Below are 57,671 nucleotides of genomic sequence, written 5' to 3' on the forward strand. Positions count from 1 at the left end.
CTATCAAAGTGCCCCAGTCTCTCCTGAGCGTCCAGCCGTCTCTCCGGCCCGTCTCCTGTCTCTCCAGGCGTCCCGGCGTCTCTCCGCCGCGTTTCCCGTCCCGTCCTGCGTTCCCGCCGTCCCGTCCGGTGTGTCTCAGCAGCATCTCGTCGCTGCCGGTGAAGGGGGTTCTAAGGTTAGACCAACAAACCCGCAAGCCAAAAAACAGCAAAAACCGAACTTTCCGCAGAGAAAAGATACAAACACAACAAAATCAACGGCTTACACAGCAAAAAAGTCAGCAATCCTGACCCGGATGCTGCAGCCGCAAACACCGCAGAACACCCAAACCGCCCCAGCACCGGACTTACCCACAGAAAGCCCCCGCTTATCCACAGACCCGCCGCCCGGAATCACAGCAAATCACCCCTCCGGAAACGAGTCGCCCCGCCCGGTACCGCAACAATCCAGACAAAAGCCCCCTCCCCGCGCCTCCCCGGTCAAAAATACCCAGCCAGAAATCCCGCCACAAAACAAAAAGACGGCCACAAAGGGCCGCCTTTCTAGTCAATCAGTTTGCCCTATCAGCCTTCGAGGTTACTCAAGCCCTTCGCAAGGCTGCTGCGCAGGCCGGCGTTCTCCATATGCAGCCGCAGCCGCTGGTTATAGCCCCCCGGGGTGTTCAGCGCTTCAATCAGTTCCGCGCAGCCCGAAGCCTGCAGACTGGTCGACACCAGCATCCGCAAAAAGGCCTCGCCCTGCGCCTTGTCCGAGACCCGGTCGCCGAGCCATTCCGCGGCATCCCCCACCAGGCGCGCCGCTGGTGAGAGCACGGCCTGCGCTGACAGATACGCATTCAGTTCTCCCGCGTCCTTAAGCACAAAGACCTGGTTGTCCGGCTCAAAGAGACTGCCAAGCAGCGCGGTATTCCCCAGCGCCATGACCGGAGAGCCGCCCTGTGCGATGCCCGGAAAGGGGATCATCACTGCAACGGCTTCAGCCGGAGCGGCCAATTCTGCCACCCGGCCAAGATCTGCACCGGCCATGAAGGAGACCACCTGCTGATCTTCGCGGAAGGCCAGCTCCTTCAGAATGCGCTCGGCGGACTCAGCCATCAGGCCGAGGAAGATCACGTCGCTGGCGTCGATCACAGCCTGGTTTCCGGTTACGGTCACATCCTCGTAAGCCTCAGCAAGCGCCGCGGACTGCGCCTTGCTGCGCTCCGAAACCGTGATCTGGTGGCCCTTGCCGGCCAGTCCCCGCACCACGGCAGAAGCAATGGTGCCGCATCCCAAAAATCCCAAACGCATATCAGATATCCTTCATCAGCCGCAGCGCATCATAAACTGCCGCATGGGTGTTGCGGGCAGAAACTGCATCGCCGATGCGGAACAGCTGGAACTGCCCTTGCGGGTTGCAGAGTATCTTCTGCGGGCGGCCCGCAATTATTGCCCCTTGTTCGATCTCACCGCGATTGGACGACTGCTCCTTCAGGTCGAAGTACAGGTCATCCAGCGGCAGCGTCCCGTAGTTGAGAACCACCTGATCATAACCGGCCTCATACACATGACCGCTGTAGTCTGTCCCGATGGAGGCTGTCAGCTTATTGCCGCTGCGCGCTACCTCCAGCAAGCGGCGGGTCACGGTGAAAGTGACGTCCTTGTCCTGCAGCGCCCGCATGTAGGGCACCAGGTTCATCGCCATGATGTCGGGGGCAAAGGTCCGGTCAGGCGTCATCACTTCTACTCTGGCACCAGAATTGGCGGCGATCTCTGCTGCCATCAGCCCAGGATGGTCGCCGCTCTCGTCATAAATCAGCACATTTGCTGCCGGTTTCACGTCACCGGAAATGATGTCCCAGGCAGAAACAACATGCGAAGCCTCGCCGCGGGTTTCGAACAGTTCGGTGTTTGGCAAACCTCCCGTCGCAACGATGACCACATCCGGGTTCAGCGCTGTCACGTCTGCGGCCTCAGCCCAAGTGCTGAAGCGGAACTCCACGTCCCGCGCGGCGCATTGAGCCATGCGCCAGTCAATGATCCCGATCATTTCGGCCCGGCGCGGATTCCGTGCGGTCAAACGCACTTGGCCGCCCGGCTCTGCCGCAGCTTCAAACACGGTGACATGATGACCGCGCTCTGCCGCCACCCGCGCAGCCTCAAGCCCGGCGGGTCCGGCACCAACGATCACAATCTTCTTGCTGGCCTTAGCAGGCGCAATTTCATGCGGCATCGACAACTCGCGGCCCGTCGCTGCATTGTGGATGCACAGCGCATCCCCCGCTTGATAGATCCGGTCCAAGCAATAGGTGGCCCCCACGCAGGGGCGGATCTCATCCTCGCGCCCCTCAATGATTTTCTTCACCACATGCGGATCAGCCATATGGGCGCGGGTCATGCCAACCATGTCCAAAAGCCCCGCGGCAACCGCATGGCGGGCCGTTGCCACATCCGGGATGCGGGCGGCGTGGAATGTGGGCATGCCGGTTGCCTTCTTCACCTCCCCGGCAAAATCTAAATGCGGGGCTGATTTCATGCCCTGAACCGGGATCACGTCGGTCATCGCGGGGTCAGTGTGAATGCGGCCGCGGATCACGTTCAGAAAATCCACCATACCGCTGCCCGCCAGGCGCTTGGATATCTCAAGGCCTTCTTGCGGTGTGATGCCACCCTTCTGCGCCTCATCCGCCGTGTAGCGCAGGCCGACGATGAATTTCTCTCCGACCCGGTCCCGCACGGCCTGCAGCACGTCCATCGGGAATTTCATCCGGCTCTCCAGTGTCTGGCCGCCGTATGGCCCGTCCAAATCATTGGTCAGCGGCGACCAGAACTGATCCATCAGATGGCCATAGACCTGGAGTTCGATCCCATCCATGCCGCCGTCTTTCATCCGCTCTGCGGCATCGGCGAAATCGCTGATGATCCGGGCGATATCCCAATCTTCGGCCAGTTTCGGAAAGGCGCGGTGAGCCGGTTCGCGGTGCCTGGACGAGCTGACTGAGGGCAGCCAGTCGCCTTTGTTCCAGCCAGTGCGGCGTCCAAGGTGGGTAAGCTGGATCATCACCGCGGCGCCATGTTCATGCACCTGATCCGTCAGGCTGCGGATCCACGGTACTACCTCATCCTTATAGGCCAGGATATTGTTGAACACCGGCGGGCTGTCCTTGCTGACTGCAGCAGACCCGGCGGTCATCGTCAGCGCCACGCCCGCCTTGGCCCGCTCCGCGTGATAGGCGGCATAGCGTGCCTTGGGCATCCCGTCCTCAGGGTAAGCCGGTTCATGGCTGGTGGTCATGATCCGATTGCGAAGCGTCAGGTGCTTCAGCTGATAAGGCTGCAGCAGCGGGTCCTTGGACATGATGCGGGTCTCCTGGAACGATGTCTGGGCAAGCGCGGCATTGGCGAGTCGCCAACCGATCTTGACATATGTGTCGATTAAACAATCATACCTGTCAAGATAAGTTGCGCCCGCCCTGCCCCGCTGTTATGGCTGGCACATGGACACTCAGGACATTACCCGCACCCGGCTGGGTGACGAAGACTGGCTATCAGCCGCTTACGAAGTATTGACCGAGAGCGGCGTGGAAGCCGTGAAGGTGATGCCACTGGCCAAGCGGCTTGGCGTGGCCCGCACCAGTTTCTACTGGCACTTCAAAGACCGCGAGGCGCTGCTGGAGGCGATGGTGCAGCGCTGGGAGGAAAAGAACACCGGGAACCTGATCGCCCGATCCGAGGCTTATGCGGAAACCATTGCCGAGGCGTTGTTCAACCTGTTTGACTGCTGGATTGACGCAGGCCTGTTCGACTCCCGGCTGGATCTGGCGATCCGCAATTGGGCGCGCAATGACCCTGACTTGCAGGCCAGGCTGGACCAGGCCGATACCCGGCGCGAGACGGCACTAACAGAGATGTTCATCCGCTTTGGTTTCGACGCCGGCGTCGCACTGATCCGCGCCCGGGCAATGATCTACACCCAGATCGGCTATATCTCGATGCAGGTGCACGAAAGCACGGAATACCGGATTTCACTTATGCCCGGCTGGGTTGAGGTTTTCACCGGCGCGCCGCCGTCAAAGCGGGATCTGGACCGTTTTCTGGCCCGCCACAGCTGATGCACTGACCGCTCAGGACACAGGCCAGCCGACCTTAGATGTTCTGCTGGATAACCTTAAACCTCAAACGCAAAACGGGCGCGAAGCCATCAGCTCCGCGCCCGCTCTGATCTCGCTCACACGCGGCCGGGATTACTCGGCAGCGATCTGGCTTTCTACCTTCTCAACCCGGACCGCCGAGAACTTGAACTCGGGGATCTTGCCGTAGGGGTCGACCGCAGGGTTGGTCAGGATGTTGGCTGCTGCCTCAACATAGGCAAAGGGCACAAACACCATGTCCTCGGCAATTGCCCGGTCGGCCCGCGCCATGATCTCGATCGAGCCGCGGCGGGTGGACAGGCGCACCATCTCGCCCGGCTCGACACCCATTGCCCGCAGGGTTTTGGGGTTGAGCGAGCAGTTCGCCTCCGGCTCCACCGCATCCAGAACCAGGGAGCGGCGGGTCATCGAGCCGGTGTGCCAATGCTCCAGCTGGCGGCCGGTGGTCATGATCATCGGGTACTCTGCATCCGGCGCCTCATCCGGCGGGATCACCGAGGCCGGAGTGAAACGGGCACGGCCTTCGGGACGCGGGAAGCCATCGCCGAACACAATCGCCTGACCGGGATCGGTCTCATGCAGCGACGGATAGGTGATGGTCTCGGTCTCCAGACGTTCCCAGGTAATGTTGTTCAGGGACTTCATGTTCAGCTTCATCTCGTTAAAGACTTCGCTGACATCCTTGTAGTCCCAGGGCAGGCCAATGCGCTGCGCCAGTTCCACGGTGACTTTCCAGTCCTCGCGCGCTTCACCCGGAGGCGCCACGGCGGGGCGCACCCGCTGCACCTGGCGGTTGGTGTTCGACACGGTGCCGTTCTTTTCATAGAGCGCCGAGGCCGGCAGGATGATGTCGGCATAGTTCGCCGTCTCGGTCAGGAAGATATCCTGAACGATCATCAGCTCCAGCTTGGCAAAGGCATCGCGGGCGTGATCCGCATCCGGGTCGGACATCGCCGGATTTTCACCCTGGATGTACATGCCCTTGATATTGCCGGCATAGGCCTGATCGACAATCTCGGTCACAGTGAGACCCTTCTCGTTTGAGAAGTCGCCGCCGCCCCAGACATCGGTGAAGGATTTGCGCACATCATCCGAGGTCACGGTCTGGTAATCCGGCAGGAACATCGGGATCAGGCCCGCGTCGGACGCGCCCTGCACGTTGTTCTGGCCGCGCAGCGGGTGCAGGCCGGCGCCGGGCTTGCCGACGTTGCCGGTCATCAGCGCCAGCGAAATCAGGCAGCGCGAGTTGTCGGTGCCGTGAATGTGCTGGGAGATGCCCATGCCCCAGAAGATCAGGCCCGCATTGGCATTGGCAAAGATCCGGGCAACACGGCGCAGCTGGTCCGGTTCGATGCCGCAGATCTCCGACATCTTCTCGGGTGTGAACTGCTTCAGATGCTCTTTTTCAGCTTCCCAGTTCTCGGTCCAGCGGTGGATATACTGGCTGTCATACAGCTCTTCCTCGACGATCACATGCATGATCGCGTTCAGCATCGAAACATCCGCACCCGGGCGGAACTGCAGCATCTCGGTCGCAAAGCGACGCATGCCGACACCGCGCGGGTCCATCACAATCAGCTTGCCGCCGCGTTTGGTGAACTGCTTGAAGTAGGTCGCAGCCACCGGGTGGTTTTCGATCGGGTTGGAGCCGATGATGATCGCCACATCCGCGTTTTCGATCTCGTTGAAGGTCGCGGTCACAGCACCGGAGCCAACGTTTTCGATCAGCGCCGCAACGGACGACGCGTGGCACAGACGGGTGCAGTGGTCGACGTTGTTGTGCTTGAACCCCTGACGGATGAACTTCTGGAAGAGATAGGCCTCTTCGTTGGTGCATTTTGCCGAGCCGAAGCCTGCAACCGATTTCGGGTCTTCATCGCGCAGCTTCATCAGGCTTTTGCCAGCCAGATCCATCGCCTCTTCCCAGGTCGCTTCGCGGAAGTGGGTGGAGAGATTGCCCGGATCGACATTCAGCCCCTTGGCCGGCGCGTCGTCGCGGCGGATCAGCGGCTTGGTCAGGCGGTGCGGGTGGTGGATGTAATCAAAGCCAAAGCGGCCCTTGACGCACAGGCGGCCTTCGTTTGCCGGGCCGTTGATGCCCTCAATATGCTTAACCTTGCCATCCTTGACCTTGAGCGACACCTTGCAGCCGACGCCGCAGAACGGGCAGACGCTTTCGGTTTCGCTGTCATAGTCTTTCAGGTCGCCCTGACCTGCATCGTCCAGTACCGCAGAAGGCATCAGCGCGCCGGTCGGGCAGGCCTGCACACATTCACCGCAGGCCACACAGGTGGACGCGCCCATCGGGTCGGCAATGTCAAAGGTCGGATAGGCATCATGCCCGCGTCCCGCCATGCCAATCACGTCATTGACCTGAACCTCGCGGCAGGCGCGGACGCACAGACCGCAGGAAATACAGGCATCCAGGTTCACTGACATCGCCACATGGCTGTCATCCAGCAGCGGAATGCGGCCTTCTTCCAGCTTGGGGAAGCGGGATTCCGTAACACCGTTCAACTCGGCCATGTCCCACATGTGGGAGGACTTGTCGTGCGCCTCTTCCTTCTTCGGCTGGTCAGCCACCAGAAGTTCCATCACCATCTTGCGGGCATTCTCCGCCCGCGCGTTATTGGTGGTGACAACCATGCCATCAGCAGGCTCGCGGATACAGGAGGCCGCCAGCGTGCGCTCGCCTTCGATCTCGACCATACAGGCCCGGCAATTGCCGTCCGGGCGGTAGCCCGGCTGCGGCTTATGGCACAGATGCGGGATCTTCAGCCCGCGACCGTTGGCGACTTCCCAGATGGTCAGGCCTGCGTCTGCCGTGACCTGTTCGCCATCGAGGGTGAAAGTGATTTTATCGCTCATGGCTTATACCTCCTCGGGGAAGTGTTTGATGGTCAGGCGGATCGGGTTGGGTGCTGCCTGGCCAAGACCGCAGATCGACGTATCAACCATCGCGGCGCTCAGCTCTTCCAGCAGCCCCTGATCCCACTTCTTTTCGCCCATCAGCTTGACGGCCTTCTCGCAGCCCACCCGGCACGGAGTGCATTGACCGCAGCTTTCATCCTCGAAAAAGCGCAGCATGTTCAGCGCCGCATCGCGGGCCGAGTCCTTGTCGGACAGAACCACAACGGCAGCGGAGCCAATAAAGGTGCCATGCGGCTGCAGCGTGTCAAAATCGAGCGGGATGTCATGCATCGACGCAGGCAGCAGACCGGAGGACGGGCCGCCCGGCTGGTATGCCTTGAACGCGTGGCCATCCAGCATGCCGCCGCTGGCCTCGATAACGTCGGTGATGGTGGAGCCGGCGGGCAGCAGATGCACGCCCGGATTCTTCACACGTCCCGACACCGAATAGCTGCGCAGGCCCTTGCGGCCGTTTTTCTCAACCGAGTTCAGGCACTCCGGGCCTTCGCGGTTGATCTTGCAGACCCAATACAGCGTTTCGACGTTATGCACGAGGGTCGGACGGCCGAAGACACCCACCTGCGCCACAAACGGCGGACGGTGGCGCGGCTCGCCGCGCTTGCCTTCGATCGACTCGATCATCGCGGATTCTTCGCCGCAGATATAGGCCCCTGCCCCGCGGCGCAGGTCGATATAGCCCGCCTCGACGATGCCTGCGTCTTCCAGCGCCTTAATCTCAGCCGCGAGAATTGCCAGCACCGCCGGATATTCGTCGCGCATGTAGATAAAGGCTTTCTCGGCCTCAACCGCCCAGGCGGCCATCAGCATGCCTTCGAGGAAGACATGCGGCGTGCGTTCCAGATAATAGCGGTCCTTGAAGGTGCCGGGCTCGCCCTCGTCGCCGTTCACGGCAAGGTAACGCGGGCCTTCGTTGGCGCGCACGAAGCCCCATTTGGTTCCGGACGGGAAGCCAGCGCCGCCAAGGCCGCGCAGGCCGGCTTCTTTGACTTTCGCCTGAACCGCTTCCCAGTCGCCACCCGCACGCAGGTCTTTCAGCGTGGCGTAACCGCCTTCGGCCTCGTAGGCCGCAAAGGTCTCATACTCGGGGACATGCGCATGGGTATCATCCGCCGCAATCGCCGCTTCCACCTTTTCGACGGTGGCGTGGTCGATGTGGTTGTGGCCGATCTCCAGCACCGGCGCGGTATCGCAGCGGCCCATGCAGGGCGCGCGCAGCACGCGGACCTGGGAGGCGTCCAAACCGTCTTCCAGCGCCTTCTGCAGCGCTTCGGCCCCCGCCAGTTCGCAGGACAGCGAGTCGCAAACCCGGATAGTCAGCGCGGGCGGCGGGGTCTCGCCCTCCTTCACCACATCGAAATGGGCATAGAAGGTGGCCACTTCATAGATTTCCGCCTGGCCGGTGCGCATCTCCTCCGCCAGCGCCCGGATATGCGCGGCACTGAGGCAGCCGTATTTGTCCTGAATCAGGTGCAGGAACTCGATCAAGAGGTCACGGTTGCGCGGGCGGTCACCCAGCAGCTCCTGAACCTCGCTCAGCGCAATGTCGTCAACCTGGCGGCCTTTGGGCGTCTTGCGCCCTTTGCCCTTGCCGGACTTCCATACGCCCTTGCTATCATCCAATGGTGCCATGGGGTCCTCCAGTCAGCACGTAATTCAACCCGAAATGCCATCAAGAATGAATATCGTCAAATCTGGAAATTGGATTGCACGATAAGCTTAGCTTATCACGCCATTTGCGGCATCCCATCGCCCACAAACGTCGCAACCACCTCTTTTAAAGCATGCACAGTTGTGAGTTCCGGTGTCCGGTCCAAAGAAGCGATGCAAATCTGCCGGGTTTGTTCCGGCTTGTTCAGCGTCAGAACCCGGGTTCCGCCGAGGTTTCCCAAGGCGTGCATCAGCGCACGCGGCAGAATCGTCGCCACCGAGCCTTCACGTGCCAGCACCATCGACGCCATGAAACCGTTGGATTCGGACACAATCTCCGGCTTCAACCCTAGATCGGCAAAGATCCGGTCCAGAATGCGGCGGTTCTGCATCTGCTGATCCAGCAAGCTGAGCGGCAGTTCTGCTGCTTCTGCCCAGCTGATCGTGTCGCCCCGGCCCGCCACCATCTGCTCCGGCGCCAGCAGAACATAGCTTTCTTCATAGAGCGGCTGAACCGTCACCAGATCCCGGCCCATGCTGTCGGAATAGGTGATCCCGGCATCAATTGTACCATCATAAAGGCGCTGCTGAATAGCCAGCGATGTGGTGACTTCGACGCGGGCCAGGATCCGCGGATAGGCCTGATGCACCTGATCCACCAGCTGCGCGGCCCAAGCGGTGGCGGTCGGCACCACCCCCAGTACCAGAGTGCCAGTCACTTCGCCGCGGGATGCCGCAATCTCCTGCTCCAATGCCTTGGCATCGTCCAGGATCGAGCGCGCCCGGCGCACAATCATCATGCCTTCCTCGGTCAGCCCTTGGAACCGGTTGGCCCGGCGCACGATGGACAGGCCCAGCCGTTCCTCCAGATTGCGGATCCGCATCGAAAACGCAGGCTGCGAAATACCGCAATCAGCAGCGGCCTTGGCGAAATGCTGATGCCGCGCCAGCGCCGTCAGCAGCTGAAGGTCTTTAAGTTCGATCATGACCAAACCTTACGCTGCCGCTGCCGCACTGCGCAATGGGATCTGCTGCGCCCTCAGGAGCCGCTGTGCGCTTCGGCCTGACGAGCAGCCGCGCCGAAAAGCTCAGTCAATTCTTCCAGGGTTTCCGCAGCGCTGTGCAACCGTCCGGTTAGATCCGGGTGCTCCGCCAGTGCCTGCAGCAGCAGGCGTTCACGGAAATCCTGCAGGCTCTCTGACACATGGCAGCCTTCCTCAGTCAAGCTGTAGGTGACTCCGGAGCGGCCCGCCCCTTGTTTGCGGGTCAGCCCGGCAGAGGCAAGTTTGCGCAAGGAATACTGAATGTTGGGAATGTCGGTCCGGTTGGTGGCCCGGGCCAGTTCCTTGATTGTTTTGGACTGGCCACCCTTGCCGATCAACTGCAGCAGAGTAATCTCTGCACTTGCCAAGGACATGGTGCTGAGCTGCTCAAAACTGCCAGCCTGCCATCGGGTCAAACCCTCCCCCGCCCTTTGAATCGCCATTTCCAGCATATGCAACCCGCCATCCGGCGACATCTCAACAGCCGTGTCAGCGGCCAGGCCAGCAGTCAAACAAGATAAAGGGGAACGGTCGACTTTGTTATCCAACGAACAACTCCGAAAAAAATAAATTATAGCTGCCCTGAAAAGGCATGAAGACAGCGGATCAGAAAATGTCTCTACACAAAGCCGCCTGTCCGGCACCGGCATGCAGTCAATCCCTGCATGTAGCGGCGGCGTCGGAAGTCCTTCTGAAAAACCAACTCAAATTACCCGTAACATATCCAACCAAATCCAAGAGATTTCAATACCCGGCGTCGCCATCTGTTGCGCAACACCGGCATCAAACCGGCGACAAATAAGGGCATGCTCCGGTGGACTCTCGCGTTCGCCACCTGGCAGATCAGCAGGAACAGGCGGCTTCGCCAACTGAACCTGAAAATCAGCTCTGACTTTCCGGACGGGAGATCAGATCAAAAGCAACTGGACGCGCGGGCCAAAAGCGGAAATTGGGTCAACGATCTGACAGAAAAGTCAGCTTTGCTTGGCATTTAACATGTTGCCGGGCGACACATATTTTTTCCTTTTTGGGAAACTTGGCTGATTGATTTTAAAGGGAAATAATTTCAGCCGACGCAGCAGGGTTACCTTTTGCGACTCATAGCTTTTCCATTGAGCAAGGCGCTGGTTCGGTTTCCATTGGCCGTCAGACGTGCGGTTTAAGTTTCGCTGGACCCGCAAATCTCATCCAAGCTGCTCAGAACGTTTGCTAGTTCTTGCCTGACAAGATTGATGCGCTCCGAGGAAAGAGCCTCTTTCCTTCCTGCCAGTTCCAGAACCACGGCGAGGACGGTATCTGAATGCCTCATCAGTTCGATCAGATGCTCGCCTGCCGGCCCGTATGAGCCCGATATCCAGTTCTTTGCAGTACGTTCACTCACATCTGTCCATCTGATCATGGTTTTGGCAGCCCGGCCCGCACCACCCAATTCTTGAGACAATGCAGTGCTGATTGCCTCACGGTACTCTGCCGAAGAAACTGCCCCTTGGCCTGTCCGATGAAACGTGTTGCCCGTTTTATGAAACATGTTTCCGGTCCTCTGCCGCTACAACTGGGGAAGGAATCGCGGATCATTTGCGCAGATTTGCGAACTTGAGAAACGGAGGGCCAGAGCATTGAGTTGGCCAAACGACGACCGCAACAGGGACAAACGGCTCAAAACTGCCGCACAATATGTTCGCATGTCGACTGAGCATCAGCGCTACTCGACCGAAAACCAGTCGGATGCCATCGCGCGTTACGCCGATGAGCGGGGCTATCAGATCGTGAAAACCTACTCGGATGCGGGTAAAAGCGGTTTACGCATCGAAGGCCGGAGCGGCCTGACCCGGCTCATCGAAGACATCGAGGCTGGCCAGGAAGAATTCAGGACAGTGCTTGTGTATGACGTCAGCCGCTGGGGCCGTTTCCAGGACGCTGACGAGAGTGCTTACTACGAATACATCTGCAAGCGGGCTGGCATATCGGTGGAGTACTGCGCTGAGCAGTTTGAAAACGACGGCAGCCCTGTTTCAACCATCGTCAAAGGCGTCAAACGGGCGATGGCCGGCGAATACAGCAGAGAGCTTTCGCAGAAAGTCTTTGCCGGCCAGAGCCGCCTGATTGAACTCGGTTTCCGCCAGGGCGGCGCGCCTGGCTTCGGCCTGCGGCGCATGCTGATTGATGAAAGCGGCCGCCAAAAGGGGATTTTGCAGCGCGGCGAGCACAAGAGTATTCAGACAGACCGTGTGACTCTGGTGCCGGGGCCTGAAGAAGAAGTCGCCATCGTAAATCAGATATTCCGGAACTTCGTGGATCACGGCCGGTCTGAAAGAGAAATCGCAGCAGATCTGAACGCGCGCGGTATCAGAACAGATCTGGGCCGCGAGTGGACGCCGCCGGTCATCCGCCAGCTGCTCACCAATGAGAAATACATTGGCAACAATCTCTGGAACCGCAATTCCTTCAAGTTGAAGAAGCGCCATGTGCGCAATGCCCCGGGCGACTGGGTGCGTGCCGCCGGTGTATTTGAAGCCATCGTTGACGCCGGCCTGTTTGCCGCTGCCGGTGCAATTATTGCTTCAAGAGTGCGGCGTTATTCAGATGAGGAAATGCTGAACGGGCTGTGGGATGCTCTTCAGACTCACGGGTTTCTGTCCGGGATTGTTATAAACGAAGCCCCGGGCTTGCCATCCAGCGGCGCGTACCAAAGCAGGTTCGGCAGCCTCTTGCGCGCCTACAAGCTGGTCGGCTTCATGCCGGATAGGGACTACAGGTACATTGAGATCAACAAGCGGCTCCGCAAAGTCCATTCGAACATCCTGCGTGACGTTGCCGGCGGGGTTGAGGCCGCTGGCGGGCATGTTGACCATGACGGAAAAACCGGCCTGCTGACGGTAAACGGAGAGTTTTCCGCATCACTTGTTATTGCCAGGTGCAGACAGACCAGCGCCGGCGCATTTCGCTGGATTATCCGGCTGGATACCGGTTTGGTTCCGGACCTAACCATTGTTGCGCGCATGGATCAGGCAAATGACGCACCGCTCGATTTCTACTTGCTGCCGATGTTTGACATTACCCTTCCAAAGCTGCGCTTTTCGGAAAGCAATGGCCTGTCCCTTGACGCTTACCGGTTCGGCGATCTCGAACACTTCTTCCGCATGGCCTCGCGCTCTCCGGTTCAGGAGGCCGCATGATGATCAACCCGCAGGAAGAGCACACGGAACTGATCCCGGTCGACGCGGTTACGGTGATCAATCCGCGGGTGCGCAATCAAAAGGTATTCGATGAGATCGTCGCCAATATCGCCGAACTAGGCCTGAAACGGCCAATAACAGTTGCTGCACGCGAGACCGGGCCTGATGAGCCGCCTGCCTATGAGCTGGTATGCGGCCAGGGCCGACTGGAGGCTTTCAAGGCTTTAGGGCAAAAGAAAATTCCTGCTGTCGTTATCACTGCCAGCAGCGAAGATTGCCTTGTCATGAGCCTGGTTGAAAACCTGGCACGCAGGAAGCATCACTCTCTGGACCTGCTGAGAGATATCAGGCGCCTCAAGGACAGCGGCTACACCGAACGTGAAATTGCGGGAAAGACGCAGCTCTCAAGAAAATACGTGCATGGCGTCCTCCGGCTGCTTGAGAGCCAGGAGCATCGTTTGCTTCGTGCAGTGGAAAGCGGGAAAATCCCGGTCAGTGTTGCCGTTGACATTGCCGAAGCTGATGAAGTCGGCGTGCAGACCGTTCTCAGGCAGGCCTATGAAAAGAACCTCCTGCGCGGCAGCCGCCTTATGGCCGCAAAACGTCTCGTCGAAGCCCGGCAGCTGCATGGCAAAGGGCGGGCAACGGCTGAAAGAAAGTCTCGAAAGAGCCTGTCCGTCGAAAGCCTGCTCAGAACCTACCAGAACGACGTTGAAAAGAAGAAGATGCTGCTGCGCAAAGCGAGCGCAACCCGAAGCGAAATGCTGTTCCTCATGCAGTCGCTAAAGACTCTTCTGTCCGATGAGAATTTCGTCACTCTGCTGCGCGCCGAGGGTTTGGCAAACATTCCGAAGACAATCGCAGACCGGCTGACACGGGCAGAAGGAACTACTGCATGACACCGAAAGACGAAGAACAGACCGTCGCCGCAGCCTTTGAACGCAAGCTGCTGCATATACCGTTTGCCCAAATCGCACCGCTCTATCTTGTGACGCCTCAGAAGAAAGCCACCGTCAAATACAAACAGATCGCGACCACCATTCTGGAAACCGGGCTGGTCGAGCCCATTGTTGTTGCGCGCGACCGGCAGGATCCGCGTGCCTTTACGTTACTGGATGGGCACCTGAGGCTCGAAGTGCTGAAAGACCACGGTCAGACGGCAGCAAAATGCCTCGTTTCCACGGATGACGAGGCCTTCACCTACAATAATCGGATCAGCCGCCTGGCAACAATCCAGGAGCATAAAATGATCCTGCGCGCCTTGACACTAGGCGTCCCCGAAGACCGTCTGGCGCGGGCCCTCAATATCAACCTTAAAACCCTTCAGGAAAAGAGGCGTCTTCTGGACGGGATCTGCGAAGAGGCCGCCGAACTTCTGAAAGACAAGCAGGTTGCCCTTACCAGTTTCCAGGTGCTCAAGAAAATGAAGCCGCTGCGCCAGATCGAGGCTGCCAGGCTGATGGTTGCGATGAACAAGTACACGATCAATTACGTACGCTCCCTTTTGGCGGCAACACCTGACAGGCAGCTTGTGGCGGAGGCCGCTCCGAAGAAAATTAAGGGCATCTCCCGGGAGCAGCTCGACCTCATGGAACGCGAGTCCGCCAATCTGGAGCGCGAGGTCCGCCTGGTCGAGGAAAGCTACGGCGCGGATCATCTCGATCTTGTTTTGGCCCGCGGGTACATTTCAAAACTGCTGAGCAATGCGCGGATCGCGAGATACCTGTCGCAGCATCACGGAGAGTTCCTGCCGGAGTTTGAGAAGATAACGGAAACGGGGGCACTTGCGTCTTAACCTGTGCGGCCGGCTGGCTGCATTCCGGGGACCCGGACCCATCAAGCGCGGGGACCGCAGGAGACGCCGCACGGCGGGGCGGATCAAGCGCGGCGGCGGGAATGGCGGCGAACCCGTTTGAGCCCGCCAGGCCGGGCCAGATGCCTGGCAAATTTCGAGAAATGCCTGCGCGCCTCAAGTTCTGAACATGACGCGCGCAGGCACTTCAGTGCGGATCAGTCCTGACAGCGCATCTGCGGCAGGAGCGCGGGCAAAAAACAAAATCCGGTATTGTCCCGCATTGCGGACAGAGAGGCCGGCTCACCAAATGGCGGGATACTGAATTCCTGCCTCGGAGATGACAGAGCAAAACAGCTGTGCTACCAGAACCTATGATCTGACTGTTTTCCATCCTGCCGCGCTCAACACGGAATGCTCCGTGGCAAGTGACTTGCGCGCATGAAAGGAAAACACATGAAACCTACCGGTCTTCCACCCATTCAAGGCAAACGTTTCGACATCGAAACGCTCCAGTACAATGCCGTCAGCCTGATGAAGCAAGCCGACAAGGGCCCCACCTTCCTTCGCCATGGCGGGCGGGTCTCATATGTGGTTTTGGCCGAGGAACTCTTTGACCGGCTCTGGCCGGATTCGCGGCGCGCCTGGAGTGTCGATGAGACGCCTTACCGTTTGGAACAGCTTCTGCTCGAAGCGCTGAACAGCTCGCTTGCAGAACACGGCGGCGGCGAAGAGGTCTAGGGCCGCAACGCTTTCCGGGCGCCTGCGATGGAGACGGCGCCCGGTTTCCTGCAACTGCCGGATGTTTGGAGCCGGCGCAACGAAAGGCGAACGCCGCTGAACGGGTGCTATGTGAACCGATCTCCGGTTGAGTCACTCCAGATCCTCATGGTCTTCCTCCGCTTCGGGAACATCCGAGAAAACCTCGTAAATCCCCCTGCGCTTCATCCGCCGTACCCAGCTCACATGCGAGAGCACCTGATCCACTTCATAATCGTCGCCACCGCGCCGGTAGGCATCGGTGATCAGTCTGAGCTGCGCTTCCAAATCGTCAGCAAGTTCTTCGTCGGTCAGATCTGCAGTCATCTCGTTTTCCTCGTTACTGATAGGACGGGTTGGCAGGCTGCGCCTGGCTTGCGTTCTCGCTTGGAGACCAGGACGCACAAAAGATACCGATTTTATGCAATCGCGCTTCCAGCCCGCGCCGCTCGTAGAGCCAGCTGATGCCGCGCGGTGTCTCAAGCGGGCATATCCCTTTGGCTTCGAGATGACACCCGAACGGCCCAGGCGGTCTCTTGTACCGGCGCGCCATCAACCCCAGCGTATCGTAGGTGCTAAGAAACGCATCAACGCTGCCGTCGCATATCCCGGTTATGAATTGCCGTGATTTGGGGTTGCGCATTCGGGCAGATCGCAGAAGCCCCTCCTCAATCAGATAGTTGATTGTCTGATAGGTCACCCGCAGTGCCGTTGATGCTTGCGTGCGCGTGATGCCAGGCAGGTCCCAAGTCGGCAGCGCGCAGCGCACCTGGCCGATGTCGACCTTGATGCCTTCAAGGCCAGTGCGGAGGACATCACCGGACACCGTTTTCAGTTTGCCCGTGAAAACAAGAGCCAAGACATCTGCGGTCCTGCAACGCAGACGCCGCGCGACCTCCGCTGCAGGCACAAGATCAGCAGCACTGCCGGGCGGCACCGTTATGCGCGAAGCAGCCGTGTCCAGCAGGGTCTGCAGCTTTTCCCGCTCATATTTTGGCCGCTGATCCAGAGCATCCAGTTCTTGCGCAACCAATCCCAGCTCACACAGATCCAGGAGCGCTCGGTCCTTGATTTTCAGAAAGTCCAAAGCCTGACCAGGCGAAATCCGGCCACATACTTCAGACGATATCCTGAGAACATCCGTGCGGTGCAGCGTCCGCCGCAAAGAGATGCCGTCCATCGTTGCATTGCGCTCTGCGATACCATCTCCGACGAGATATCTGCCAATGCGTTTCCGCTCAATTCCGAGAGCTTTGCAGGCCGCCTCGACAGTATAGACAGACCGTTGCGCGCAAGGGCGGCCAAGTATCTCAAAGCCGTCCGGGACAGGATAATGTTCAAAGACATAGTCACGCACGATGCGGCGTATGGGTTCGACGTCTTGGTGAAATTTGGAGAGGCGCAACCACTCATAAAATGAGCCAAAATCAGACTTCTGGCGCATTGTCATTTTCGAGATATCGGAGCGCAGGGAGTGCAAGACATCCCGCAAACCGCCCTCACCGGATTGCAGCGCCTCAAAACCCGCCTGGCCAGCCTGATGCATTTGCGCGTTGCTGGCTGTCCTGAGCTTCGCCGTTGGCCCAAAGAGCATCACGAACCCTAGCGTTTCGCAGAGTTTCGTTGCTGTGTGCAGTGATAGCCCGTCCAGAAACGGGTATTGTCTGCTGCCCTCTAACCGATCAAATAAATAGCGCTCAAATGCAGTCTCGCGCTGTAACGCCGCAGTCGCGGAGGCACGTTTGATGTACGGCCAACGCTTTGTGACTTGCCCGACAAAATCATAATTGTAGATCGTGTACTTCTCCGGGGGCAATTCAAGCAGTTCGGCGGAATGCAGTGAACAAGTACGGATCGATTTGAGTTGCCAGAAGTAACGACGGAAGACACCATTCGGTCCGAAGTTCCCGACATCCTCTTGCAAGCATATTGGACACACGCGCAGCCTCGAACGCACGAGTGTCCCCTTCGAGCACTGGTGCCCAGCAATTGAAAATCGGCCTCCCCCTTGGGACCGTATGGCCCACTTCTTCATTTGCTCAAGATTGGCACCACCGATTCTGGACAGCTTGGAATAAAGAGCGTCGTCTCCACTGATAAAGTCTTTCCAGTAAAACCCAAAATCCAGGCAAAGGTCCGCTGGCGAGTACAGCCCGCAATGCCGGGCCAGCCGAGAGGCGTAGGATGTCGCGGTTTCATAGCGTTTTATAGGAAATGAAAGAGGATACTGGTCGGTCATTGATTCCGTCCCATCCTGCTAAGCTGCATGCTCCCAAGAACGGCGCGCGCATCAATGGCCAGATAGTCTGACGCAGCAAATGGGTTTAGTCCGAGCATACACCCGGATTTCCTGTAAAATGCTTCGATGAAATGAGCTGCACCGAGCGTTCTGGACCCGCTCAAGAGCGCAAGCTCGATTCCCCTGAGGATCATCTCAATCGTCAAGCCGAACTCATTGGATCCAGAGTGGATCAGCCGCGGGAGAAACTCATTCAAGTCAAGCTTTGCGCAGATTTCGAGCCCCGCTTTTTCGGCATAGGTTCGAAAGACAACTTCGGTTTCCGTCGCATACGAATTCCAAGAAACAGCCTCCAAGTTGACAATGTCGATCCGCCGTTGCAGCTGCTCATCCGAGTTCAGCATCACCATCATGTCTGGCGTACCTGATAAGATGAGCCCAACTGGCCAGTCATTAGTGTTCAAAAATGTCTTCAGCGTATTTACAACATCCATCTGCACATTGCTGTTCTTGCTCGTAAACAAGTGCTGCGCTTCATCCAGGTGCAAAAATAGGGTCTGGCGTTCCTGGAAGAGGCAACGAACTTGGTCCCAGATTGCCCCCGAGGGCTTGCTGCGCATTGGATCAAAGCCCAGAGTGCGCAGAATTGTTGACCCCACCCCCTTTAGCGTAGCCGGAGATGGGACAAGAATGCGCACGATTTCCACTTTATTGTCGCCTGCTTGGTGCTGCACGATTCCCGGGTGTGTCTTGAGGACGTGCTTAACAAGGGTAGACTTTCCGCTTCCCGAAGCACCTACCACAGCGATGCCACGAACTTCCTCCTCTAGACCTAGTGTAAGAGCTGCACGTCTGCGATTGAGATGGTCGTCAAACTCCTGCCAGAGCCGGTCAAATCGATCGTTCTTAACAAATCTGGATCGTAATTTAGCAAGCCGCAAATGTATCTCTGTGGAGTCATTCATCATCAAATCTCCAGGTAGAAGGCTGGGCATCATTCGCTGCTCCGGCACCGCCGCCGGTTTCTGGAGCGGTAAATTCACCGCCTCCGTCCGCCTTCGGCTGCGGTATTTGGTGTCCGAACAAATCTTCCTCCGGGGGCAAGTCAAATCCTTCAGGGTCATCGGGTAGGATGGAGAGACCAAGATAAAGATCCTCTTCGCCACGTTGTAACCCGGCGGGCGTGACAGCCTGAAGCACGGCGCCAAACCTGCTTTGTTCGGCGGAGTTGACCTCCCCAATTTTGTCTAGAGCTCGCGCGACTGTTTCCTCGTGGATCGCAGCTTCAGCGCGATACCGTTGACGCAGCTGCCGCGCTGCGGCTTCCCAGACATCGTATGAAATGCCCTCAAAGCACTTTTGTAGTGCCCGTGCCGAAAACCATTCATCACCGACCATAACCACAATCCAGCTAAGATCGTTGAGATCAATCCGCAGATCCACGTCCTGCTCATGGCTATGGAGATGGAACCGGCGCAGCGCGGCACAAGTATAATCGATGCCGAACACACGCACTCCGCGGCCAGTAACGCGTCTTCGAAGCAGTTTTCCAAACGCACGGCGACGAACGCGTTCTGGCACATCAGGAACGACACCTTTTTCCATTGCCAGCCGCTTCCAACAATTGTTGGGTGTTTCCCCTTGAAGACCTCGATGGGGCCGGTTGTGATACACGTCCACCACATACAGGATGAGCATTTGGATCAGTGCATCATCTGCAATTGAGGCCATCTCTCTAGACGGGTAATCTCCTTTTTCTTTGGGGTTTGAGAAGGTGCGCCCCGCCAAACCGGGCAGCAAGTTGGTTCCGAAGGTACCGAAAATCCTTTCGACCCGTGCTCGAAGCTGAGGCAATCCGCCGGTCGGCGTTTCGGGGGAACCGTGGACATCAAATATCGCAGTCCGGAAACTGTCGTCGACGAAGGCAATGCCAAGATCGGTGGCGACCGTTTTCAAGCCACCATAGTGCGCCCAGGCCGATTTACATCCGGCTGCAATCGCGAGATCGGTCTTGTCGCGTGTTACATCCGAGAGTAACGCAATGGCATCCTCCGACGACGGCTGGACCGCCAACCGCATGCCAACGACACATCGCGTCGCACAATCAATGGCGAGATAGAGCCAGCGCCGTCCTGTCGGCAACGCCGCAAGCTGGTCACGATTGAGCCCGTCCAAAGCGCCACGCTGTGCCAAAATGGTAATGAGATCAACGCACCACTCGTCGATCTCAACCCTCTCCATTGGATAGCTGGCATCAATACCGTCTTCGAAGAGCATGAATTTGCGGTTAGCCGCTTCCACCCCATGCCGCTGAGCATAGGTTGCATAGGGACCAAGTTTGGAAATCTCTCTCTCAACCTTGCGCTTAGATGGCACCGTTAGCGGCGTCAGTCCCTCCTCGGCACGTTTCTTGTTCTCTTCTTCAAAAAGGGTTTTGCAATTGTCAGCGATCTGGCGTTTTGAGAGACGGTCCCGGGTGAGATACCCACCGATGCACAGCCCTAATAGGCGCATCTCTTCCAGGCTGAACCTGGCCTTTCGGTTGCCTGATCGATGCGTCTTGGGAATTAGGCCAAGGGGTGAAGCAGCCGCAGCCTCAAAGCGTCGCACCCACTCCAGAAGCGTACGTGCACACGGAGGGTCTCGATATTCTTTCCTCGTTCCAGCGCGCTTTTTGACCCAGCCGCCCTGTGCGGCACTCGCCTGTTTGTTGACCAGAGCCTCGATGCGCGAGAGACATTGTTTTACCGAAGATTCCGTCCGATTAACCTCGCCCCGTGCTTCAAACTGAAAGTAAAAGCTAACATATGCGTCGCGCCAGACGACCTCGGACCTCTCCGCGTTGGACAATATTCCAACGGCATCGAACTTGGTCGTTTTGCGCAGGGTTTCGCGCTCAACAAGAAAGTAGTCACGTTCCAGTAAGACATCCGGCTGCTTGAGCAAGTCCCGCAGTTCGCCAAAGCCAAAGAAAACAGTGGGAGCCGGAGGGGACGTACTTTCAAATGAATACCCTTCATCCGTCTGAGACCTGAAGCGGTAGGTCTGCCAATCGATTGTAAGTCTGTCAAAACTTGAAAGTCGCAGAGGCATGCTCATTGTACGTCTCCCCGAAAAACAAGGGTATCAGCATCGATCAGCCTCGCTTTGTCGGCAAAAAGCAGCCCCTCAAAGATTGCAATGAAAACGGCTCTGAAGCCTTTGCCGTCGTACCCAACCCTTGAAGCTAGTTCTCCGACGGTGGCCGGAAGAATTGCCGTGGCAAGTACACTCAGCAGCGCCTCTGCTACTTCTGGGTCTCTGTTCCTCGAGAATTCATGATAACGCTCGGCGTTGAGCGCTTCGGATTTCGAGAAATCCTGTTCTGTAATCAGCAAGATGTCATTTGCGTAATCTTTCCGCATTTCTTGCCGGATACACTGCAGTTCTCGAATGAACCCTGTCCGCCGAGCAATTTTTGCTGGTTTGACCGCAATGGCAACACGGCGGCCGGACTGCAGCTCGATCAGGAAATCAAAGAAGTGATGCCTGCGTTGGCCTTGCTCATCCCGATAGGTGACCATCGGGGGTTGCTCCCACAGATCCACCACATCACGCCGAGCAAGAAGCAAGAAAAGGACGCGCTGTTCCAATTTGCTTTCGAAATAGACGATCCTGGACCGTCCCCACGTCGGCAGTTCCACAACGATACCGCCTCGAGAACTGTTTTTTGAACGCTTCGGCGCTTTCCTCGTTGCACGGCTTGGGCGTGGCTGCAAATCGCTGCACCCGTTGATAATTTCATCTTTCATGCTTTTTCTGGGGCTTGGCAGCCATTCATGGCGGCAGCACCCCACCTTCTGTTCTTCGTGAATTTGGGCAAAGCGAGTGGCGCTCGCCGCTTAAAGGAGCGACGAAACAGTTGACTTTGCATACGCTTCGGAGGAAGAAGGGAGAGGTCGGAGCGAATTCGGCTCTCTAAATTACAGGCCTCGATGAGTTGCTGCTCTCGGGGCCTAACCTTTTCCAGCTGGTATCTTTGCTAGATCATTTGCTGCTCTCCTTCTTTCGGTAGCGCTTCGGCCAAAGCTGTTCTGGCTCCTGCCCGAGACGAACCGCTATGGCACTCTGTATCTTCCTTGAGCGGCGCCAGCCCATCGAAACCGTAGACACCGCAGCCTGAGAGATTCCAAGTTCGCGACTAATGTCTGCTAGCGAACTTCCAGCCAAACGGAGTTCGAACTTGATTCTCTCGTGTTTTCTAAGATCCGTGGGAGTGGGCTGATGCATAGGTTAAGTCCTAAAATCTTTGGCGCGCGTCTATTCATCCCTCAAATGAGTCGAAAAATCAAATATTTCTGTTTATTTTCTGACTCTTAGAAAATGCGCATTCGTTTCGCCGATGTTATAACTTCGACTCCAAAATCGGGAAAAACTACTGTCGGCTGTTGCTGTTGTGGCCGACAAAAAGCTTTGATGAGCAAACAAGGAGTTCGAAGTTGCCCAGCAAAGTATTTGCGATTGTTGTTGATCAGCGAAAAATGGTAGCGATCACCGTATCTGAGGGTGATTGGCACTGTTATCTGCCGTCTGAGATCGAGACGATTTACTCTCAGTCGGACAATCTTCGTACCATCGCTTCGCGACTTGGCATTACGCCTCTTCTGATAAGAAAAGCGTTGCGGCTTGCAAGCATCGACTACCTTCGCGACCTCTATAAACAATACCAATCGGGTACGCCCTGCGCACAGCTGGCAGCCGAAAATGGATTGACCCGTTCGACGCTGACGAAACTATTCAAGCAACGAGGATGGCAAGTGAAACTTGGAATGTCACGCCCTCGGTTTTCTCAATATCAGATCGCCAAAGCCGCGATGGAACACAAGACGATCAACGCCGTCGCCCGTAACCTCAAAGTGCATTGGGAAACTGCAAAGACCATTCTCAAGTCACAAAAACTGCTGACAAGACAGAGTGGTAGGTATGTTTTGGTCGTTGCAAGTGATTTTCTTAACAGTGCGCACACCCATTTGAGAATCTAGCAGTATAATTCCGTCAAGAAGTATTAGGTGCTCCCCAGAACGGCCCAGGCCTGCCGTTTGATAGTCTCGGACGGCTTCCTGGAAGCCGCCATTGGTGCTTGCCGGAGCAAGACCTGTACGACATTGTCCGCGGAACTCATTGCAATGGAGCCCGGCGCCTTATCATGTCCAAGAAAACCCTGAACCAAGCCAACCTTGAAAAGCTGGGCGTGGAGAAGCTCGCCGCACTGGTCATGGATCTTGTCCAGGGAAGCGCCGCATTACAGCGCCGCGCGAGAATGGAGCTCAGTGCTGCCCAAGGTCCTAAGGAAGTTGCCGCTGATCTCCGCAAACGCTTCGCCTCTCTGCGCCGCGCGACCAGCTTCGTCGATTGGCGCAAGCAGAGGGCGCTGGTCAAGGATCTGGAGGGTCTCCTGGCAATGATCGAAAACACCATCGCCCCCGATGACCCGAACGAAGCGTTCGAACTGCTCTGGTCGTTCCTGCACCTGGCCCCCTCGGTCCATGAGCGCACGGATGACAGCAACGGCGCGATTGGCGGCGTCATGAGTGAGGCGGTGGACCTGGTCGCGAAACTATCGCCCACCGTTTCCCAGGACGGCACCACCCTGGCGGAACGCATTCTCGACGCTGTCGCAGATGCGGGCTACGGCGAGTTCGACGGGATTATCCCCGCGACGGCGGAGGCGCTCGGGCAGAAGGGGCTCGAGCATCTCAAGCGGATCACGAAAGTATGGGCGGACGCCCCGCCGAGCGAGCAGGAACTCGAGCAATACCGGGGCTACGGCCTCACGTCTTCTGCCGAAGACAGCGTGCGGCGCAACAAGCAGGTGACGCGGTCGATCATCCTTGCGGATGTGGCGGACGCCCAGGGGGATGTCGATGCCTACATGGCACGCTATTCCGAAGAACAGCTGACCTATGGCACCATCGCCCCCGACGTCGCGCGTAGATTGCTGGATGCGGGGCGCATTGACGAGGCGTTCGACATCGTCACCCGTGCCCGCACCGCCGAGGACGGCAAGTCAATCCGGATGTTCCGTTACGATCTCGACGCGGTCTATGAAGAATGCCTCGAAAAACAGGGTAAGACGGAGGAGTTGACGGCGCATCTGCGGAGGACCTTCGAGCAGACCCTCAGCGCGCCCTGCCTTCGAAAATACCTGAAATTGCTTCCCGATTTCGACGACATCGAGGCAGAAGAGGCTGCTCTGGACTTTGCCGAGGCCCATCCGCATCTGGGTGCGGCGATCAGTTTCCTGGTGAACTGGCCATCTCTCGGCCGCGCGGCGCGGATCGTGGTGGCGCGGGCCGAGGAACTGAACGGGGATTCCTATCACACCCTCACGAGCGCGGCAGACGCTCTCGAGACCGAGCATCCGCTGGCCGCTACACTGATGCGCCGCGCCATGGTGCTGGACACGCTGACCGGCGGTAAATCCAAGCGCTACAGCCACGCGGCGCGCCATCTGGCCGAATGCCGGTCCTGCGATGCGACCATCACGGATTATAGTGACCATCCCTCCCACGCGCAGTTCCTCGAGATGCTCAGGAAGGAACACGGTCGAAAACATGGGTTTTGGCGCTTGGTCGATTTGTGATTCCGGCCCTTTCCGGACCTTCGCCCTAGCTTCACGTTGCTGCAGGCGCAGCCCGCTTTCCGGTCGTTCGCCGCGCGAGCAAAATCTGGAGATGATCAAACTCACAGTCTGCCGGACCAAGCCGCCTTTCGCTGCGCTCGCAGCCTGGGCAAGACCGAGTGGCTCCCATGCGCAGATAGTGACATTTGCAAAGTCGCAGAGGCCAGCTAGACCCGAATACGTGCCCGGCCCGTTGGTGCCGTTCACCGGGTTGGCCAATGCTGCGCTGCAACGTCCCTAGACCGGTCATTGGTGACACTGTGTAGCGTGGTCCGGCAAGCCAACCTCAGCAATGCAGGACGTTCCTGCCGGTCCCTAAAGGTGCTGCTCGCTGTGGGTCGACCGGCGGCGATGCGGCGCAAGCGGAACAGCTGCATCGCTCACGTGCTACGCAATGAGACCGCTGAACCGGCCGCGATGAGTTCGCGTTTCGACGACAAGCACGCCATCCTCGATCCCAGCCCGGCGGATCGGTGCCTTGGTTAGCGCAACGCCCAGCAGTCGGCCCGCCTCCGTTAGCACCCGCACGCCCTTATTCTCGACTAGCAAGACCAAGCCTTCGTCGACCAGCAAGTCGCACTTGGTCGTGCAGTCCTGCAGCCCCACTAGGCGGTCTCCTTCAAGCACGTAAAGCCGGGTGAATGTCTGGATGTAGAGGTAGCGATCCGTCTCCAGGACCCGGATCGGCGCGCTGCCCACATCGTATAGAGCGATCGGCTTGCCGGAAGCATCAATGCGCAGGACCCGCCCCTGGGAGGTTCCCAGCAACACCGAGTCGCCACGCCCCGAGAAGGCCGCAGCCTGAAGGCGGTCAGGACCGCCGCCGGTCATGAACGTCACGGTGGCGGAGAACGTCAGCAAGTCCTCGGCACTTCCCTTACCCTGCAGATCATCGTGGCTGGCCCCAGTCAGCGTCTCGTAAGCCGCGTTGACCGCCTTCATCCGCTCCTCGTTGCCTGGGCTGAGGTCCGGGTGCAGCTTACGCACTAGACTGCGGTATTGCCGCCGGATCTCATCCGGCGTTACCGGCAGCGCAAGCTCAAACTCTTCGAGTGCCTCCTCGATTTCCACGGCGGTTCCCGTATGTCCGCCTATGCCGCCCAATTCGAAGGTCTGATGATAGGTCTCTACCGGACGCTCGGGCATGCGGACACCCCAGAGGGGCTTTCCGTCCCGGTCGATGCACCACGCTTCATCCACATGTGTGTAAAGGTAGCGGTCTCGGTTAGGGCTGAGCGCGATGCAGTTGAGCGCCAAGTGGGGTTCACCCCAAAGGATACCACCTTCCCCGCCAAGATCGAGACGGCGGCGCCCTGCTGCGACTTCGGGCGTGGCGGAAAGGTCGGTCTCGAAATCGACCTTCAGGTCCTCACCATAGACGGTCAGAATATTCGTTTTCGACCGTGTCGCGAAGCCTTGGCCCTCGGGATGAACATCAAGCGCATAGATCGGACGCTCCAGTCGTTCGATCATAGGGGTGCCGTCCTGCTCGGAGGTGAACATCACTGCACCCGGCGCACCGAGACTTGCCTCGGACTTTGCAAGATCATCAAAGGAAAGGACACCGCCGCGCGTGGTGAAGTGTTTCCGGAAGGCAGGGTCCGGGCGATCCGCGGGTGCGATCGCCTCTACAGTAAGTTCACGCCAAACGCCTTCGGCATCCTCGAATGTTTCAGAGGTCGCAGGCAGCGTAAACTGGCTGCTCCAGGCCTCCGGGGATGGTGGCAGCGGCAACAAGGCCAGCTTGTCGAGGTTGAGTTCGATGGGCTTGCCCGGCTTGGATCTGGCCTGATGAGACCCAGGACGCGGCGGCTCTATGTAGATTGCCGAAGCGTCCTTGGCACTCATCTCGACGCCATCTACGTAGAGCGCGTAGGTCTTTCCGTTCTTAGCGCGGGTGATCTCGCCAGCCTTCTCCAGCCACGAGATCAGGTTGCTGACAAGGCGGCCATCCTCGGCGCCCACCTCCGACTTCATCTTGTTCTGCAAGATGCCAGGCTTCGCTGCGACGGCCTTGCGAATGGCGTCGAAGAGGTCGATGGCGGCAAGATGCTTTTCGGCATCGGCGCGGTATTCCTCGAGATGATCGAATTCCGATACCAGATCATGCAGCATCGCCAGTCCCTTCCGGTCACCGGTGATGGCCAGCATGGTGCCGCCTTGAGTGAGCGCGGGCATGCTCAGGCTGAGCCTTTTGCCGTTGCCTCTGGGATCCTCGAGCCACTTGCGAATGAGCGGCAGGCTCTTGCGCGCCGCGGTTGCCGCGTCCATGTACCTGCGATCCGATATACTTTCTTGCAGGGCCTGTAATTGGCTGAAGTAAGCCTGCCCCGGCATTTCATGGGATTGTGCCTCAAGGCGCTCCCTCGTTTCCCGTTCAAAGTCCTCAAAACGGCTGCGGCGCTCACTGTCCGCGCCATCATCGCCTGAGCCGACCGCCTCTCTAATCACAGGAAGATCCTTGTTCCGCCTTGCAGCGTTTTTTCCCCCGAACATCTTCCTGAAAATGCCAAACACCATGCCCCACCTGCCTTGTTTAAATATGGTGATAGGGGCGTCCTTCACTCGGCCTGTCAATCTCCCGCTTCAATTAAACGAAGGCTCAAGCTTCGTTGCGACAGACGCTTTGAGTTCCATGCCGAGCTGGGGCACTGCGACGCGCTTGAGGCCAAAGTGAGGCCGCCAGACCAACGAAACGGCCCATTGGGGACATTCGTCGCCATCCAGCCGCTGCACTGCAGCGGTCGCCAAAGCGGCCATTGGCTACCGAGTGCAGCATTTCATCGCAGGCAATGCCTCTGCCGGGACCTACCGGCCATTCGCTGAGGGAGCGAAATACTCGGCAAAGAACGGCCGTCTCAGGTCTGAGGGCGGATTGCGGTCATTCTCAGCAATCTGCGCGAAGGTCTGTTTTACGCATAGCTTGCAATCTCCTCTCACGCGGTGCCCGCTCGGGGATATGGATCCGCTGAACCAGACCTAGCCGCCGAGGCATTGGCGTGAGATATAGGGGCAATAGAGGGGGGGGTAAGCTACGCATTTTCAGTTGGTCGGCTTCCACTCGCACTATGTCACTTCTCTCTACTTAGTTCGGTCAGTAGGTTTAATTGGTCTCAAAAATCGATTCAAAATGCCGCGTGTAAACAGAAAGTTAGGTAGTATTATGGAAGTTCTGTTCTCAACAAATCTCAAGCCAATGTCCGACTTCGAAGTGGGAGAAATCGGTCTCTGCAACTTTGGCAGAGGGGCGGAACTCGCCATGCTTATTGTCAAACTCGATGAAGACCTTGGCTTCGCGACACTGCATGGCCAAGGCGACGATTTATTCAGTATTCACTATGTGGATCACAGACCTGACCTCTGCCTCTCGTATGGCCAAGACTGGAAACTTGTGCTCGACCCTACTGGGGATATCCAAGTGGGAGGCTACGCCTCACCTGAAATTGGCGACATCGTCATGTGGAACGGTGCCTATGGCTTATGTGCATTTCGGTCCCGTGGGCCCATGAAGAACAAAGTCAACTGTCCGCTGACAGGTACCAAACCCGACAGGTCACCCATCGAAGCAGTATTTAGTTCCTGGAAAATTGTCCTCAACGAGAATGATCCCGAGACTGGCCTCGCGCCCGTAATCTTCCGTCATCCCGCTATGCAGGATTCGTAGCCTTAATGAAATCATCGCCAAACAAAGCCAGATACCCCTAAAGGTACTGATGTGGTTACTGAAGTGGCTTCACAAACATCTGCCAATAAGTTTCTGCCGCACCCTCAAACGTCAGCTTCTGATCTCGGTTTTGACCGAAGTGTGCCATCCCCATGCTCCGAAGAAAAAGGGTTTGCTCATCGGCTTCGACGGTTAGGTTCTCATTGAACCCGTTGGTTTCAGCATTTTCGGTCGCAGTGTAAGCGATGCCCCCCATATGCCGCCCCCCTATGAACACGGTGCAGCGGCTCGCAGCCTGACCTTTATGGTAGGCAACCGCACTGAAGCGATTTGCGTCGAGCCTGCGGAACGACCCGTCAATCTCGGGATTGCGAACAGACAATTCAGAAAGCGAATTCTCGAAATATTTCGCCATAAACTCAAACGCCTCGGTCTGGAATGCATCACGATCACGGTCCGTGAACGTTTTGGCCACCCGCAGGTTACTTGACCGGATCACTTGATCCGATTCCGATCTGTTAACGGACTGCGTGTTTTGCATGATTGCAGGTGCCGCTGACGACCTGGAGCTCGCTTGTGGATTACCTATGCGCTTTGCCGCTGCCTGAACGGCTTCGGCGACGAGACGGAACGCATGGTCGATGTCCGGCCATTGCGTGACCGGGCGGCCGTCCGTTGGTGTAGCCATCAGCTTGCCGAAGGGGGCGCCATGCCAGAGGCAATCGCGCAGAATGACCGGGATTACGATGGCCTCTCCCACCTTGTGTCGTTCCAGCGCACGAGTCATCTCGATCTCATAGCAATAGTCAGAGTTTAGAAAATCCGGGCTTACCAGCAGCAAGATGATCTCATCGGCTTCAATGTGCGCGTCGATCTCACCGGCGAAGTCCTGTCCAGCCTCAATACGGCGGTCGTGCCAAGTCTCTATCATGCCTTGACGCTGAAGGATTCTGAGCTGGCGTTCCAGCTGGTCTCGTAGTGCCTCGTCAGCGTGGCAGTAGGAAAAGAAAACAGTTGTCATGTATAACCCATCATTGAAGATCAGTATCTTGGTTGCACGTCAGGATTTGCCGCACGGTACTCTGCGGGTGCGAAGGCCTGCTTGGTGGTCAGTGACCGCTCTGGGCTCGGACCAGTCATCGGATGCAGCCCAGCATCCTGCCCTTGTTCGACAACCGACAGCGGTTTCGCGGGACTTCCTGCCATTCGCCGCGGTCGAAACCTGGGCTTTGGATGCATCCGCTTTGCGCAGAAATTCACCATCTGCAAGTTTGGAGGTTGGAGATTCCTGAGAGGCGCTCGGCCCTAAGCGGCCTTTCCGCCCCAAGAGCCGCCATACAAGTTAGAAGTGACCGGACTGCGCGGCATTTCGCGCAGACCGGTCGACTGTCGGGTCAGAAGGGCAATTTATCGAGAGCCCTTTTTCATTTTTTCTTGGGGGGGCTTGCTAGATTTGCTAGGTTTGAGGGACGGTGTATTCCCTGGTGTGGATTTGTTATCCCGGCGGCGCTGATCCGGTTTCCCTGTCGATTTAGCTATCGGCTTTGGTCCTGGTTTAAGTGCCATGAATGCTATCCTTTTTTGGTTTAAAAATTATACCTGCGCGTACCTTCTTACTGTGCATTAGGACACAGCAATAATGGGTAACAGTCCGCACGAGTTCTGGCTGAAGTCAATGATGAATGGATATTCATACTGTACCAACACTCCACAAAAATTGGCAGGAGGGGCCGGAGGCACTTTGCCTCACTGTACCTATGAGCCGCGGTACGGGCGATCAGGTTATTACGTCTTGACGAAGATTCTGAGAGCATGCTCTGCCGTTCGTCTAGGCCGCGGCTTACAGACAGCTATCCGTCTGACTTGCATGTGCTGGCCCTCTCAACTGGTCACCAGGCATGGGGCCGCTATGGGCTGCTTCACGTCCCTCCGCAGGTGCTAGGGCCTGCTTGGTAGTCGGTGACCGCAAAGGGCTCACCTCAACTGTGCCGAATAGCGCTTTTTTACTATTCTTTGTATAAATGAGTTCAAACCTTCGCCAGCTTTGGCCAGGCTCACCATCTGGCTTAAGTTCATTGAACCTACTGATTGCTCTGTGTAGCGATAGACTGCACCACTTTTGAATTCCACGTCGATGTGCGTTGGCCCAACGTCATATGCATTGACGCCGGAATCATTGTCCCAATCTCGGTATGGTGTCACCGTCGAGTTCCTTTCTTTATGCGTACTATTGGTTTGGTTCCGTGGAGTTTTCTGAATTTGTAGCCTGACAGCAGTAGATGAAGGTCAAGGCAGACCTTGCCTGTTTGCTGCGCTACCTTTTGCCTTGGATCAAAGCGGAGCAGGTCGCTACCTAGCGAAGAGGCCTCAAGGCTACCCTTAGTGACAGTGGTAGGGTTTTGAGCCGGCGTGGCAGCACTTCCCTTTCGGGGAGGACTTCCTACATCCGCCGCTATGCTCCAACACAGGTTGCCCTTCGGGCCCCATTGTTGTTGGCAAGGCTTCTGAAAATGCAGTTCCAGTACTAAAATTCAATACTAGCGCTGCCACAGCTATAATTCGAACCAAAGCGTTTCCCCCTCCAGGTGATTTTAACCACACCACTCTCCCATATCGGGAGGGGGTTTTGAATGATCCACATCAAGCCAAACGGCGCCTCGAACTCTGAGTAGTCTTACAAGTGAAGCCCCATGGATGCTCGGCGATGTTTGCGATCTACTGCAGTCGCAAGTTAGCGCCTCTTCCGAGATCCGCAGCGCAGCCAGCCGACCGCAAACGGCCTCCAGCTCTGCCATCACCTCGAAGATCTCCATTAGTTCCGCCCGTCCGGGCTGGCGAACAAAGGCACCACGGCGCAGGGTCATTGCGAGCAGGCCAGACAGGGCAAGCCGTTGAAAGGCTTCGCGAAGCGTCTTGCGCGATCTATAAGTCTTGGCAATCTAATATCGCCCAAGACGCACATTGATCTCTCGAACCGGCAATCGGCACCGGGGATGGTTTCGCAGCGCGGTCAGCCCGACTTTGAGATCATCTGTTGCGCATGTTCCATGCTCTTCAAACTGATCGAACACCCACAACACACCGTGCATGCGGACTCTTTGAGACTTTGCTTCTTCTCGCAGAGCGCCATCACCTGTTAGCAGCGTCCAATCTCGAGCTGCCGCCAGCGCGAACGCGAAAACATCCGGCACGGAAAGCATGGCCCTTTCTCGCCGAAGGCGAGTAGCTTGCTCTACTTCGTTGGGCGTCAGCTCCTCAACTCGGAGGCCACGTTCGACCAGTTCCGGACCGATCCAATCCAGAAGTTCCTCTTCGAAAAGAACGTCCGGCACCACGAATTCATAAGGAAGCTCAAAGAGCCTCGCTGTCAGTGAGGCTCTTTCGATGTCGATCAGAACTGATGTATCAGAAACAAGGACTTGCACCCGTTCCTTATGTCACATAGTCCAACTGTTCTTCCAGCCTTCGGACGGGAATTTCCAGAAGTTCTGATGCCCGCGAAAGCCCAATGTGTCCCTCTGACAAGGCACGGAAACACAGGCGGCGGAAACGGCCGGGCTCTTCGACATCCCATTCCAGACTATTGGGCTCCTTGAAAGGCGCATCCCGCCACCCGCGCTCTCTATAGATGTCAAAGAGGCGGCCAAATGTGGCCTGGGAAATGATCTCAAGGTCTTTGCAGCGGTAGGTCAGCGCCTGAATGCTCACACCGAACCGATCCTTGAGGCTAACCAACTCACCGAGACTGATATCCGTCCGCTTTGTTCCAATCTCCTGTCGCAGAACCTCTGCAGGAACCAGGAACGCCCCGGCGAACCGGTTTGCCGCGCGCTCTGAATTGCAGCCGGGCGCGACCTTGAGCACGATATGACCAAGCTCATGCGCAAGGCTAAACCGCTTTCGCTCAGACCATGTATGCTTCTTGATCATAATGACGCGGGCCGAATGCTTGCCTTTGCGGCGCACTTTTGCCGCCAATCCGTCCACACGATCAACGTCCAATGAAAAGACCTTGATGCCATGCTCTTCCAGCAGCTCCGACAACATCGGGATCGGATCCTTGCCCAGCAGCCATGCATCACGAAGGTTTCGAGCCGCGTCTTCCGCATCGCGAGGGTCATTTACCCAGTAAGGCGCCCCTTGCGGCTCATCCCAATCCTGACTCGAAAGATTGAGCAGGCTTTCGATGGCCAGGTACTTTTCGACGCAACTTAACGCCTTTGCTTCAATCATGGCCTCTTCCTTTGCGGAAGAGCTTGCCAATTTGCGGAACTCAACACCTTCAAGTTCTAGTTCATCATCGCTCAGGAGAAAGTCGACAGATACCGCAAGCGCGCGCGCCAGCGCGATCAGCACGCTGGACCCGGGCATGTCCTCATTCCGCTCGTACTTCCCGATAGCCTGAGCCGAAACCTTGTGACCCATAGCGTTCGATAAGGCACGAAGCGAGAGCCCGGAAGCGGCTCTGGCGCTTTTGAGACGTTTGCCAATCATGTCTTTCTCCCAGAGATGGGTTTACAAAACACCCAACTAGTTATTTTTTTGTAAACCGCAAAGCTTGAAAATGCGGCATTTTGTTAATATAATGTAACACAAGGCAGGCAAGGAGGCAAATTTGTAAACCGATGAGGCAGACGAAAACCTATGGAAAACAGGGAAGATCACAAGAACATCCGGCGAATCCTCTGCATTGATGGCGGCGGGATCAAAGGAACGCTGCCAGCAGCGTTCCTGGCGTCACTTGAAGAAGACCTTCAAGAACCCATCGGGCGCTATTTTGACCTCATATCCGGAACCTCTACTGGCGGCATCCTCGCTCTGGGTCTTGGCCTCGGGCACAGCGCCAGCAGCCTGCTCAAGCTGTATGAAGACCGCGGACCGACCATCTTTGGTCAGGAACAGGATGCGGACGCAAAGAAACGCTGGCCCAGCAAAGCGCTCACCAAACTGAAGGACTTCGGGCGGCACCTGGTTCAGCCAAAACATGACGCCGACATCCTCGCGCAAGAACTAGAGGCCGTTCTCCACGATGCAAAGATCGGAGATGCGCAAACACGATTGGTCATTCCGGCGTGGGACCCGGATCAACGCAGCCCCTATATCTACAAAACTGCCCATCATGAACGGCTGACAACGGACTACCTCAGACCGGCGCTGGACGCTGCGCTGGCCACCGCAGCCGCGCCTACCTATTTCAAGCGCCATCGCACATCCGACGATGTCGGTCTGACAGATGGTGGCACCTGGGCCAACAACCCGACGGCCATCGCCGTCGTGGAGGCGATTTCGATCCTGGGATGGCAGCCACCTGAAGTTCGGGTTCTGAGCCTCGGGTGCTCTGATGAAATTTACATGCTCCCCGAAGAACCCGGCCTGGCACAGATCAATCTCAAGCTGCTCAACCTTTACACCGACGGGCAGTCTCACGGCGCGCTTGGGATGGCAAAACTGCTCCTAAACCACCCCTATGACGGCGAAAGACTGCATCGTTATTCACCGCCGGTGTCGTCAGGCTTCTTCTCGTTGGACGACACATCGAAGATCAAGCGCCTCAAGGGGCTTGGGGCATCTGCTGCCCGAAATGCCAAACCACACCTGAAGCCCGTGTTCTTCAATGAACCGGCTGACCCCTTTAACCCAGTGTATCGACTAGCGGAGGACGCAGCATGAACACGATTTTCCGGTCCCCGCTGACAGACGGCGACCTTCGCCGCCGCGCCAGTATCTTCACCATCCTGGATGAAATCGGCGAGGCCCTCGACCTGACAGAGACGCAATTCGAACGCGCCCGGCAAAGCTACAACGCGGTTGGAGAGTGGATCTCCGGCTCCGACGACCCAATTCTCGTCAAGACGCTTGTCTACCTGCAGGGATCGAGCGCGCTTGGCACCGCAGTGAAGCCCATTGGGCGCGATGAGTTCGATGTGGATCTCATTTGTTTCTGTGCAGCGGTATCTGTAGGGATCTCCCCTACCCAACTGAAGGCCGCCGTCGGCAACCGCCTGCGTGAACACAAGACCTACGCACCAATCCTGCAGGAAAAGAAACGGTGTTGGCGGCTCGACTATAAAGGGGATTTTCATCTCGATCTGTCCCCGACGATCGCCAACCCCCGCTGCCACAATGACGGCGAGCTGGTTCCTGATCGCAAGCTTCGCGAATGGCATCCTACAAACCCCAGAGCCTACAAAGCAAAGTTCGATGAGCGGGCCGCTCTTAAACCGCGGCTGACGCGCAGGATGGTGGCGATGCAACGCGATCAGGCGACGGTCGAACCTTTCCCTGCATATCAGTCGGCGAAAGGAATTCTTCGGCGCACGGTCCAGCTCCTGAAAAGGCACCGCGATTTGTTCTTTGAGCACAACACGGATGAAATCGCGCCCATCTCGGTGGTCATCACGACCTTGGCGATGAGGGCATACGAATACTGCATCTATCGCCACGTGTTCGAAGATGAACTTGATGTCCTGGTCGAGACTATCCGCATGATGCCTCATTTCATCGAGCGCCCTATCATCGATGGCCAACAGGCATATGCGGTCTGGAACGAGACCACTCAGGGTGAGAATTTCGCTGAGGGCTGGAACAAGGATGCGCGCAAAGCCAAGGCATTCTATGATTGGCACGAGAACGCGCTCGCTGACTTCGAAGCGCTCCGGGACGGCGTTGGTCAGGATACGCTGGCTTTGAATATGCAGCGCTCCTTCGGAGATCGCGTGGCAAACAACGTCCTTGAAAAGCACATCAGCACGGTATCAGGCGCCAGAAAAACGAACAGTCTGCTGGTGGCACCCACCATCGGTTTGACCACCACTAAAGCAGCAGCGGCGACGACGGCCGTCCCCTCCAACACCTTCTTCGGGGATCAGTGATGAAACCGGGCGGAAAACAGGACCTGACACTGGCGCAGCAGCTCCTGTTTCTCCGCTCAAGCGCTGTTGTCGGTGGCACCGGCAGCATCAAGGCTCGAACGCTAACATGGCACACGACCATCCAGCCCACGGCCCTCTCCAGGGCGTACAGCGTCACATTCAAGTACCAAGCCGGACAATCTCCTGATGTCTTTGTAAAGGATCCGGAGCTTACATCATTGGCTGAAGGCAGACTGATCCCGCACGTCTACACAAAGCCGCTGCGTCTTTGTCTCTATCTGCCCAGCACCGGACAATGGGCCGCTTCAAAACGGGTTGACCAGACGATCATTCCCTGGACCTACCTGTGGCTGTTCTATTTTGAGGATTGGCTTGCAACCGACGACTGGAAAGGCGGCGGCCAGCACCCAGGCGAGAGCGCTGAGCAGCAGGACAACCGTCGCGTTCGAAGGAGCCTGACGCGGCTTTAATACAAGCTCTTTTTTGCTCAGAATTGAATGCCAGCAGAGCTAACATTTGTGGCGGTCCACAATTGCGGTAGAACAACAATGCAGATGCCATGGATTATAGGCATGCCTACAGTCTACCTAAGGCTGGTCGCCTGGCGAAGCACAGTCCGGATGCTGCAGCATTTCTGGCGTTTCTGCTGCCTAACAGAACTTGCCTATAGACTTTGAATGACTGTTTTCGGAGATCGGACTAGTTGCTCTCGCAGATGCCGCGAATGACGGCATTCCGCCCGACCTGTGGGTGCTGCCAAGTTGAACGCAGTCGGCAGATCGGGTCTGCTTTGGGCTGCGACTGACGTGCTGCGTCAGCAAAGGGCCGCCCCCAGGGCAATGACGGCTGAGGGCTCGCAGCTGACCTGCGGCGCTGCGGAACAGAAACCTCATGTGGCGTTGACTGAAAGTCGGCTTCCAACGTTTCGCCAGGATCGGCTCGCGCCTGCAGAGAAGGTCCGGTTCCCGCCCGACCTACCCAATAAAAGAGCTAGGGGACGTCATCCCCACGCGCCTGCAATACAATTAGACATAGCGGCGTCCTCAGCTGACGCTTGCTGGCCGCACCAACCCCATCGAATTGTATTGCACTTGCTATCCCCAACCCTCGCCGGGAGCAGGTATTAGAGACGAGCGCCCTGAAGGGCTTCGCTCAAAACCAGTTTTGAAAGAGGGAAATATGTACAGCGTCATCACAGGGCCAAAGGTAAAGCTATGCGGCGCAAAGGCAATGTTCTGTCGCAAAAGGCAGAACTATGTGTCGCCTTACACATGTAAAAAGTGGCGGACCGAGGAGGATTCGAACCCCCGACCCCTTGATTCGTAGTCAAGTACTCTATCCAGCTGAGCTATCGGTCCACTGCGGCGGGGTTTAATCGCAGCACCGTACAGGCGCAACCCCAAAAGAGATCAATGCCCGTATTTCTTACCTGCCTTTCCCGCCAAAGTGCACAGGCCGGTTGAGCACTGCCAGCTTCTGCAACCCCAGCCCGGCTAAATGTGGTATAAGGCAAAAGCTGACGATCTTGCCACTGCCCTTGACCCAAGGGAAGCAACACTTAGAAACGGAAAAAGGGGACAGAAAATGCCGGACCGGCAGTCCGCAGAGTTTCAGCTTAGGCCGCTGGAAGCGGAAGACCTCGCCACAATGGCCGGCTGGTTTCAGAATGTGACCGACCTGGCCTGCTTTGACCGCGCTGCCCGGTCCCCCCTCAGCCTGCCTGCCATTGCACAGGCCTGGATCCCCCCTGCCGGTCCTGCGCCGGATACCAGCAAGTGCTGGTTTGCAATTGTTACAAATACCAATGCATTGTGCGGTATTGCCGGGCTGGAAAGCATCTCCATGGTCAACCGGGACGCCATCATTGCGCTTTTCATTGAGCAGTCCAGACGCCGGCAGGGCATCGGGATCCGGTCGCTTGCGCTGCTTCTCGACTTTGCATTCCGCCAGATCGGGCTAAATCGCATTACATCATATTACCGTGCCGACAATACCCGCAGCGAGGAACTCACCACGCGCGCAGGCTTCGCAACCGAAGGCAGGATGCGGGCAGCCTGGTATGCAGAAGGCCGGTACTTCGACATGATCACTGTAGGCCTCCTCAGGGAGGAATGGGAGGCCGGCCGCAGGGTTCTCGCGCAGGAGCTTGACGCCTGTGTGAAGGCAAGCTTCCACGGCGCGGAGATTACCGGCTGGGCCTGGCCGCCGGGCCCGGAAGACCCGCCCGCAGGCTGACCGGCAGAACAAAAGGGCAGAACCGGCTTCTCCGGCAGTTCTTGCCGACACTCACAGGAGGAGGACAGCTTGTGAGCGGCCAAAGAAAAAAAACAACGGTCCGGCGCCAGCTTGGAGCAGTGCTGTTTGCCGATGTTGTCGGCTATGCCCGGCTTATGGGCAATGACGAAATCGACACATACAGCGCACTTAAATCCCTGCTGGAAGAACTGGAAACAGCATGCAATGCGCATGACGGTCAAGTGGTTGCAGTTCGCGGCGACGGGGTTCTAGCGTTGTTTGAAACAGCGACTAACGCGGTGAAATTCGGTGTCGAACTGCACCGCATTGCAGAGCAGAACAACAGTGCACGGCCAGAAGACCAGCAGCTTCGGTTTCGGGCCGGTGTGCATATGGGCGAAATCCTGGTCGATGACCGCGGCATTCACGGCGACAATGTCAACATTGCCGCCCGGCTGCAGGAAATTGCCGAACCGGGCCGGGTTTTTGTCAGCGGGTCGGTTTATGAACAGATCCGCAACCGGCTACGCTTTGGTTTTGAGTTTCTTGGCCCGCAGCGCCTTAAGAATATCGCGGAACCGGTGCCCTCCTATTGTGTCCGCAGCGAGGTCGCCGGAGCGGCCATGGCCGCCACCCGGCGTCCTCCGGAGGCGCAGCCCGCAGGCCGTCCGCCCCCCGGCATACCATCGGTCGCCGTGCTGCCGTTTGCCAGCCTGAGCGGCGATCAATCCGACAGCTGGTTTGCGGACGGGCTGACAGAAGACATCATCCTGAACCTGTCCAAATTCAAAAATCTCTTTGTCATAGCCCGCAATTCTGCCTTTTTCTTCAAGACCCGTTCGATGCCCCCTCAGGAAGCCGCGCGTGAATTGGGGGTACGCTACGTCGCACGCGGCAGCGTCCGCCGGGCCGGAGCAAGGGTAAGGATCGCCATTGAACTGATTGACGCGGATTCTGGGCGAACGATCTGGGGCGAGCGTTATGACCGGAACATCGACGATATTTTTGCCATCCAGGACGAGGTAACGGATGCAATCGTTGCGGCAACGGCTGTTCTGATCGAAGCCCAGGAACGCAAACGGATGGCGCAGGCAGCACCGGCAGATCTTGCTGCCTATGGCTTTGTTCTGCGCGGGCAGCAGTTTATTTTCCGCTACACCAGGCAGGATAACCGCGAAGCCCAGACCCTGTACGAACGCGCCCTTGCGCGGGATCAGGATTATGCCCGGGCCTCGGCCGCAATATCACGCACCCTGAACATTGATTGGCGCTATTCCTGGGCCAAGGACGCCGAGCACGCGCTGGATACAGCCCTGTCTTATGCCCAAAAAGCGGTGGAGCTGGATCCAACCGATGCCCGTGGTTTCGGTGAGCTGGGATTTGTGCATCTTTACCGGAAAGAGCATGACGCAGCGATCGGCGCTTACCGGCGCGCCCTTGCGCTTAACCCGAATGATGCCGACCTGCTTTCGGACTACGCCGATGCGCTGGCCCATTCCGGTGACAATGAAACAGCCATCGAAAGCCTGCAACAGGCGATGCGGCTGAACCCCTATTTTCCCGATCAATACCTCTGGCACCTGGGCGGCGCCTACTACAACCTCAAGCACTATGAGGCGGTCATAGAAACGCTCACCAAAATGAACAATCCGACCGAGGGACAGCGGATGCTGGCCGCCAGCTATGCGCAGATGGGCAAGATGGAACTGGCCCGGGACATGGCCGCCCGGCACCGCGAAGCACATCCGAATTTTTCATTGGAACGCTGGACCGAGGTGCAGCCTGACCGGCTGGAAGAAGACACCCAGCATTTTGTCGAAGGCCTGAAGAAAGCCGGTTTCTAAAAGGCCGGCCCCCAGGACAGGAACACCAGCCCTTTCCTATCAAGTCACAGCAACCCTCTGCCATATACTCAAGCTCAGTCGCCGGACCCGCGTGCTTTCGCGCCGCTGACCTTGGCGCCGCTGACCTTGGCGCCGCTTACTTTGGCACCACTCACCTTGGCGCCGCTGACCTTGGCGCCGCTTATCGAAGGTCCACCGTCACCGAAATAGACATCCAGCAGCACCTGTTCCAGCCTGCCGGCCATCACATCCATCCGGATCGTGTAATCGGCCTTGTCATAATCCCAAACCCGGATGTCGTTTGCGATCTGATACTCCGCCGAGGCAACACCGGTCACGGAAGGGTTCAGCGGCGCCCGGGACACCTGAACCTGATCGGCAGGCGATTCTGGACCTGTCGCGCTGTCACCGTCGCCATGCACAAGGAAAATCACCGGTTCCGGCAGTTCAAAATAGGTGCCCTCATAGGAAAACCCGTAGATACGGGCGAGATTCGCATCATCGCTTAGCTGGTCGCCAAGCAGGTTGTTTCTGCCCTGGCCTTTTTGCCGCCGTTTTCCCGCCCGGGAAAATTCCTGCTGCCCGGCATCATAATCACCGACCTGCTTCCACAAACCTTGGCGGGGACCGTGAGCAACCTCAAGTATGGTTCCTTTAGGGAATTGCCGCTGATGAACCCAAGGATTTTCGCTTCCCGCTCCAACCTCATAAAGGCCATTTTCAGCCTTGTCATCCTGCGCCATGACCAGAACTTTGTCACCAGCCTTAACAGTTTCGCCGTTTACTTTAGTACCTTCCAATTTTGGCGTCTTGCTAACCGTGCCAACATCAGCCCCCGCAAATTTGGGGACTATTTTCATGTCGTCGATCAAACGCCCAAATAACAACACTTCAGAAAAACTCAGCAAAGACTCGGCCACCGTACACACTCCTGTGGCTATGGAAACAAATCAGGATGACAATTCAAAAAAGGACAGGTCTGGATTTTCTGCAGGTTCTGATGCCTTGAATGTCCCCCTGAGGGGTAAAATAGCACAAAAAGAATAGAATTTGTAGACAATCCGCCTGTCAGCTGCCGGGCACCCGTGTCCGCACGGAATTGGCATGACTGTCCTCATCCGCTTCGGCCAGTCGCGGTCCAGCCTGGGCAAAGCCAATTCCCCGCATGCGGAAGTTGCCTTCTATGATCGAGTGGAAGGCGCCTCCGGTTGTTTCCTGGTCAACAATCAGCAACGCCTTCTCCACTGCCGCATAGGTGAGGTTTTCGGCATCCAGCATGCTCCACGCCTCCGCCAGATAGGCGCCCAGAAAATCGCGGGCTTCCAACAGCGATATGCGGAACCCTTCGGGATCAAGAGCATAACGCGCATCAAACAGCGCCTGCATGACATCGCTGTAATAGGGGGTTTCCTCCAACTGATCAGACAGGTCCTCCATTTCAGGCGTGATCAGATCGTGAACCAGCAGCCGCTCGTGAAAGATATCGACGAGGATATCGAACATCGCCCCCGTCAACGGTTCGGACAGCGCGTGTTCACTGCTCCAGCCGGAAACAAATTCCTGAAGTGTGCGGGTATTCGCTGCCATCCGGATTTGCGCGCTTCCGGCAAGTTCGGCAAAGCGGTTCAACTGATTGAACGTGTAAAGATTGCCCCTCGTGTTCTCCAGCAGTTCCTCCACAACCGATCCAAAGTGCAGCGAGGCTATCAGCGCCACCATATCAGCTGCAGATTCGTGAAACCCAAAGTATTCGCCCGGCACATCGTCCGAGACCGGCATGCCTGCGACACTGTAGATGATGGCGTGGCCGATCTCGTGGGCGACCACATCAAAGTTCAGGCTGTAGGCGCGGTATTCGCCGCCATGCTCCCAGGTGCCGCCGGTTTCCAGAAACCCCCAGCCAATATGCGCGTTGTCCAGGCTAGGCAGCAGCGACAGCTCCAGCCGGTCATAGTCGCGCGCAAAATGCCAGGGGATCGGGTGCCCGAAATACGCCTCCCACACATCCAGCGTGAAATGGGCGGCGGCAAACAAATGCGCGGCCTCAAAACCGGGATCTGAAGGCAGAACATGCGTAAAGTGGCCATCTTCATCCGGCGCCGGCGGTTCCTGGACCTCTCCATGCCAAGGCGGCAGGTACATGCCCGGTCCCGACGGGCCAGGAACGATGGCCCCAAACGGAATGGTTTTGCCCAAAGGGTTGACCGCATACATCCGCGGTCCCGACGGCCCCGGCCCGATAGTACCGGGCGGCGCCGAAATCTCGACCAGTTCCGGTTCCGGGTCCGCAGTCCGGAACGGAGATTGCGGAAACAGGAGAAACCGGGTTCCCGGCGCTTCTTCAGCCATCTCAAACGTGTCGTCCATATGCCCTCCAATTCTGCGGAGGTTTCACCGTATTTTCCCTGCCTGGTCCCTGCTTTCCGGTGCAGACTGTGTTTTTCCCTTTTGATGATACATGAATTCACGCCGGATCAGCGCATAGAATTCATCAAGGTCTTTAAGGCCGATACCCGAGGCATACTTATCCAGGTCATCCGGAACTTCCCGCTGCAGGCGTGTTTCAAAGTACCAGAGGGTCAACCGCACCCGGTTCTGGTCAGGCTGGTTGCTGCGCGGCTGATTTTGTTCAGCCAGCCACTGCGACTTGGAAATTGCACGGGATTTCAGCTGCGCATAAGCGCCTGACTGCCGGAGCTCTGCCAGTAAATGCAGATCCAGCTGTTCGCCCAAGGCATTCACGGCGGTGCCAGCCAGCGTTGTTCCTTCAAGCAGCGCTTCATACCCGTCAGCCGTCAGCCTGTTTTCAGCCAGCCACTGTTTAAGGTCGGCGCTGCGGAAAAGCCTGAGTGTTTTCCGGTGGCTATTCAATTGTTCCAATATCTCTTGCCGGTCCGCGCGCAGATCTTTTCGTCTGGCAGTCTCCAGCGCCAAACAGCGCACTGCAGCGCGGGTCCGGAATAGACCAAAGCGCTCCGGCTCCAGGCGCAACTCATCCAGCACCTGCAGGTCCGCGTCCGGCAGACTGTAGTCCTCCGCCTCGATCCGCCGCACCAAACCCTGCCAGGCAAGCGAGCGTTCAACTTTCTCAGGCGGAACGGGAACGGTCTTGCCCCCTGTCTCCATAAAGGCCGCCATACGGATCAGCATCTTCTGCGCGTCCTCGCGCTTGGCGTCCACCCGCCCGGTTTCAAGCCAGACCGAAAACTTGCCAAGCCAGGATGCATCCGCAAGTCCCGCAAGGATCTGTTCCCAGGTCCTGTCGTGGTAAAACAGTTGCTTGGCCGTTCTGAGAAGTTTCGCAGCCTGATCCGCTTCCAGTACCGTATCAGTTACCGCGCGCGCCACGGTTGCCCGGATCGAGACCATCGGCTCACTCAGCGGTGCAAAGCCCAATTCCGCCGGACTGTGCAGGACGGCAACTTCATCATCGTCGCAAATCTCACCAGCAGCATAGGCTTCATAGATGTCCCCGACGCCAACCATCCCGAACGCAGACAGCTCAGCCGCCCGCAGCGCCCCCATGCTGGCGCTGCCGAACACTGCGATCCCCTGCTCCAGCGCCCACAGGATTTCCTTGTGCCAGACCGAGGGCACACCTTCGAAGTACCCGTCAATCAAGCCGATGACAGATGCACCTTGACGGGCGGCCCGGTAAACATCGCCTTGACCAGCTGGCGGCAGAACAGTGGCATTCAGCAGGTTCAAGACCTCCTCAGCGCTGATTGTCGGGCCCGTGAAAACAACCGCCGTCAAATCTGCGCCTCCGTTGCCCTCAGTGCCCGCGGGCCTGCAATGAAATCCGGATCGTCATGCGGCGCCTCCAGTCCCGGGATCACCGCGCGCACCACAGAAATGCCCAGACCCGGGCGCGACAAATCAACCGTCAGAACTTGCTCCATCCCTGCATCCCCCAGCTGGTTCAGGAGCCATGCCAGGTCATCTTCGAAGGACGGCGATGAATAGGACGGGCAATCTTGCAGCCGGTCCACCGGTTCGGTTCGAGCCAACAATGCCCGGACATATTGCGCGCGTTCTGCCGACGCCTTAGGGGTAAACTCATCCGGGTCCAGATCGTCGCGCGCGCCGGATATATAGGTCAGCCGCGTCTGAGCCGCCTCGGTCAGCGCCCTTAGCAAGGCAATGGCCCGGTCCGGGTGGCAGCCGCTGCCAATGCCGATATGACCGGGCCGGCTGCCGGCTTCGCAAATCATGCAATGAAACGCCGCCACCCCGGTGTCTGTCGCGATGCTCCAGATGCCGGCGTCCAATCCTGCTGCAGCAAACCGTTCCAGCGCCGCACGGCAACGCGGATCGTCTATAGTTTCGGGATTGATACGCGGGCCCGGCGGTGCATGATGCCACAGTGTGATCGCATCCCTTTCAATCAATTCGCAAATCGCGTGGCAGGCGGCTTCTTCCAAGCTGTTGCCGGACGCAAGACCGTTGGTAGTGCGCGGAAACGCCCCCTGTCCGCCGCAGGGCCGGGCGGTGTAGTCGGTATCCACCATTTCATAAGGCAACCAATGCGGCTGGCCTGACGCAAGATCCTCCCCCTCGATCCACAGCATCGGATGGCAGGGATCAAAGTTCCCGCCGGTCACACGGGGCAGCCGCTCAACATCCGCAACCAATGCGTCTTGCCGCAAGTCGTGATAGCTGGCCGCCCGCAAGGGCAGTGTGATCCGTTCCGCGTGCCAGGTCTCAATCGCTTCCATCACGCCCGAGGCCTGCGCCGCTTCCAGCGTCAGCCCCTTGCCCAGCGCTACCGCGACTGAACGGGAATTGGGCCGCGTCACCATCACGGTGGGCAGGCCAACCCGGTCCAGCCCGGTCAGATTGGCGATGCGGGTGATGCCCATACCGGCAAGATGCGGCCGGACTGCAGCCAGCGTCTGCGCCGGATCGCACAGCCGGTGGGTATCCAGAACATATCCCTTCTGCTGCGCCGTTGGCATAGGGCAGACCTCATTGTCACGACCGCCACAGAACGTCTGATAGCCGCCTGGTGGTATCCCGCAGTATTGAAAGAAGGATGGTAGATCACACGCCGCCGGTCAACAGACCTGCCGCCTGCCGGTCCAGCGCTGCCGCAGCACCGTCACCGCTGGGGAAGAAAATCAAACACCGGCACAAAACTAGCCGGTGCCAGGGATTGCTCCAGCATGTCCCCGCGCAGCGAATTCTGATCAAAGATCTGGATTTTCGGCCCGGCATGCTTGACTTGCAGCTTTCCCTCGATCGCACGAACAGCCATTTCCACAGCCAGCCGCCCTTGCAGCACAGGGAAATCCGTGGGGGCTGCAATGATCCGGTCACGCAGAACACCCCGGTAGACAGCATGGGTCATGTAGTCAGACACAACCAGAACCTTCCCCTGCAAACCACGGGCACGCAGGACCGACACCGCAGCCTCGGCAGCCGGCGCAGACCCGGCGATATAGTCCAGATCCGGCGCCTCATCCAAAGCCTCCTCGACGAGGCGGACTTGAATCTCCCGGCCGGTGTCTCCGTATTTCGTCACCGCGACCACCGCCGAACTTTCCGTCAGCGCCGCGCGGAACCCTTGCTCAACAAATTTCACCCAGCCCGCATTCTCCGGACCCGGAAACCAGGCCACTTTCACCGGCGGCGCGCCTTTGGGGTGCCGCGCCGCGATGATACGTCCGGCCACTGCGCCCATTTCCGTCCAGGACACACCGACCTTGGCAGTGATTCCCGCATCGGCGATGTCATTCACTGCTGCAATTACCGGAACTTTCGCCGAAATCCGCTCCACCATTCCGGTCAGCCCCGCAAAAGAGACCGTCCCCAGGATCAGAGCATCTGCCCCCGCCTCCACACAGTCTTCGGCCTGGCGGATCTGCCGCTGCAAGTTCGGATACCCGCCAGCCTCAACCAGTTTAAAGGAAACCCCCAGCCGTTCAGCCTCAGCCACCATTCCGTAGTTGACGCTCAGCCAATAGGCATCCTTCAAATGCGGATACGCAATACACAGCCGCCACATCTGCGCGGCCCGCTCCAACGGCTGATAATCTGCAGTCTCGTATCCGCTTTCGTAATCGAACGGGGTTTGCGGAACCTGCAGGCGCCAGCTGTCCGCGGCGGCTGCAGTGCAAAGCCCTGAGAAGAACAAAAACCAGAGTGCGCGCATGAAAATCCCTTCCAGACACTGAGGATAGGCAGCAGAACGCAAAAGGGAAATTCAAATTTGCACTACAGGCAAATGCGCGCGACAGTTCAGGGATGTTGAAAAAGCTTGGTCTTGGCGGAAAATTAAGCCTCGCATTCGTCGTCATTGCAGGACTGCCCACCCTTGCGGGCATCCTTGGCCTGGTTGAACTGCGGGTGCTTGCACGCCGCCAGGCAGAGGTCATCAACCAGACCATACCCGCCATTGCCGAAGTCCGCGGCATGGCCGAGGAAAGCACCCGTATCATTGCCATCGCCCCTGAGCTGGCCGCAGTTGACACCCAGTCCGAACGGGAAAAGCGGACAAAGTTCCTGTCCGCCCAAGTCCAAGCACTGACCCGGCGGCTTGAAGCGCTGGAGAGAGCCGGCGGCACAGGATCCGCCCGGCTGCGTGACACTGTGACGGAGGCATCCCGCGTGCTGCCGCTGCTGAACGCCCTGGTCGAAACCCGCATCGCCCTGCACAGCGAATTCAACCAGCTGGCCGGGCAAAATCTTTCCGCTGCGAACAACTTGCTCAGCATGGCCGACACTTTGGTGGCAAATGCCGAGATGGGCACTACTGCAGTGATATCAAGCCTTTACGGCCCCGGCTCTTCCCCGATCGAGGAGCAGGCCCGTACCGATACGCTGGACAAGCTGATCGAGGTTGACCTGTTCCAACTGGGCCTGATGTTCGAGTTGCGCTCGCAAACCGCTGAAATCGGGCTGCTGATCAACCGGATCGAAGACGCCGGTGATGAAACCGAACTGGGTGAGATCGAGGCAACGCTGACCAGCCGGCTGCTTGTCGTTTCCCGCCGGATCAAGGCAATCCGCGACCCAGGACGGCGCCAGCAGGCCGAAAGCCATGCCGCGCAATTGCGCACCGTCTCAGAGCAGGACATCGGGCTGTTTGTGCTGCGCGACAGGATTCTGGCCACCGAAGGCCGAATAACCGCGCTCCAGCAGGGCCTGCAGGCTACCGCCTTGCGGCTTGGCGACGAGGCTGCAGCCGTTGCGGACCAGGCCCAAGCACGGGTGATCCGGTCCGGCAATGCTGCCGCTCTCGACGTCCAACGGGCCCAATTGCGCAACGGCTTTGCTGCGATTGCAGGGTTTGTGCTGTCGCTTGCAGTCCTGTGGTTTTATGTGCGCGGAAGTATCACCCGGCGCCTTAATCAGCTGTCGGGCACGATGGCAGCCCTGATGCGCGGCCAGCTGGACCACCGGGTACGGCCGAAAGGGCATGACGAAATCGCCCGGATGGAGGCAGCCGTCGAAGTTTTCCGCCAGCAAGCCATCGACAAATTGGAACTGGAAAGTGTCCGGGACCGCAATGAACAGGAACTTCTGGAACACCGCAACAATCTGCAGGTCCTGGTCAATGAACAGACCGAGCGGCTGCAGGAAGAAGTCGAAGCCCATGACGAGGCCCGCCGGAAAGCGGAAACCGCCGATCAAGCCAAATCCGAGTTCCTCGCAATGATGAGCCATGAAATCCGCACGCCAATGAATGGCGTGCTTGGCATGCTGCGCAGCCTTTCGGACGATGGCCTGCCGCCTACGCAGATGGAGCGGCTGCGGGCAGCTTTGGTCTCCGGCCAAAATCTGCTGAAGATTTTGAATGACATTCTGGACTACTCGAAAATCGAAAGCGGTGCACTTAAGCCGGAGATCAGCACATTTTCTTTGCGGGAACTGGTAACCGACATCGTCGTGCTGCTGCGGCCCGGCGCGGACAGCAAGGGCGTCCATCTGTGGCTTGATGCCCCCGGAAATCTGCCAGTGGCAGTGCAGGGCGATGCCGCCAAGCTCCGTCAAATTCTGTTCAACCTGCTTTCCAACGCCCTGAAGTTTACTGACGACGGCGAGGTCATTCTGCGGATCCGGATCAACGATACTGCCAGCAGACGCCACCGGGTGACCTTTGAAGTCAGTGACACCGGCAAGGGCATATCGGCGGAAGCAAAGTCCAGAATCTTTGAGGCCTTCGAGCAAGAGGACACAGATACCGCCCGCAAATTCGGCGGCACCGGGCTGGGGCTCGCAATCAGCAGGCATTTCGCCGAAACCATCGGTGCCAGGTTGTCGCTGGAAAGCACCTCCGGCGTGGGATCCGTTTTCACACTGTCCCTGGAATTGGAACCGGGCAACCCCGCTGATCTTGTGCTTGAAGACCCGCCCGCACCGGCAAAGAAAGCTGACCACCCCCTGTCTGTGCTGGTGGTCGAGGACAACGAAATCAATCAGATGGTCGCGCGAGGGTACTTGGAGCGTATGGGGCACAATTGCCAATGCACCGGCAGCGCCGAAAGCGCACTGGAACTGCTGCCCGGCTCCGGTTTTGATCTGGTGCTGATGGATGTGAACCTGCCGGGCATCAGCGGCACCGAGGCCACCCGCCGCCTGCGCGCCCTGCCCGACCGGCGGATTGCCGAACTGCCGGTCATCGGCATTTCGGCGCATGTGCAAAAGGACCAGATCGAGACTCACCTGCAGGCTGGCATGAACGGTTTCGTCGCCAAACCTGTCTCCCCCGAACGGCTGGCCAAGGCATTGGACAGCGTCATGCAAGGGCGCGAGGGCGCGATCTATTTATCGGCCCGCCAGGCAGTTCTGGAACAGCCGGACCGCCGCGCCGGCCTTCAGAAACAGATGCAGGAAAACATACGGGACCTTGGCAAAGTGCAAGCTCTGAACATCGCACGAATATTCAAACAGGAGCTTCCGCGAGGCCTTGCCCGGATGACTGCGGCTTTGGAAATGCAGGATTTAGGATCACTTGCCAAAGAAGCGCACCGCGCCAAAGGGGCTGCCAGCACCTTTGGCCAGCAGGATCTCGCGGCGTTGCTGGCAGCGTTGGAAGCACACTCAGAAAACGGGGAACTGAACGCAGCCCAGGACCAGCTGAAAAGGCTGACCGGTCTGGTCCCGCACATCCTGGAGGCGCTGGCCGCAGTGCTGCGCGAGTACGAAACTGTCAGTTCAAAGGCGCCGTGAACACATAGCCCTCGCCGTGCACGGTGGTGATCACCCGAGGATTGGCGGGGTCCTCCTCCAGCTTGCCGCGCAGACGCCGGATCAGCACATCCACGGTACGGGGGTTTGCGCCGTATTGCCGGTGGGTAACCCGGCTCATCAGCGCATCGCGCGAGGCCACTTCGCCTGCCCGGCTGACCAGCATGTCCAGCACTTCGAATTCGGCCCGGGTCAGGGAAATGCTGTCACCCTGCACCGTTTGCAGATGCCGCGCCGCGACGTCGAACTGGAACCGCCCGAATTTGTAGATCCGGCGCGACAGACGCCGGACATCCTGCGTCCGCCGCAGCAGGTTTTTCAGCCTAGCCAGCAATTCACGCCGGTTGAAAGGTTTGCAGACATAATCATCCGCGCCAAGCTCCAATCCGACAATCCGGTCAATCTCATCATCCCGGCCGGTCACCAGGATAATCCCCAACTCTGACTTGGCACGCTGTTCCCGGGTAATTTGCAGCCCGTCTTTTCCGGGCAGGTTGATGTCGACGAGCAGAAGATCAACCTCTTGTTCTTCCAGAATACTTTCCGCGTCTTCGGCAGTTTCAGCCTGCGAAACACTGTACCCTTGGGCATCCAGATAACTGGCGAGAGTGGCCCGGGTGACGGGCTCGTCCTCAATGATCAAAATATGCGCCATGATTTTGAAACCCCCGAAAATATTCCTACCGGTTAACAAATTTTAACATAACTGACCAGCCTGTTCATCCCGCCGGGCTGACCTGTTCACAACTGCTGCCTAACTTCTTGTCTCGAAAGCCCGGCTTTCAAAATGCGGAAAAGCTCAGGCCATCAGGACCAGGGCTGCGACAACAGGGAGACACACATGAAATACCGGCAATACCTAATGGCCAGCGCTGCGGCCATGATGATGACGGCCCCGATGGCGATGGCCGAGGATTCCTCGGACCCTATCATCATTCCGATCCATAACTGGTCGAGCCAGATCGTGATGAGCCACGTTGTCGGGCAAATCTTTGAATCGATGGGCAACAGTGTCGAATATGTATCGACCGACAGCCAGGCAGTCTATGAATCCGTCCGCCTTGGCGATGTGACCCTGGAACTGGAAGTCTGGGAAGGCGCCTTTGGCAAGTCCTTCAACGAGGCGCTGTCCAAAGGCGGCCTGCATGATGCAGGCGACCACAATGCCGTGACCCGCGAAGACTGGTGGTACCCGGCCTGGACCAAAGACGCCTGCCCTGGCCTGCCAAGCTGGGAAGCGCTGAACGACTGCGCTGCAGCCTTTGCCACACCTGAAACGGGCGACAAGGGCCGCTTCCTGGGCGGTCCTGTTGACTGGCTCAAGCACGACGCCGAGCGTGTCGAGGCGCTGAACATGAACTTCACAGTTGTGAACGCAGGGTCTGCCTCGGCGCTCTGGGCCGAAGTTGCCGCAGCGGAAAGGACCAAAAAGCCGGTGGTGATCTTCAACTGGACACCGAACTTTGCCGAAGCCGTTTGGCCAGGTGAATTCGTCGAATTCCCCACCTGGGTCGAAGGCTGCGACAAGGACCCGTCCGTCGGCCCGAACCCGGACGCCACCTATGACTGCGGCAATCCGGCCAACGGCTACCTGAAGAAGGCCGCTTGGGACGGCATGAAAGAGAAATGGCCGGCGGCCTATGAAACGCTGACCGAAATCAGCTTCACCAACCCGCAAATCGCAGAAATGGCCAAGCTGGTCGACATTGACGAGATGGAGCCCGAGGACGCCGCAGCTGAATGGCTGGCCGCGAATGAGGGTCTTTGGAAGCCCTGGACCGGTTCCTGATTCCCCCTTCAGAATCTTTATTCCGGGGCGGCACGCTGCCCCGGTTTCCCTGCCAATGAAAGAAAAGCCATGACCGCCGCCACCCCCGTCATTTCCTGCAAAAACGTCTGGAAGCTGTTTGGCGCCCAACCGGAACAGTATCTGAAGTCGCTGACCGGCAACCCCGGCTTTGATGAGATCCGCCAGGCTGGCTACATCGCAGCTGTGCGTGACGTCTCCCTGGATATCGCCAAGGGGGAAATGCTGGTGATCATGGGTCTGTCAGGTTCCGGCAAGTCCACGTTTGTTCGCTGCCTGTCCCGTCTCATTGATATCACCGGCGGCGAGGTTCAGGTTGACGGTCAGAACATCGGCGAGATGTCCGAGAAAGAGCTGATCGGCCTGCGCCGCAACAAGATGGGCATGGTGTTCCAAAGCTTCGGTCTTTTGCCGCACCGCACGGTGCTGGACAACGTGGCCTTCCCGCTGGAAATGCGCGGCCAGGACCGCCACGCACGCCGCGCCCGTGCATTGGAAGTGATTGAACTGGTTGGCCTGTCAGGGCGCGAGGATTACTTCCCGCGCGAACTCTCCGGCGGCCAGCAGCAACGTGTCGGCATCGCCCGCAGCCTGGCGATTGAGCCTGATATCTGGTTCCTGGATGAGCCGTTTTCAGCCCTCGACCCGCTGATCCGCCGCGAGATGCAGGACGAATTCCTGCGGCTGCAGGAAATGCTGGGCAAGACCATCGTCTTTATCACTCACGACTTTGACGAGGCCCTGCGCCTTGCCGACCGGATCGCCATCATGAAGGACGGTGTGGTTGAACAGTGCGACACCCCCGATCAGATCGTGCTGAACCCGGCCACCGAATATGTCGCCAAATTCACCGAGGAAATCGAGAAATCCCGCGTTGTGCATGCCGGCGTGCTGGCACGCGAGGTGAACGGCCACAGCCTGACCGGCACGCCCATTGGCGAGAAACAGACCATCGCCGAACTGGCGCGCCTGCTGGTCAATGACAGCCGTGATTTCCTGCCGGTTGCCAACACCGCAGGCAGCCTGATCGGCGCGATGAACCGCCAGGAAGCACTCGACGTGCTTCTAGGAGAGCCGTCATGACAGATCAGACGATGGTTCTTTCTGAAAAACCTCAGACATGGACACGCACCAGAACCGGCTGGGTGCTGTTTGCGCTGGCCTGCGTTCTGGCGGCGGGCAATGCCGTGCTGCCTGCAGGGCTGGTAAGGCCGCCGGAGTGGCTGGTGCTGCCTTTTGCCGACTGGATCAACGCGATCTTTAACTTCCTGCGCGATGATCTTGGACTTATCTACCTGACCCGCGCCTTTGCTGACGGGGTTGAATGGCTGCTCGATGTGACTGCCAACCTGCTTTACGGCAAGAACCGCTGGCCGCGCGTCGGCCCCATTCCGTGGACCGTGATTGCCAGCATCGGCTTTGTTATCGGCTATGCCTTGCAAGGCTGGCGGCTGTCGCTGCTGACCGGCGGCACCTTTGTCTGGATCGCCGTCATGGGGCAGTGGAAATGGGCAATGGAAACCCTTTCGGTTATCGTTGTCGCAGCCCCGTTCTCGATCCTGTTCGGGCTGCTTATGGGCATCCTCGCCTGGCGCTCGAAAAGCTTTGAGCGGATCCTGAATCCAATCCTCAACATCGCGCAAAGCCTGCCGCATTTCGCCTATATGATTCCGGTGGTTGTCTTTATCGGCGTCGGCCCCAAGGCGGGTGCCATTGTCACCATCATCTTTTCCGTACCGCCAATGATCCGCATGTCCTTGCTGGGTTTGCGCAAGGTCCCGCATGAAGTGATTGAAAGCGGGCACATGTGCGGCTCGACCCGCTGGCAGCTGCTGCGCCACGTCCGCATCCCCACCGCCCGGACCGAGATCCTGGTTGGTGTGAACCAGGTGATCATGCAGTGCCTTGCAATGGTGGTTCTGGCCAGTTTCATCGGCATGCCCGGGCTGGGCCAGAAACTGCTGCAGCTTTTGCAGGCGCTGAAGATCGGCCGCTCGGTCGAGATCGGCATCACCATCGTCCTGCTGGCCGTCATGCTGGACCGTTGCACCAAGGCCTGGGCGACCAAGCAGCCCGAGCATTTCGCGAAAGGCACGTCGTTTGCGGTCCGCAACAAGTTCCTGCTGATCGCTGCGGGCCTGTCGCTGGCCTGCATCCTGCTGGCACAGTTCCTTCCAGTAATGGACCAGATCGGCCGCCGCGACGCCTTCACCATTTCCAAACCGATTGATGCCGTCGCGGACTGGTTCATCGTACTGATAGATCCGGTCACCCAATGGCTGCGCTGGTTCCTGATCACTTGGGTGCTGATCCCGATCCGCGATGCCTTCCTATGGATGCCCTATGCCGCAGTGCTGGCGCTGCTGGCGGCCGCAGGCTGGGCCATCGGCGGGCTGCGTTCGGCGCTGGTGTGCGTTGCCTTCTTCGGCCTCATCGCTATGTCCGGCTGGTGGGACCGCGCGATGATCACCGTCTATACTGTCGTCGTCGCGGTCTCGATTGCGACCGTGCTGGGTTTTCCGCTGGGCATCTGGGGATCGTTTCACGAGAAACGTGCTGCCATTGCCCTGCTCATCTGCGACACATTGCAAACTTTTCCCAGCTTCATCTACCTGATCCCGGTGGTCATGCTGTTCGGGGTGAACGATGTGGCGGTGATCGGCGCGGTTGTCCTGTTCGCAGCCGTGCCGCTGGTGCGCTACACCATTGAAGGGTTGCGCCAAGTGCCCGAAACCCTGATCGAAGCCGCTGATATGGCCGGTGCCACCCGTATGCAGACCTTATGGAAGGTCCGCCTGCCGATGGCGCTGCCCACCATCATGGTCGGGGTGAACCAGTCGGTCATGTTCTCGCTGTTCATGGTAATCATCGCCGCCTTCATCGGCACCCAGGACCTGGGCCAGGAGATGCAACGCGCGCTGTCCTCCACCGATGTGGGCAAAGGGCTGGTGCTTGGTCTTGCCGTCGCGTTCATGGGGCTGATGGTCGACCACCTGGTCACCACTTGGGCGAAGACCAAGAAAGATGCGCTGGGGCTGGAGTGACATCATGACTATCCATTCCAACGACTTTGGCCCCGCCCCATCCACCCGCATAGGCTTTCTGCTGTTTCCAGGCTTTCCCATGGCCTGCCTGACCTCGGCAATGGAGCCGCTGCGTGCCGCCAATGAAATCGCTGGGCACCAGGTGTTTTCCTGGTCTTTGGTGACGGAAACCGGCGCGGACGCAGCGGCTTCAGCCGGGGTCCTTTTTCCAGCGGAAACCAGCCTTGCCAGGATCAAAGGGCTGGACTGCCTGTTCCTGTTGTCCGGCCCGGAAGGTGAATTCGAAGATCCTGTCTCAGGGCATGGGCGGCTGCGCTACTTATCGCGGCATGGTGTGACCTTGGGCGCAGTGTCCGGCGGTGTTTTCCCGCTGGCGCGCAGCGGGGTTTTGTCCGGACGGCGCTGCGCTGTTCACTGGTGTTACCGCAGCGCCTTTGAGGCCGCCTTTCCCGATTGCCCGGCTGTTGATCGGCTGATTGTGCGGGACGGCAATGTTCATACTGTCTCCGGTGCGACCGCCATGTTCGACCTGTCACTGGAGCTGATCGGCACTGCTCTCGGTGCAGACGCCAAAAATGAAATCGCCTGCCTGTTCCAGCATCCCGTCATCCGCAACGGCAGTGCCCGCCAGAAGGTCCCGGTGCTGCAAAGCGACCGCACCGTCGACCAGATGCCGCCCGCAGTAAAAGAGGCTATGGCGATTTTCTCGGAAAATTACGAAACACCAGTCTGCATCCGCGACGTGGCCCGCATGGCCGGCATCTCGCCGCGCCAGCTGGAGCGCAGCTTCCGTACTGCCACCGGCCTCAGCCCCGGCGAATACTATCGCCGCCAGCGCCTGAAAGCCGCCCGGCAGATGGTGCTCCATTCCTGGGATACGGTGTCCCATATTGCCCATGCTGTTGGCTATGCCAGCTCCTCGACCCTGACACTGCATTACCGGAAGTTCTATGGGGTCACACCGGTTCAAGACCGCAAACACGCTTTCCAGCCGCCCGGCCGCCGCCAAGTCCAAACAGCGCCACCGCCACCGGGCGGGCTCTAAGCAGGCTTGGCCGTTCATCCAGCTGCCGCCGGACCAAAACTGAAAGCGCCGTGTAAGGGCGCGCTGCTTGCCATACAGGGCAATAGCATATGCGTCGCGGCCCTGACCCGGTGGCCAAGGTGCTTAGTTAAAGGCTTCAGGCGGGCAGCGCCGTCGCGGCTTTCACACACGTGCGTCCCGATCCCAGGGCGGGACATCGCCGCCAAGATGTTCCAGGATGAAATCAATAAAAACCCGGACTTTTGCAGGCAGATAGCGGCGTTCTGGATAGATGGCATATAACGTCTGCGACGGCAGCGGGCAGTGCGGCAGCACCCGCACCAACCGCCCCGCCGCCAGGTCCGGGCCGGCAGTGAAAGTCGGCAGCCGGCCGATCCCCGTCCCGCCCAGGATCGCTTCCCGCAGCGCCTCGCCGTTGTTGACGCTGAAACTTCCGCCGGGCCGGAAGGTTTGCACCTCACCATCGCAATCGAAAACCCACTCCTGAAAATCCCGGCTGTAGGAATACTGCAGGCAGTTATGGCGGCTTAAACCGCTGACCGTTTCCGGTGTGCAATAGCGATCAAGGTACGCCGGGGCAGCAGCCAGGACGTTGTGCAAAGGTGCGATCTTGCGGGCGACCAGCGCGGAATCCGCCAGGGTTCCGCCGCGCAGCGCCAGGTCGAACCCGTCGGCGAACAGATCCGCCACCCGGTCATCCATCACCATGTCCACCGATAGGCCGGGGTAACGCGCCAGAAACCCGGACACCAGTGGTGCCACATGCAGTCGCCCGAAGGCCATCGGCACATTCACCTTCAGACGCCCCTTGGGGGCCTCTTGCAACGCCAGCACGCTGTCCTCGGCCTCCTGCGCCGCCTCTTGCGCCCGGACCGCATGGGCATAGAAATGCTCGCCCGCCTCGGTCAGGCTGACATTGCGGGTGGAGCGGTGAAACAGTTGCGCACCCAGCCTCTTTTCGATGAGCGTGATCCGTTTGCTGACCGCGGATTTGCTCACCCCCAGCCGCCGCGCCGCTGCGGCAAACCCCTGTGTTTCGGCAACCGCCACAACCACCGGGATATCTCCCATTCCTTCCATTTCTCTCTCTTACTCCGGATAGGGTGAGTTTTTCTCAACATCAGGTTTCAGTCTATCCGGATTATCGCGAACTTGGAAACCGCATACCTTTGCCGGGTCATCAAGGAGACGAGCCATGGCAAAGATGCTGATCGACGGTGTGCTCACCGAAAAGCCGAAACCGGGAGACGGGGTGTTCCGCCGCATGGGCAGCGGCTTTCGCGGATGGATCGAGCCGCAAGCAGATGCTGAGTTCCCGGCGGAGCCCGGGCGCTACCACCTCTATGTCTCCATGGCCTGCCCCTGGAGCCACCGCACCACGATCCTGCGCGCGTTGAAAGGGCTGGAGGAGATCATCACCGTCACCCAGATGGTGCCGCTGGCAGGTCCTGACGGCTGGCAGGTCGGCACCGCTGACTATAACCCCGCCGCCGGGGTGCCGCGGGATGAGTACCTCTATCAGGTCTATCAGCGGGCGGATCCCGGTCACACCGGTCCGGTTACGGTGCCGGTGCTGTTCGACAAGAGCACCGGCCGCATCGTGAACAACGATTCCGGCGACATCATGCGGATGCTGAATTCGGCCTTCGATGAGCTGGCAGGCGCCACGCCGGATTTCTACCCGCCGGATCTGCAGCAGGACATCGACCGGATCAGCACCGAAATCTATGCCCCGGTCAACAATGGCGTCTACCGTGCAGGCTTTGCCACCACCCAGGCCGCCTATGACGCAGCAATCACCGATTTGTTCGGCAAGCTGGAGGAGCTGGACGCCCTGCTCGGCACCCGCCGCTACCTGACCGGGGAGCGGATCACCGAAGCGGACTGGCGCCTGTTCACCACCCTTGTCCGGTTTGATCCGGTCTATGCGACGCACTTCAAGACCGACCGCAAGCGGATCGCCGATTACCGCAACCTCGGCCCTTACTTGCGCGACCTATACCAAGTGCCCGGCGTGGCCACCACGATCGATATGGAGGCCATCCGCCAGCACTATTTCCTGAGCCACCGGCACATCAACCCGCACGGGATCATCTCCGCCGGCCCGCACCAGGATCTGCGCCATCCGCATGGGCGGGGCGGCACTGCCTACCCCGCCTGACCCCGTCACCCCGCAATCCGACCGGGGCCACTGCCCCGAACACTGAACTGGAGAACTCCACTATGAAACTGCTTTCAAAACTTGCCGCAGCCGCCGCCGTGCTGTGGCTCCCCGCCCATGGGCTTGCCGGCGCCGCGGACACCGCCGGCCTCTTGGAACTGGAATACACCGATGGCCGCCCGGCCTCGCTTGGCGTGGAGGACGTGAACGCGGTGCTGCAACGCGTCGGTGTCCGCGTCGGCACTGTTGCGATCCCGGATCAGGCGCTTCCGGTCCTTGAGGCCTCGCGCAGCCGCGCCATCACTGCCGAGGAGGAGGCGCAGCTGATCTCTGCCTTTGAACTGACCCGCGAAGACCTGCTGGCAGAAATCGCCGCCGCAGGGAGGGAACCGACGGTCGAAAACGGCGGCTCGCTCACCACTTCGGAACCGGGTGTTGCGCCCTACCCCAAGGTCTATGACATGAACAAGATGGACGCGGAGACCCGGGTCTGGGTCCACAAGAAATTCGGCCCGCTGCACATCAACCACGCCGAGGACGGCACCGGCATCGACGAGGTGATGACCGTCGTCTCCGGCGGCCCTTGGGTCTGGTTCTTTGAGCTGCCCGGTGATGTCATCGGCAAGCTAATCCTGGGTCATGTCGGCCCGGAGGGCGAGGCGTGGCGCATCAGCTATCCTGGCATCCGACCGCACGGCGGATTTCTTAACCCGGAATACGGGCTTGTTGTCGCCTATGCACACGGGCCCGAGCAGTTCGAGATCCATTTTGATGCGGACAATGTGGCCGGATCCCGCCTGAACGGCACCAATGCCTGGATCGACTTCTCCGGGGACAAGCCGGTGCTTCTGGATACCCCGCTAATCGGCAACTGACGCATCTGCGGCTGCCGGCGCTTGACCTGCCGGCAGCCCTTTTCCTTCTCATCCAGGTGAAATGATGAAATCCCCCGTTCTGACCATCGACTTTTTCCACGACACCGTTTGCGGCTGATGCTTTGTAATGTCGCCTAAGCTGCGTAAGCTGGCCGCCGAATTTCCAATCCGGGTGCGTCATCGCACCTTTGTCCTGCAGGACTCGCCCGCCAAACTGGCCGCAGCCTTTGGCTCTGCGAAGAAAACCAAGGACGTCATTCTGGGCCATTGGGAGCGATGCGCCGAACACGATGAAGGCGGGCGCATCAGCGTGGAGGGAATGCGCCGCCAGCGCTTCCCCTATCCCACCGGCCTGCTGAGCGCCAAAGCCTGCAAGGCTGCAGAACTGCAGACCGGGGACGCCGGGCACTGGGTCTATTTCGATGCGATGCAGGCCGCGCATCTGACGGAGAACCGCAATATCGCGAACGAAGGCGTGCTGCTGGATGCGGCCCGTTCCTGCGGGCTGGATGCCGGACGGCTGCGCAAGGACATGTACAGTGCTGAAGTTACGCA

The 57,671-nt window shown here is 58.5% G+C and carries 46 protein-coding genes, 1 tRNA gene and 1 pseudogene (1 of these 48 running past the window's edge); 21 read left to right on the top strand and 27 right to left on the bottom strand.

The genetic code is table 11. The annotated features are described in order from the left end of the window. Positions 1 to 563: 563 nt before the first annotated feature. Complete coding sequence (locus K3724_RS17845) at positions 564 to 1,289, bottom strand: NAD(P)-binding domain-containing protein (RefSeq protein WP_259987819.1); 726 nt, start codon at positions 1,287 to 1,289, stop codon at positions 564 to 566. Between the two features lies 1 nt (position 1,290). Then, a complete protein-coding gene (locus K3724_RS17850) occupies positions 1,291 to 3,336 on the bottom strand; it encodes an NADH:flavin oxidoreductase (protein WP_259987821.1) in 2,046 nt (681 codons plus the stop codon). A 139-nt stretch (positions 3,337 to 3,475) separates the two neighbouring features. Here K3724_RS17850 and K3724_RS17855 point away from each other — a divergent pair, with 139 nt between their 5' ends. Next, positions 3,476 to 4,090 carry a TetR/AcrR family transcriptional regulator gene (locus K3724_RS17855; protein ID WP_259987823.1) on the top strand — a complete coding sequence of 205 codons (615 nt, stop codon included), beginning with the start codon at positions 3,476 to 3,478 and terminating at the stop codon, positions 4,088 to 4,090. A 132-nt stretch (positions 4,091 to 4,222) separates the two neighbouring features. Here K3724_RS17855 and fdhF read toward each other — a convergent pair whose 3' ends face one another. From fdhF to K3724_RS17880, 5 genes are all read right to left on the bottom strand, one after another. Beyond that, positions 4,223 to 6,997, bottom strand: a complete 2,775-nt coding sequence (gene fdhF / locus K3724_RS17860; protein WP_259987826.1) for a formate dehydrogenase subunit alpha — start codon at positions 6,995 to 6,997, stop codon at positions 4,223 to 4,225. A gap of 3 nt (positions 6,998 to 7,000) precedes the next feature. Then, positions 7,001 to 8,689 carry an NAD(P)H-dependent oxidoreductase subunit E gene (locus K3724_RS17865; protein ID WP_259987828.1) on the bottom strand — a complete coding sequence of 563 codons (1,689 nt, stop codon included), beginning with the start codon at positions 8,687 to 8,689 and terminating at the stop codon, positions 7,001 to 7,003. A 95-nt stretch (positions 8,690 to 8,784) separates the two neighbouring features. After that, a complete protein-coding gene (locus tag K3724_RS17870) occupies positions 8,785 to 9,693 on the bottom strand; it encodes a LysR family transcriptional regulator (RefSeq protein WP_259987830.1) in 909 nt (302 codons plus the stop codon). Positions 9,694 to 9,746: 53 nt separating this feature from the next. Beyond that, positions 9,747 to 10,262 (bottom strand): winged helix DNA-binding protein, encoded by a 516-nt coding sequence (locus tag K3724_RS17875; RefSeq protein ID WP_259987832.1) that lies wholly within the window; start codon positions 10,260 to 10,262, stop codon positions 9,747 to 9,749. Positions 10,263 to 10,909: 647 nt separating this feature from the next. Then, positions 10,910 to 11,278, bottom strand: coding sequence for an XRE family transcriptional regulator (locus K3724_RS17880; RefSeq protein WP_259987834.1), 369 nt, complete (start codon positions 11,276 to 11,278; stop codon positions 10,910 to 10,912). Positions 11,279 to 11,432: 154 nt separating this feature from the next. On the opposite strand from K3724_RS17880, the gene K3724_RS17885 reads away from it, so the two are divergent. The 4 genes from K3724_RS17885 (at position 11,433) to K3724_RS17900 (ending at position 15,459) form a co-directional block, all read left to right on the top strand. Then, on the top strand, positions 11,433 to 12,926 hold the full coding sequence (locus K3724_RS17885) for a recombinase family protein (RefSeq protein ID WP_259992682.1): 1,494 nt from the start codon (positions 11,433 to 11,435) through the stop codon (positions 12,924 to 12,926). Then, positions 12,923 to 13,825 (top strand): ParB/RepB/Spo0J family partition protein, encoded by a 903-nt coding sequence (locus K3724_RS17890; RefSeq protein WP_259987836.1) that lies wholly within the window; start codon positions 12,923 to 12,925, stop codon positions 13,823 to 13,825. Before K3724_RS17885 ends, K3724_RS17890 begins: the two co-directional genes overlap by 4 nt. Further along, positions 13,822 to 14,721, top strand: coding sequence for a plasmid partitioning protein RepB C-terminal domain-containing protein (locus K3724_RS17895; protein ID WP_259987838.1), 900 nt, complete (start codon positions 13,822 to 13,824; stop codon positions 14,719 to 14,721). Before K3724_RS17890 ends, K3724_RS17895 begins: the two co-directional genes overlap by 4 nt. 453 nt (positions 14,722 to 15,174) lie before the next feature. Continuing rightward, positions 15,175 to 15,459 (top strand): hypothetical protein, encoded by a 285-nt coding sequence (locus tag K3724_RS17900; RefSeq protein WP_259987840.1) that lies wholly within the window; start codon positions 15,175 to 15,177, stop codon positions 15,457 to 15,459. Between the two features lie 132 nt (positions 15,460 to 15,591). On the opposite strand, the gene K3724_RS17905 is transcribed toward K3724_RS17900, so the two are convergent. The 6 genes from K3724_RS17905 to K3724_RS24025 form a co-directional block, all read right to left on the bottom strand. After that, positions 15,592 to 15,804, bottom strand: coding sequence for a hypothetical protein (locus K3724_RS17905; protein ID WP_259987843.1), 213 nt, complete (start codon positions 15,802 to 15,804; stop codon positions 15,592 to 15,594). A gap of 13 nt (positions 15,805 to 15,817) precedes the next feature. Continuing rightward, positions 15,818 to 17,716, bottom strand: coding sequence for a TniQ family protein (locus K3724_RS17910; protein ID WP_259987845.1), 1,899 nt, complete (start codon positions 17,714 to 17,716; stop codon positions 15,818 to 15,820). Further along, the gene (locus K3724_RS17915; RefSeq protein ID WP_259987847.1) at positions 17,713 to 18,684 is read right to left on the bottom strand and encodes a TniB family NTP-binding protein; all 972 of its coding nucleotides are present in this window, start codon (positions 18,682 to 18,684) and stop codon (positions 17,713 to 17,715) included. The genes K3724_RS17910 and K3724_RS17915 overlap by 4 nt, the downstream gene beginning before the upstream one ends. Continuing rightward, positions 18,674 to 20,815, bottom strand: a complete 2,142-nt coding sequence (locus K3724_RS17920; RefSeq protein WP_259987849.1) for a Mu transposase C-terminal domain-containing protein — start codon at positions 20,813 to 20,815, stop codon at positions 18,674 to 18,676. The genes K3724_RS17915 and K3724_RS17920 overlap by 11 nt, the downstream gene beginning before the upstream one ends. After that, positions 20,812 to 21,507, bottom strand: coding sequence for a TnsA endonuclease N-terminal domain-containing protein (locus K3724_RS17925; protein ID WP_259987851.1), 696 nt, complete (start codon positions 21,505 to 21,507; stop codon positions 20,812 to 20,814). Before K3724_RS17925 ends, K3724_RS17920 begins: the two co-directional genes overlap by 4 nt. A 235-nt stretch (positions 21,508 to 21,742) precedes the next feature. Further along, complete coding sequence (locus K3724_RS24025; RefSeq protein WP_409201386.1) at positions 21,743 to 21,985, bottom strand: transcriptional regulator; 243 nt, start codon at positions 21,983 to 21,985, stop codon at positions 21,743 to 21,745. 209 nt (positions 21,986 to 22,194) lie between these two features. Between K3724_RS24025 and K3724_RS17930 the strand changes: the two genes are divergently transcribed. Then, positions 22,195 to 22,737 (top strand): hypothetical protein, encoded by a 543-nt coding sequence (locus K3724_RS17930; RefSeq protein WP_259987853.1) that lies wholly within the window; start codon positions 22,195 to 22,197, stop codon positions 22,735 to 22,737. Between the two features lie 164 nt (positions 22,738 to 22,901). Then, positions 22,902 to 24,338 carry a DUF6880 family protein gene (locus K3724_RS17935; RefSeq protein ID WP_259987854.1) on the top strand — a complete coding sequence of 479 codons (1,437 nt, stop codon included), beginning with the start codon at positions 22,902 to 22,904 and terminating at the stop codon, positions 24,336 to 24,338. Positions 24,339 to 24,764: 426 nt separating this feature from the next. On the opposite strand, the gene K3724_RS17940 is transcribed toward K3724_RS17935, so the two are convergent. Then, entirely contained in the window at positions 24,765 to 26,897 is a 2,133-nt protein-coding gene (locus tag K3724_RS17940; RefSeq protein ID WP_259987856.1) for a DnaJ domain-containing protein, read from the bottom strand. A gap of 676 nt (positions 26,898 to 27,573) precedes the next feature. Here K3724_RS17940 and K3724_RS17945 point away from each other — a divergent pair. Further along, positions 27,574 to 28,041 (top strand): hypothetical protein, encoded by a 468-nt coding sequence (locus tag K3724_RS17945; protein WP_259987858.1) that lies wholly within the window; start codon positions 27,574 to 27,576, stop codon positions 28,039 to 28,041. Between the two features lie 55 nt (positions 28,042 to 28,096). Here K3724_RS17945 and K3724_RS17950 read toward each other — a convergent pair whose 3' ends face one another. The 5 genes and pseudogenes from K3724_RS17950 to K3724_RS17970 form a co-directional block, all read right to left on the bottom strand. Next, the gene (locus K3724_RS17950) at positions 28,097 to 29,062 is read right to left on the bottom strand and encodes a toll/interleukin-1 receptor domain-containing protein (RefSeq protein WP_259987860.1); all 966 of its coding nucleotides are present in this window, start codon (positions 29,060 to 29,062) and stop codon (positions 28,097 to 28,099) included. A 953-nt stretch (positions 29,063 to 30,015) separates the two neighbouring features. After that, positions 30,016 to 30,243, bottom strand: coding sequence for a hypothetical protein (locus K3724_RS17955; protein WP_259987862.1), 228 nt, complete (start codon positions 30,241 to 30,243; stop codon positions 30,016 to 30,018). A gap of 530 nt (positions 30,244 to 30,773) precedes the next feature. Further along, positions 30,774 to 30,962, bottom strand: a pseudogene (locus K3724_RS24030) (GntR family transcriptional regulator); the annotation flags it as partial. 18 nt (positions 30,963 to 30,980) lie between these two features. Further along, on the bottom strand, positions 30,981 to 31,466 hold the full coding sequence (locus K3724_RS17965) for a hypothetical protein (RefSeq protein WP_259987864.1): 486 nt from the start codon (positions 31,464 to 31,466) through the stop codon (positions 30,981 to 30,983). A 7-nt stretch (positions 31,467 to 31,473) separates the two neighbouring features. Next, complete coding sequence (locus tag K3724_RS17970) at positions 31,474 to 32,535, bottom strand: XRE family transcriptional regulator (RefSeq protein WP_259987866.1); 1,062 nt, start codon at positions 32,533 to 32,535, stop codon at positions 31,474 to 31,476. Between the two features lie 150 nt (positions 32,536 to 32,685). Here K3724_RS17970 and K3724_RS17975 point away from each other — a divergent pair, with 150 nt between their 5' ends. The 3 genes from K3724_RS17975 to K3724_RS17985 are packed head-to-tail and all read left to right on the top strand — an operon-like array spanning position 32,686 to position 35,383. Continuing rightward, positions 32,686 to 33,711, top strand: a complete 1,026-nt coding sequence (locus tag K3724_RS17975) for a CBASS cGAMP-activated phospholipase (RefSeq protein ID WP_259987868.1) — start codon at positions 32,686 to 32,688, stop codon at positions 33,709 to 33,711. Continuing rightward, positions 33,708 to 34,913 (top strand): nucleotidyltransferase, encoded by a 1,206-nt coding sequence (locus K3724_RS17980; protein WP_259987870.1) that lies wholly within the window; start codon positions 33,708 to 33,710, stop codon positions 34,911 to 34,913. Before K3724_RS17975 ends, K3724_RS17980 begins: the two co-directional genes overlap by 4 nt. Next, positions 34,913 to 35,383: a hypothetical protein gene (locus tag K3724_RS17985; protein ID WP_259987872.1), complete on the top strand. Its 471-nt coding sequence runs from the start codon at positions 34,913 to 34,915 to the stop codon at positions 35,381 to 35,383. Before K3724_RS17980 ends, K3724_RS17985 begins: the two co-directional genes overlap by 1 nt. 811 nt (positions 35,384 to 36,194) lie before the next feature. Here the strand turns inward: K3724_RS17985 and K3724_RS17990 are convergent. Then, positions 36,195 to 36,271: transfer RNA gene (locus tag K3724_RS17990), tRNA-Arg, on the bottom strand. Positions 36,272 to 36,497: 226 nt separating this feature from the next. On the opposite strand from K3724_RS17990, the gene K3724_RS17995 reads away from it, so the two are divergent. Then, the gene (locus tag K3724_RS17995) at positions 36,498 to 37,148 is read left to right on the top strand and encodes a GNAT family N-acetyltransferase (protein ID WP_259987873.1); all 651 of its coding nucleotides are present in this window, start codon (positions 36,498 to 36,500) and stop codon (positions 37,146 to 37,148) included. Positions 37,149 to 37,219: 71 nt separating this feature from the next. Beyond that, positions 37,220 to 38,992: an adenylate/guanylate cyclase domain-containing protein gene (locus K3724_RS18000; RefSeq protein ID WP_259987874.1), complete on the top strand. Its 1,773-nt coding sequence runs from the start codon at positions 37,220 to 37,222 to the stop codon at positions 38,990 to 38,992. 74 nt (positions 38,993 to 39,066) lie between these two features. Here the strand turns inward: K3724_RS18000 and K3724_RS18005 are convergent, their stop codons facing one another. From K3724_RS18005 to torT, 5 genes are all read right to left on the bottom strand, one after another. Beyond that, positions 39,067 to 39,912, bottom strand: coding sequence for a hypothetical protein (locus K3724_RS18005; RefSeq protein WP_259987875.1), 846 nt, complete (start codon positions 39,910 to 39,912; stop codon positions 39,067 to 39,069). A 148-nt stretch (positions 39,913 to 40,060) separates the two neighbouring features. Then, a complete protein-coding gene (locus K3724_RS18010) occupies positions 40,061 to 41,359 on the bottom strand; it encodes a hypothetical protein (RefSeq protein WP_259987877.1) in 1,299 nt (432 codons plus the stop codon). Between the two features lie 24 nt (positions 41,360 to 41,383). Then, positions 41,384 to 42,748: a TfuA-like protein gene (locus tag K3724_RS18015; RefSeq protein WP_259987879.1), complete on the bottom strand. Its 1,365-nt coding sequence runs from the start codon at positions 42,746 to 42,748 to the stop codon at positions 41,384 to 41,386. After that, entirely contained in the window at positions 42,745 to 43,950 is a 1,206-nt protein-coding gene (locus tag K3724_RS18020) for a YcaO-like family protein (RefSeq protein ID WP_259987881.1), read from the bottom strand. Before K3724_RS18020 ends, K3724_RS18015 begins: the two co-directional genes overlap by 4 nt. 143 nt (positions 43,951 to 44,093) lie before the next feature. Then, a complete protein-coding gene (gene torT, locus K3724_RS18025) occupies positions 44,094 to 45,146 on the bottom strand; it encodes a TMAO reductase system periplasmic protein TorT (protein WP_259987883.1) in 1,053 nt (350 codons plus the stop codon). A 92-nt stretch (positions 45,147 to 45,238) separates the two neighbouring features. Between torT and torS the strand changes: the two genes are divergently transcribed. Next, positions 45,239 to 48,166 (top strand): TMAO reductase system sensor histidine kinase/response regulator TorS, encoded by a 2,928-nt coding sequence (gene torS / locus K3724_RS18030; RefSeq protein ID WP_259987885.1) that lies wholly within the window; start codon positions 45,239 to 45,241, stop codon positions 48,164 to 48,166. Here torS and K3724_RS18035 read toward each other — a convergent pair. Then, the gene (locus K3724_RS18035) at positions 48,147 to 48,839 is read right to left on the bottom strand and encodes a response regulator (protein ID WP_259987887.1); all 693 of its coding nucleotides are present in this window, start codon (positions 48,837 to 48,839) and stop codon (positions 48,147 to 48,149) included. The two genes, torS and K3724_RS18035, sit on opposite strands and share 20 nt — an antisense overlap. A gap of 186 nt (positions 48,840 to 49,025) precedes the next feature. On the opposite strand from K3724_RS18035, the gene K3724_RS18040 reads away from it, so the two are divergent. The 4 genes from K3724_RS18040 (at position 49,026) to K3724_RS18055 (ending at position 54,080) form a co-directional block, all read left to right on the top strand. Next, positions 49,026 to 49,973: an ABC transporter substrate-binding protein gene (locus K3724_RS18040; RefSeq protein WP_259987889.1), complete on the top strand. Its 948-nt coding sequence runs from the start codon at positions 49,026 to 49,028 to the stop codon at positions 49,971 to 49,973. Positions 49,974 to 50,042: 69 nt separating this feature from the next. Continuing rightward, on the top strand, positions 50,043 to 51,074 hold the full coding sequence (locus tag K3724_RS18045; RefSeq protein WP_259987892.1) for a glycine betaine/L-proline ABC transporter ATP-binding protein: 1,032 nt from the start codon (positions 50,043 to 50,045) through the stop codon (positions 51,072 to 51,074). Next, positions 51,071 to 53,035 (top strand): proline/glycine betaine ABC transporter permease, encoded by a 1,965-nt coding sequence (locus K3724_RS18050; RefSeq protein ID WP_259987894.1) that lies wholly within the window; start codon positions 51,071 to 51,073, stop codon positions 53,033 to 53,035. Before K3724_RS18045 ends, K3724_RS18050 begins: the two co-directional genes overlap by 4 nt. Positions 53,036 to 53,039: 4 nt before the next feature. Then, positions 53,040 to 54,080 carry a GlxA family transcriptional regulator gene (locus K3724_RS18055; RefSeq protein WP_259987896.1) on the top strand — a complete coding sequence of 347 codons (1,041 nt, stop codon included), beginning with the start codon at positions 53,040 to 53,042 and terminating at the stop codon, positions 54,078 to 54,080. A gap of 162 nt (positions 54,081 to 54,242) precedes the next feature. Here the strand turns inward: K3724_RS18055 and K3724_RS18060 are convergent, their stop codons facing one another. After that, positions 54,243 to 55,160, bottom strand: a complete 918-nt coding sequence (locus K3724_RS18060) for a LysR family transcriptional regulator (RefSeq protein ID WP_259987898.1) — start codon at positions 55,158 to 55,160, stop codon at positions 54,243 to 54,245. 115 nt (positions 55,161 to 55,275) lie between these two features. Here K3724_RS18060 and K3724_RS18065 point away from each other — a divergent pair, with 115 nt between their 5' ends. The 3 genes from K3724_RS18065 to K3724_RS18075 all read left to right on the top strand — a co-directional run. Continuing rightward, entirely contained in the window at positions 55,276 to 56,241 is a 966-nt protein-coding gene (locus tag K3724_RS18065) for a glutathione S-transferase family protein (protein WP_259987899.1), read from the top strand. A gap of 62 nt (positions 56,242 to 56,303) precedes the next feature. Further along, complete coding sequence (locus K3724_RS18070) at positions 56,304 to 57,116, top strand: hypothetical protein (protein WP_259987901.1); 813 nt, start codon at positions 56,304 to 56,306, stop codon at positions 57,114 to 57,116. Positions 57,117 to 57,243: 127 nt separating this feature from the next. Beyond that, on the top strand, positions 57,244 to 57,671 hold the 5' portion of the coding sequence (locus K3724_RS18075; protein WP_259987903.1) for a DsbA family protein. It continues 37 nt past the right edge of the window; the window shows 428 of its 465 coding nt (coding positions 1–428); the start codon lies at positions 57,244 to 57,246; its stop codon lies off the right edge, out of view.

Source organism: Leisingera sp. M658, from assembly GCF_025144145.1.
GTDB lineage: Bacteria > Pseudomonadota > Alphaproteobacteria > Rhodobacterales > Rhodobacteraceae > Leisingera.

Coding starts and splice junctions, on each gene's coding strand:
- K3724_RS17845 (WP_259987819.1), bottom strand. CDS start 1,289: ATGCGTTTGGGATTTTTGGGATGCGGCACCATTGCTTCTGCCGTGGTG.
- K3724_RS17850 (WP_259987821.1), bottom strand. CDS start 3,336: ATGTCCAAGGACCCGCTGCTGCAGCCTTATCAGCTGAAGCACCTGACG.
- K3724_RS17855 (WP_259987823.1), top strand. CDS start 3,476: ATGGACACTCAGGACATTACCCGCACCCGGCTGGGTGACGAAGACTGG.
- fdhF (WP_259987826.1), bottom strand. CDS start 6,997: ATGAGCGATAAAATCACTTTCACCCTCGATGGCGAACAGGTCACGGCA.
- K3724_RS17865 (WP_259987828.1), bottom strand. CDS start 8,689: ATGGCACCATTGGATGATAGCAAGGGCGTATGGAAGTCCGGCAAGGGC.
- K3724_RS17870 (WP_259987830.1), bottom strand. CDS start 9,693: ATGATCGAACTTAAAGACCTTCAGCTGCTGACGGCGCTGGCGCGGCAT.
- K3724_RS17880 (WP_259987834.1), bottom strand. CDS start 11,278: ATGTTTCATAAAACGGGCAACACGTTTCATCGGACAGGCCAAGGGGCA.
- K3724_RS17885 (WP_259992682.1), top strand. CDS start 11,433: ATGTCGACTGAGCATCAGCGCTACTCGACCGAAAACCAGTCGGATGCC.
- K3724_RS17890 (WP_259987836.1), top strand. CDS start 12,923: ATGATGATCAACCCGCAGGAAGAGCACACGGAACTGATCCCGGTCGAC.
- K3724_RS17895 (WP_259987838.1), top strand. CDS start 13,822: ATGACACCGAAAGACGAAGAACAGACCGTCGCCGCAGCCTTTGAACGC.
- K3724_RS17900 (WP_259987840.1), top strand. CDS start 15,175: ATGAAACCTACCGGTCTTCCACCCATTCAAGGCAAACGTTTCGACATC.
- K3724_RS17905 (WP_259987843.1), bottom strand. CDS start 15,804: ATGACTGCAGATCTGACCGACGAAGAACTTGCTGACGATTTGGAAGCG.
- K3724_RS17910 (WP_259987845.1), bottom strand. CDS start 17,716: ATGACCGACCAGTATCCTCTTTCATTTCCTATAAAACGCTATGAAACC.
- K3724_RS17915 (WP_259987847.1), bottom strand. CDS start 18,684: ATGATGAATGACTCCACAGAGATACATTTGCGGCTTGCTAAATTACGA.
- K3724_RS17920 (WP_259987849.1), bottom strand. CDS start 20,815: ATGAGCATGCCTCTGCGACTTTCAAGTTTTGACAGACTTACAATCGAT.
- K3724_RS17925 (WP_259987851.1), bottom strand. CDS start 21,507: ATGAAAGATGAAATTATCAACGGGTGCAGCGATTTGCAGCCACGCCCA.
- K3724_RS24025 (WP_409201386.1), bottom strand. CDS start 21,985: ATGCATCAGCCCACTCCCACGGATCTTAGAAAACACGAGAGAATCAAG.
- K3724_RS17935 (WP_259987854.1), top strand. CDS start 22,902: ATGTCCAAGAAAACCCTGAACCAAGCCAACCTTGAAAAGCTGGGCGTG.
- K3724_RS17940 (WP_259987856.1), bottom strand. CDS start 26,897: ATGGTGTTTGGCATTTTCAGGAAGATGTTCGGGGGAAAAAACGCTGCA.
- K3724_RS17945 (WP_259987858.1), top strand. CDS start 27,574: ATGTCCGACTTCGAAGTGGGAGAAATCGGTCTCTGCAACTTTGGCAGA.
- K3724_RS17950 (WP_259987860.1), bottom strand. CDS start 29,062: ATGACAACTGTTTTCTTTTCCTACTGCCACGCTGACGAGGCACTACGA.
- K3724_RS17970 (WP_259987866.1), bottom strand. CDS start 32,535: ATGATTGGCAAACGTCTCAAAAGCGCCAGAGCCGCTTCCGGGCTCTCG.
- K3724_RS17975 (WP_259987868.1), top strand. CDS start 32,686: ATGGAAAACAGGGAAGATCACAAGAACATCCGGCGAATCCTCTGCATT.
- K3724_RS17980 (WP_259987870.1), top strand. CDS start 33,708: ATGAACACGATTTTCCGGTCCCCGCTGACAGACGGCGACCTTCGCCGC.
- K3724_RS17985 (WP_259987872.1), top strand. CDS start 34,913: ATGAAACCGGGCGGAAAACAGGACCTGACACTGGCGCAGCAGCTCCTG.
- K3724_RS17995 (WP_259987873.1), top strand. CDS start 36,498: ATGCCGGACCGGCAGTCCGCAGAGTTTCAGCTTAGGCCGCTGGAAGCG.
- K3724_RS18010 (WP_259987877.1), bottom strand. CDS start 41,359: ATGGACGACACGTTTGAGATGGCTGAAGAAGCGCCGGGAACCCGGTTT.
- K3724_RS18020 (WP_259987881.1), bottom strand. CDS start 43,950: ATGCCAACGGCGCAGCAGAAGGGATATGTTCTGGATACCCACCGGCTG.
- torT (WP_259987883.1), bottom strand. CDS start 45,146: ATGCGCGCACTCTGGTTTTTGTTCTTCTCAGGGCTTTGCACTGCAGCC.
- torS (WP_259987885.1), top strand. CDS start 45,239: ATGTTGAAAAAGCTTGGTCTTGGCGGAAAATTAAGCCTCGCATTCGTC.
- K3724_RS18035 (WP_259987887.1), bottom strand. CDS start 48,839: ATGGCGCATATTTTGATCATTGAGGACGAGCCCGTCACCCGGGCCACT.
- K3724_RS18040 (WP_259987889.1), top strand. CDS start 49,026: ATGAAATACCGGCAATACCTAATGGCCAGCGCTGCGGCCATGATGATG.
- K3724_RS18045 (WP_259987892.1), top strand. CDS start 50,043: ATGACCGCCGCCACCCCCGTCATTTCCTGCAAAAACGTCTGGAAGCTG.
- K3724_RS18050 (WP_259987894.1), top strand. CDS start 51,071: ATGACAGATCAGACGATGGTTCTTTCTGAAAAACCTCAGACATGGACA.
- K3724_RS18055 (WP_259987896.1), top strand. CDS start 53,040: ATGACTATCCATTCCAACGACTTTGGCCCCGCCCCATCCACCCGCATA.
- K3724_RS18060 (WP_259987898.1), bottom strand. CDS start 55,160: ATGGAAGGAATGGGAGATATCCCGGTGGTTGTGGCGGTTGCCGAAACA.
- K3724_RS18065 (WP_259987899.1), top strand. CDS start 55,276: ATGGCAAAGATGCTGATCGACGGTGTGCTCACCGAAAAGCCGAAACCG.
- K3724_RS18070 (WP_259987901.1), top strand. CDS start 56,304: ATGAAACTGCTTTCAAAACTTGCCGCAGCCGCCGCCGTGCTGTGGCTC.